The organism is Flavivirga spongiicola (assembly GCF_030540825.1).
GTDB classification, from domain to species: Bacteria; Bacteroidota; Bacteroidia; order Flavobacteriales; family Flavobacteriaceae; genus Flavivirga; species Flavivirga spongiicola.
Genome location: NZ_JAUOEO010000001.1, coordinates 1,361,441 through 1,419,111, shown reverse-complemented (window position 1 = coordinate 1,419,111; position 57,671 = coordinate 1,361,441). Strand labels below are relative to the sequence as shown.

Here is a 57,671-nt window from a genome sequence, read left to right as displayed (position 1 = left end):
TAGTAAATCTGCAAACGCCATTCAAAATAATCACCCAAAAAAGAACAGATTACGTTTGGTATTAGGCTTAGAGGCCAAAAACCCTGCAATAGTTTTACCAGATGCCGACTTAGACTTAGCAGTGAGTGAATGCATTGCGGGTACACTGTCTTTTAATGGGCAACGCTGTACAGCCTTAAAAGTATTATATGTACACGAATCTATTGCGGATGACTTTAACAAGTTATATTCGGCAAAAGTAGATGCACTTAAATTTGGGAATCCGTGGGAGTCCGGTGTTAAATTAACACCACTTCCAGAAGCCGATAAACCTGCTTATATTCAAGAATTAATAGATGACGCTCTAAAAAAAGGAGCAAAAATATTGAATAAAAAAGGAGGAGAAATTAGCGAGAATTTTATATTTCCGGCAGTTTTGTATCCCGTTAATAAAGAGATGCGAATATTTAAAGAGGAACAGTTCGGACCATTGGTACCAATTGTTCCATTTACAGACATTGAAAAACCATTAGATGACATGGCAGCATCAAACTATGGACAACAAGTAAGTTTGTTTGGTAAAAATATAAATACATTATCACCATTAATTGATACTCTGGTAAACTTGGTTTGTAGAGTTAATTTAAACAGTTCTTGTCAAAGAGGTCCAGATGTTTATCCTTTTACTGGAAGAAAAGATTCTGCATTTAGTACTTTAAGTGTACATGATGCATTACGTTCTTTCTCAATAAGGACTTTTGTAGCATCAAAGGATAACGATTATAATAATGCCATTTTAAAAGAGTTATTAGAAAAAAAGACATCTAATTTTATAAGTACAGATTACATTTTATAGTAAAAAATATTTATACTTGATGAATTCTTAAAAGTGGTTTAAACTTTTTTGATTGAAGCGAAAAATAGTAATTTCATTCCCAAATGAAGTCTTTTTTGAACTGCATAGCATCGCTACGGAGTAATAAAAAGATAAAATGTGGGGATGAAAGGACATTTTGCAGCTAATTATAAAAAGTTTAAACCACTTCTGTTTAAAAATAAATACTTTTTGATTTAGTGCAATATTTTTCAGTGAAAAATACTGCACTATTTTATTTGTTTATACCGCTATCTTTGATTTATTTTATTATTAAAAAAAATATGATATATTAAAAGAAAGTATTTTTTAAATTAAAACAACAAAAATGAAAATAACAAAGTATGTATTAGGAACAATTTTTTCTTGTGCAGTATTAATCGCATGTGGAGGGAAAGAAGAAAAAAAGAAAGAGGGGTTTACTTATGAAAATACAAAGAATACTTCTAGTAGTAAGGACACTAATGACGTTAACGAGATAGTTATTTCGGGTAATGATTTAATGCAGTTTGATAAGACTGAAATTAGAGTAAAAGCCGGAGAAAAAATAAAACTTACTTTAAGGCATAAAGGAAAATTAGATATAAATGTGATGGGGCATAACTTTGTCCTTCTTAAAAAAGGTGTTGATCTAGCAGGCTTTGCTGCTAAGGCTGCTGTAGCTAAAGACAACCAATATATACCAAAAAAGACAAAAGATGTCATAGCTTATACTTCGTTAATTGGAGCTGGACAAACCACTTTTGTAGAGTTTGTTGCGCCAGTTGCAGGCGAATATGATTACCTATGTAGTTTTCCTGGGCATTATGCTATGATGAAGGGTAAATTGATAGTTGAATAATATTAATTTAAGCCTATACAAAATCAAAAGATAAGTTTTCCTAGATTGTCAAACTATACTTTTTAAGGTTTAATAGTATTGCTTCAAAAAATGCAAAAAAAAGACCGCCTTTTCGGGCAGCCTCGTTTTGTTTAGAAGATATTGTTGGTATTAGTGACCAGCTTCTTTCTTTACTTCTTCTACTTTTTCTTTTACTGCATCAGCAGCTTTGTCAACAGCTTCACCTGCAGCATCAGCAGCACCTTCTACAGCTTCGCCAGCAGCATCACCGGCAGCTTCAACCGCATCACCAGCAGCTTCTACAGCTTCTTCAGTAGCATCAGCAGCAGCTTCTACAGCTTCTTCAGTGGCCTCAGCAGCAGCTTCTACAGCAGCATCAGCAGCTTCTTCAGCTTTTTTAGTATCTCTACAAGAAGTAAAAGATAAACTTAATACTAGTAATAAAGCGGTACTTAATAATAATTTTTTCATTGTTCTTTGTTTTAGTGTTAATTATTTGAGTATTAAAATACTAAATACGAATTTAGTAACTTTTAGTAAATTCCAAGAGTTTTATGTTAATTTTTTTAACAATTGCTCCATAAAATACCTTATATACGCAGATAATCTATTATTTGGATGACTGCACCTTTGTTTTTTGCGATATAATCACCATTTTTCTTTCCAGAAGACAGACATTTTTCCTTGTTTTGAATCAATTCGTTTAAAATGCTATCAAACTCTTTTTGATTGGAAGCAGAAAACATACCGTTAATGTCTATCATAGCTTTGGCTTCTGGAAACTTTTCGTGATTAGAACCAATAATGATAGGTATCGCAAATACGGCAGGTTCTAAAGTGTTGTGTAAACCAGTATGCCCCATAGCACCACCAACATAAGCAATATTTGCATAACTGTAAACCTTTGAAAGAATTCCAATGGTGTCTATTATAAAAACCTGAGCATTAATTAATTGTTCATCATTTTTTTTAGAATACAGCACAGATTTGACATGTAACTTTTCTTGAATGTTATTTATTTGCGCGGTTTTTATATTATGCGGTGCTATAATAAACTTGACATTTTTATGGTCAGTAGCATTGATATAATTAATCAATAAATTTTCATCTTCAGGCCATGTGCTACCTGCCACTACACATAGTTTGTCGTCTTTAAAAGTCTCAATAAAACTTAAATAGTTATTTAAACCTAATTGACTAGATACACGATCAAAACGGGTGTCTCCACTAACAGTTACTTTGTTGTAATGTATGGATTGAAGTAATGTTTTTGAAGCTTCATTCTGTGTAAAAATATGTTCGAAAGTAAATAAGGCACGTCTCAGCTCTCCACCATAAAATTTAAAGTAAGATTGATTTTTTCTAAAAGCAGCCGAAATTAAAATAGCACGTAACTTTCTTCTTTTTAATTCATTTAAAAAGTTAGGCCAAATATCGTATTTAACAAAAATGGTGAGTTCTGGATTAACAAGGTTTATAAACCGTTTTGCATGCTTTTTGCTATCCAGAGGCAAATAAATAACAATATCTGCAATAGGTGAATTTTTACGAATTTCATACCCGGAGGGAGAAAAGAAGCTAAGTACAATTTTATGCTGTTTATAGTGTTCTCTTAGTTTTTTAAAAACAGGGAGTCCTTGTTCATATTCACCTAAAGAAGCACAATGAAACCATAAAGTTTTATCATTGGAATTTAATTGACTTTCAAGAACCTCAAAAGTGTTTTGGCGACCAACCATTCCCTTTTTAATTTTTTCATTAAATAAGGAGGCACATTTTAATGCAAAGTGTGCTATATGAATACCTATGTTGTAAATAAAACTCAATTTTTTTCTTTGCAGCTAAAATACATTTCTTTGGAAGAAATTCATTGCTTAGCGTAAATGATTTTCGTAATTTCGTAGGCTGTTAACCCACAATGGGTGTTCCTTAAAATTAGTCTTTATTTTTTTGTTTAAAAATAGTAAAAAGACTGCAATTTTTTTTAGATGAAGAAAATTCAAATGGTTGACCTTAAAGGTCAGTATGACGATATAAAAGATGTCGTTAATCCTTCTATTCAGGAAGTTATAGAAAATACTTCTTTCATTAATGGCCCCAAAGTTCATGAGTTTCAAAAGAATTTAGAACAATATTTAGGAGTTAAACATGTTATTCCTTGTGCTAATGGTACAGATGCATTGCAAATAGCGATGATGGGTTTAGGTTTAAAACCAGGGGATGAGGTTATTACTGCGGATTTTACATTTGCAGCAACTGTTGAGGTGATTGCATTATTACAATTAACACCAGTTTTAGTAGATGTTAATGAGGATGATTTCAATATAAATATTGAAGCTATAAAAAGGGCTATCACACCTAAAACAAAGGCCATTGTTCCTGTGCATTTGTTTGGCCAATGTGCTAATATGGAAGCTATCATGGAAATTGCTAAGGAACATAATTTATTTGTAATTGAAGATAATGCACAAGCTATCGGGGCGTCTTATACCTATAAAAATGGTAGTAAAGCCAAAGCGGGAACAATTGGCGATGTTGCTTCTACTTCTTTTTTCCCATCTAAAAATTTAGGTTGCTATGGAGATGGCGGTGCCATTTTTACAAATAACGACGATTTAGCACATACCATTAGAGGTATTGTTAACCATGGGATGTACAGGCGTTACCATCATGATGTGGTGGGAGTAAATTCACGTTTGGATAGTATTCAGGCAGCGGTTTTAGATACTAAATTGCCGCATTTGGATAGTTATAATAAGGAAAGACAATATGCTGCAAGAAAATATAATAAAGCATTTGAAGGGGTTGAAAATATTGTGACGCCAAAAGTAACAAATGGCTGTTTAGAGGTTTGTGATACTTGCGATTGTCACGTTTTTCACCAATATACACTCAGAATTAAAGCTATAGATAGAGACGCATTGGTTAAACATTTAAATGCTCATAATATACCTTGTGGTGTATACTATCCAATTCCGCTTCATAACCAAAAAGCATATAAAGATGAAAGGTATAATGAAGATGATTTTAAAGTAACAAATCAATTAGTTAAAGAAGTTATTTCATTGCCAATGCATACCGAATTGGATGACGAACAAATAGAATATATTACATCAACAATTATTAAATTTATAAATGGATAAAATATTAGTTACTGGAGGATTAGGATTTATAGGGTCACACACCGTTGTCGAATTGCAAAATGAGGGTTACGAAGTTGTAATAATTGATGATTTATCCAATTCTACAATTAAAGTTTTGGATGGTATAAAAGCTATATCAGGTAAAGCACCACTTTTTGAAGAACTAGATTTAAAAAATAAAGCAGGTGTTGAGGCCTTTTTTAAAAAGCATGATGATGTTAAGGGTGTTATTCATTTTGCCGCTAGTAAGGCTGTTGGTGAAAGTGTAAAAGAACCTTTGTTGTACTACGAAAACAATATTGGAACCTTAGTTTATATTTTAAAAGAATTACAAAAATTACCGTCGGCGAGTTTTATCTTTAGTTCGTCATGTACTGTTTATGGACAAGCTGATAAGTTGCCAATAACTGAAAGTGCGCCGGTAAAACAAGCTGAATCTCCTTATGGAAATACAAAACAAATTGGGGAAGAAGTAATTAGAGATACTTGTAAAGTAACACCTAATTTAAAAGCTATAGCGTTACGTTATTTTAATCCGGTTGGAGCCCACGAATCAGTTTCGATTGGAGAATTGCCGATTGGTGTACCACAAAATCTAGTTCCTTTTATTACGCAAACAGCTATAGGTTTACGTGAAGAATTATCTGTTTTTGGTGATGATTATCCAACGCCAGATGGCACCTGTATTCGAGATTACATTCATGTAGTAGATTTAGCAAAAGCGCATGTTGTTGCTTTAGGTCGCTTACTACAAAACAAGAATAAATCTAATTATGAAACTTTTAATTTAGGAACAGGAAAGGGTAGTTCTGTACTGGAAGTTGTTCAGTCTTTTGAACGTGTTTCTGGAGTAAAACTAAATTATAAAATTGTTGATAGAAGAGAGGGTGATATCATTTCAGCTTATGCAGATACCAATAAAGCTAATAATGAATTAGGTTGGAAAACAGAATTGTCTTTAGATGATGCGATGCGTTCTGCATGGAAATGGGAGCAAAAGGTTAGAGGTAAATAATCGATAATCTTTACATAATTAAATTTGTCATAAAGAGCATTCGTCACTCTGTATTTGTTTTAGGATTATATTTTATTTATAAATCGCTGACTTCCAGATTTATGAGGTAGATACTGAAAACAAGTTCAACATAGTGTGTAAATATGTGATGTCATACAAAACAAATATTCATTAATCTAATTATTTATAATAAAATATATTTAGCAAAGCGTTAAAATTTTAATAAATTTTTGTAATAAATAGATTACGTTTTTAGTAAAAATAGGGTATATTATTATCGGGAATTCCCTTTTTAAGTTTTTTTTAAGAATTATAAATCTCTTTATTTATAATTTCATGGTATGTTAGTTTTGCTGATAAAAAAGCATTGTATATCCACTCTCAATTAACCATTAATGACGCTTAACTCAAAAACATTACTTTTTGTTTTGTGCTTATTTGTTATATCTAACAAATTGGTTGCAATTCCAAAGTTAAAAACTGCTCCATATTTATTTTTAACACAAATAGATAGTTTAATTAAGCAGAAAAATATCAGCAATGATATGACGCAATTAGAGTTGTTAATACTTTATAATGATGCTTTAGCTGAAAAACACCCGGATTCAATCAAAATATTCAAAAAATTGGCTATTCTAAATGCTGATTTGGATCAGCCTAAAGACGCCTATATTTTTACTAAAAAATATATTAATAACACTTTGGATTTTTCAATTTTAAATGATAGAGCATATAATGTTATTCGTGATTCTGAAGAGTATAAAGAGCTGTCCGAAAGCTTCTTATTGCAGATTGATTGGCCTACATTTTTGTTTTTATACGTTGCCTTAATTGGCTTCTTCTTTACTATAATTATTAATTTTTCTAAAAAATCTAATAGATATGCTAAATTATTTATTAGTGGTTTTGTAGGTGTACATTCTTTATTTATACTTGAGTTTGTTTTGTATATCTCAAATATTCAGTACAAACTTCCTCATACATATTTAATGGCCTCAGTAGGTGCTCTTTTGTATGGGCCATTGCTGTATTTTTATTTTAAAAGTGTTACCTATAATTTTAAATTTAAAATTATAGATTTATTACATTTTTTACCAACTCTTATTTTATTGGTGTTTTTGTTTCCAATGTATTCACTTTCAAGCAATGAAAAAATCGAGATCATGTTGGAATTGGATAATTCTTATAATATTAACAGGTATATAATCTTTATATCTAAAGTTATATCACTTGTTATATATGCTATTTTGATAGGGAAAATTCAATTCAGTCATAGAAAAAAGGGGGCTAGTTCAGAGTATAAAGAGCGACCTGTAGATAAATGGAAGAAAACTATTTACAGAATACATATTATTTATCTAATCTCCTATATTATTTACGGCTTACCGGTGAGTGGAATATTGCTTTCTTTCCCATACTTTATTAATTATATTCAAGTAAGTATTATGTCCGTAATGGTTGTATATCTAGCTTATATGGCATATGTCCAGCCTGAAATTTTTAAGCACGATTATGCGCTAAAAAGTAGTGTAATGTCTTTAGAGAAATACCAAAAGTCTGGACTTACGAATGCGTTATCCCAAGAACTCAAAGAAAATTTAATTAAGTTATTTGTAGAAGATAAAGTGTATAAAGAAAATAATATCAACCTTGAAGTATTATCCAAAAGATTAAACACAACAAGGCATAATACGTCTCAAATAATAAATGAACATTTTAATATTAATTTTTTTGAGCTTATAAATAAATTTAGAATTAAAGAAGCTATCTGTATTCTTAAAGAAGATATCCATGGAAGCCTTAATATTATTGATATCGCTTATGAAGTAGGATATAATAATAAAGTAACTTTCAATAAAGCATTTAAAAAAGAAACATCACTAACGCCTTCAGAGTTTATAAACTCTCAATTCAAAAAGAACATATAGAGGTAAATATTAGGTAAGATATCTTCGGTATGGTAAGGTATTATAAGTATTGCCTCTAAATCTAGGCTTTATTCCTTTTTTTATTGTCGCAATTGTAATTTAAGGTAAGGTAGTCATAGAACTTTACTTAAAATATTTTAGATTCTTCTAAGCTTAAATTTCATTAGTAAGGTGTAATTTTTTGAATTAGTCACTTAAAAAAACATCTATACTACCTTCCTTAATTTCAATCTGCACTGACTAACTCAAAATAAACATTTAATTTATGAAAGTAAGAAACTACTATTTAGTGCTAGTGTTCTTGGTGTTTGGTATTATATCATCATTTGCACAGGAAAGGACTGTTTCTGGTAGAATTGTAGACAAAAACAATTTACCATTGCCCGGGGCAACAGTTTTAGTTAAGAATTCTACAAAAGGAGCATCAACAGATTTTGATGGAAATTATTCAATTAAAGTAAATCAAGGAAACATTCTGGTATTTAGCTTTGTTGGGTACGAAAATCAAGAAGTTACAGTTGGTACATCAAACACAATTAATGTTACCATGCAAGAAGATGCAACTGCTCTTGAAGAGGTTGTCGTTGTTGCATATGGTGCACAAACAAGAGAGTCTATAGTTGGATCTGTAGGTGTTGTTTCAAGTACTACCATTGAGACACAGCAAGTAACATCCCCTCTAAGAGCGTTACAGGGAGCTGTACCAGGTGTAAGTTTGTTAACAGCAGGAGGCCAACCAGGAAATAACCCTATTATCAGGATAAGAGGGATATCGAGTGAAAGTTTGGAAAGAGGCCCTTTAATTGTTGTAGATGGCGCACCGTTTAATGGTAACCTTAATACGATAAGTCAGGATCAAATCGAATCGGTTTCAGTACTGAAAGATGCATCATCATCAGCTTTGTATGGTTCAAGAGCCTCAGGAGGTGTTATATTAATTACAACCAGGAAAGGTCATATAGATTCGGCTCCTAAGGTAACATTAAGATCTCAGATAGGATTATCTAATCCAACCATAGGGATTCACAATTTAGCCAATCCGGAGGATTATTTAAAATTGACCTGGCAGGCTCTAAAGAATACAAATCAATACGAAGATGGTCAAACAGCTACTGATGCAGCCCTAAGTGCAACGAATCAATTAGTTGATCATCTAGGGTATAACCCATATAGTGTAGCAAACCCAATAGATGCCAGTGGTAATTTAGTGGCTGGTGCTAATTTATTATGGAACTCTAATTGGGAGAACGAAGTTCTTAGGGAAGACTACCTTAGAGTAAATCATAATATTGGTGTATCTGGAGGTACTGATAAGACTAGGTATTTTATGTCTTTCGACTATTTAAATGAAGATGGCCCTGTGATACCTTCTAATTTTGAAAGAGTATCTTCACGATTAAATTTAGAAACTCAAATAAATGACTGGTTTAAAATAGGTCTTAATACTAGTTTTTCACGTTCTAACTCAAATAATCCGGATCAAACAAGTGGAAATACAACACAAGCGATTTCTTGGATTTATGGTTTATCTAGTATTTATCCTATTTATGCCAGAGATGCTAATGGAGGTTTGATTAGAGATGATTTAGGAGGGCGTATTTTTGATTTAGGAAACGGACTCGTTTCAGGTCAACCAGTAAATAGCACCAGACCTGTTTTTAGTGGTGAGAATATTTTAGCAAGTTTAACTTTAGGAAAAGAAAGAAGAATAAGAACTAACTATTTAGCAAATGTTTTTGCAGAGATAAATCTTTTTGAAGGTTTATCATTTAAAACACGATTAAGTTATGAGAATTTCCTTCTCGATTCATATAGTTATGATGATGATAAGATAGGTGCGGCATCTGGTGTACAAGGACGTGTATCACAAAATAGAGATTTAACCACAACTCTAAATGCCATTCAATCTTTAAATTATAAAAATAGTTTTGGAGATCATAACATCTCTATCGATGCTATTACAGAAGCTTATACAAATACCCAAGACAATTTACTGGCTCAAGGTACTGGTTTTTTACCTAAAGTAGATAATTTGGATGGAAGCACATCGCCAGAAGCTGTTGGCAGTAGTATTATCACTTCAAGAATTAATAGTTATCTAGGTAGGGTTAATTATAATTTTAATGAAAAATACTACGGTGAATTTTCCATAAGAAGAGATGGATCTACACGTTTTAATAAAAACACAAGATGGGGTAATTTTATAGCAGGAGGAATGAGTTGGGTGGTGTCCAAAGAGTCCTTTTTAAGCGAAAGCAATACACTTACATTTTTAAAACTTAGAGGGTCTTATGGTGAATTAGGGAATAATAGAACAACAAGTCTTTTCCCTTTTCAATCTGTATTTCAACCAGGTTTTGTTAATCAAGAAAATTCTGGAATTTTATTGGAAGGCGTTTCTGATGCAAATTTGAGATGGGAAAAAGTAGAATCTCTAAATATTGGAGCGGACTTCGAGTTGTTTAATGGTGTTTTATCCGGTACTTTAGAATATTATAACAAGGAATCTGTAGATTTAATTATGGATAAACCGCTTGCTTCTTCCTTAGGGGTTAATAAAATTGTTACTAATATTGGGTCTATCAGGAATTATGGATGGGAGGCTTCTTTGAGGTCTATTAACTTTAATTCTGATGATTTTACATGGACAACTGGAATTAATGTTGCTCTAAATAAAAACGAATGGACTAAGTTGCCACAAGATGAGATTTTAAATGGATCTAAACGCTATAGAGTAGGTAGTTCTATTTTTGATTTCTTTATTCGAGAATGGGCAGGAGTAGATTCTACAGATGGTCGTGGTATGTGGTATATGGATGTATTAGATACTAATGGTGACGTTATAGATAAGGTAACCACAAAGGAATATGATGATGCAACAAGGTATGAGCAAGGTAAAACATCGTTGCCGGATATAGAGGGTGGATTTACTTCTTTTGTTAGATATAAGCAATTTGATTTAAACGTGTTGTTTAATTTTAGCTTTGGGGCTTATTTATTAGATTCAGACTATTCTGGACTAATAAATCCATTTGAAAACCCTGGAAGAAGTGCACACCCTGATAACTTTAATGCTTGGAAAAATCCGGGAGATGTTAGTGATTTTCCATTATTACTGGCGAGTAATAATGATCATGCGTCTCGATCTACAAGATTTTTATTTAAAAATGATTATATAAGGCTAAAAAGTTTGACATTCGGTTATAATTTTCCACTATCTACAATTGAAAGAATAGGGTTGAGCAAATTAAGATTGTTTTTACAGGCAGATAATATTTTTACCTGGCAATCTCATAAAGGAATTGATCCAGAACAGGCATTTAATGGTATTACCACTAATAGATCTCCACTATCAAAAACCATTACCTCAGGGATTATTTTAGAATTTTAAACTAAAAAATTAACGAAAATGAAAATATATAATACATTAACTATAAAAATTCTACTAGTTTTAGTCGTTGTTTTTTTGTCTGGCTGCTCAAAAGAGTTTTTAGATGAGCCTACAAATACGGCGGGTATTCCAAGGGCTGTAGTTTTTTCAGATAGAGACATTGTACAAGCTTTTGAAACTGGAATATATGCCAGATATAAAGGGCAATGGGATAACGATCTAGCAGATGGAGTAAACAATTCTGATCCAGATACTGGTGGTTTATATGCCATGTATTTTGCAAGAACCATTAAAGGGAATGATTTAATTCAGAGACCAACTTTTTTCCTATTTGATTATTCTCATGAAAACAGAGGGGCTTCTTTTAGAAGAACCAGATTTACCTGGGAATTTAACTATGAAATTATCAATTATGCAAACATCTTAATTGATGGTGTCGAAAATAGTCCAGATTTAGGTGAAGCAACCAAAAAGGAATTTATTGCGGTTGGAAAAGCTATAAGAGCCTTTCATTATTTTCAAATAGTTTTAGAGTTTGCACCTAATTATAATAATGATAGGACTGTAGCAAGAATACCTATTTATACAGAACCAACAACAGAAGCTTCAGTAGGAAATTCACCAAGTTCGCTAGCAGATGTTTATGAATTGATATTATCAGATTTAAAATCAGCTATTCCCGACTTGCCTGAACAGAGACTAGGCAAGAGCTATATAAATAAAGCCGTTGCTAATGGCTTTTTGTCACGAGTATTATTGGTAACACAAGATGATTGGTCTTTGGCATCCTCTGCGGCAAAAGCAGCTTATGGAAGTGATGCAGAATCTGCTGTAGTATCTTCAAATTGGGGAGAAGGTTTTAATGATTTAAGTGATCAAGATTGGCTTTGGGGGCATTTTCAAGACGGTTCTAATGAAACCAATTTCTTTTGGATGGCTCCCCATGTTTTTACGGATCATTTAACCTTGTCATTTCAGGCTACTTATGCGAATACAAATTTTAGGGATACGTTTTCAGATGATGATGTTAGGAAATTATTTCGGGATATTTATAATTCTTCAACACCTTACAGGGAATTTGTAACAACTAAGTTTGCATTTACCTTTGCATCAGATGTTCCTTTGATGAGAAAGTCCGAAATGGTATTGATCGATGCAGAAGCTCAGTATAATTTAGGTAATGAACCTGAGGCTAGAAATTTACTTTTTGCATTGCAAAAAGCTAGAGACACGAACGCTATATTATCTACTAATTCCGGAAGTGATTTAATGGATGAGATTTTATTAGAAAGGCGTAAAGAACTCTACGGAGAAATAGGGGTAGAGTGGTTTGATGCTAAAAGGTTAAGAATGCCTATTAATAGGGATGATGTGCATAGAGTCGTTGTTAATGTTCCTGCAGATAGTGAATTATTTTACTTAAATATTCCACAAACAGAAATCGATGCTAATCCTAATATGGATGCAAGCGTAAATCAATAAAATTAATTCTTAAAAAGACAATTAACTAAACTAGCTTAACTATTTTTAAACTAAAAGTTCCCCGATGCTTGCGTCGGGGTTTCTTACTCACCTTTCCTTGGGAGAGGTCGGAACTGTTTTTTTGCAGTTCCGGGTGAGGTAAAATTATTCAACAATCTTTTTCTTCAAAAGGAATATGTATATTTAGAGTGTAACTATTTAAACTCTGAATATGAAAAAGTTAATTCTTATATTTCTGGTATCACTTTCTTTTAGCGGTATTTCACAAAACACTTATTTGCATTGTGGTAAACTAATTGACACACAGAGAGGTAAGGTTTTAAAAGAAATGACAGTTGTTGTTTCTAATGATAAAATAATATCTGTTGAAAAGGGGTATATCCCTATACGAAACCCTGAAGATGTCGTTATTGACTTAAAGACAAAAACAGCCATGCCAGGGCTTATCGATATGCATGTGCATATTGAGCATGAAACCAATCCGAAGCGTTATCTACAGAAATACACATTAAATGATGCGGACGTTGCTTTTAGCTCGTTGGGATTTGCAAAAGCGACATTAAATGCTGGATTTACTACCGTTAGAGACTTAGGAGGCACGGGAGTTAATATTTCACTTAGAAATGCGATTAATTCAGGAAAAGTTAATGGACCCAGAATATTTACAGCGGGGAAATCTATAGCAACTACAGGAGGGCACGCAGATCCTACAAATGGAAGTCGTAAAGAATTGATGGGTGATCCAGGTCCGAAAGAAGGTGTTGTAAATAGTGTTGGAGATGCAAAAAAAGCAGTAAGACAACGTTATAAAAACGGCGCAGATTGTATTAAAATAACAGCTACTGGAGGTGTTCTAAGCGTGGCGAAGAGTGGCACAAATCCGCAGTTCACTGTCGAAGAAGTTAAGGCTATTTGCGAAACAGCAAAAGATTATGGCATGCATGTGGCTGCACATGCTCACGGAGATGAAGGTATGCAAAGAGCGATAATAGGAGGTGTAAAAACTATTGAGCACGGTACGTTGATGAGTGAGGAAACTATGGAGTTAATGAAAACACACGATGCTTATTATGTGCCAACTATAACAGCAGGAAAAGAAGTAGAAGGAAAGGCTAAGATAAAAGGTTTTTACCCAGATATTGTTGTGCCTAAAGCACTAGCTATTGGCCCGCAGATTCAAGAAACGTTTGCTAAAGCTTATGAAAAAGGCGTTGGAATTGCTTTTGGAACAGATGCAGGGGTTTTTAAACATGGTGAAAATGGAAAAGAGTTTGGTTTTATGGTTGAGGCTGGTATGCCAGCAATAGAAACGATACAGAGTGCAACAATTACCAATGCCAAAATTTTAGAAATGGAAGATGAAATTGGTCAAATTAAAGCAGGGTTTATTGCGGATATTGTAGCGACCAATGATGATCCAACTCAGAACATTTCAACTATGGAAGCTATTGTTTTTGTTATGAAAGACGGAGAAATTTATAAAAAATAATTAAAATACTTGTCATTCCTGCGAAGGCAGGAATCTACTTGAATATTCGAAATATTAATTTAGTCGCTATTTGTTCTTATTAAAGACATATGTTTTTTAAAATCTTTGCTATCAGTCCAGAGAACTCTGTTGTTATTAATTAAAAATATAAAGGTAGTATCATAGGGGGTATATATGAAGTGTTTATAAACTAGTGGATTCCTGCCTTCGCAGGAATGACAAAGTAATACTGAAGAGGGTAATATAAATGGTAATATCTATTTTCTTAAATAGAATAATGTGTTAATTAGGAACATTCATTTTTTTGTTAAGCTTCCGAAGATTTCTTTTTCTTAAAACTGGTAAAAACTAAAATGATCATGCCTGTGGTTACTGATAAATCTGCCATATTAAAAATACCAGTTCTAAATACACCACCCAGGTCGATAAATAAGAAATCGGTAACGGAACCATATATAATACGATCATAAACATTAGCTAAGCCACCACCAATGATACTTGAGAAAGCAAAAAGAGATAAATTATCTAAATTTTTGTCTTTGAAAATATGACGTAAAACAAAACCAAGTACCACAATAGGTAAAAGAAGTAATAAGATAATTCTAAGCGTAGGGCTTAAATCACTACCCATACCTAAAAAAGCACCAGTGTTCTCAACGTTCATCATGATGAAAGCATCGCCTATTAAAGAGATCCGTTCACCGGGGTTTATTTCTGTTCGAGCTTCAATATGGGTCCTAACCAGTACTTTAGAAACTTGATCAACCGCAATAGTTAAAATAATAACTAAAATAATGTAAATAGAACGTTTCGATAATTTCATTTAGTTATTTTCAAAAGTTGCTGAAGCCGTTTGAGCCTCTCTATTAATTTTCTTTACCAGACCTTGTAAAACTTTACCCGGGCCAACTTCGGTAAATAAAGTAGCACCATCTGCAATCATTTGTTGTACAGATTGTGTCCAACGTACAGGTGCCGTCAATTGAGAAATTAAATTAGTTTTTATGGCCGTTTCGTCAATAACAGCATTTGCCGTTACATTTTGATAAATAGGGCAGTTCGGTTTGCTAAATGTTGTATTTTCTATAGCTGCTGCTAATTCTTCACGAGCAGGCTCCATTAATGGTGAATGGAAAGCACCGCCAACTGGCAATACTAATGCGCGACGTGCACCAGCGTCTTTTAAAGACAGACATGCTTTATCAATAGCATCAATCTCTCCTGAAATCACTAATTGTCCTGGACAGTTGTAATTTGCTGCGACTACAACACCATCAGTTACTGAGCATACTTTTTCAACAATATCATCATCTAAGCCTAAAACAGCAGCCATGGTACTCGGTTGCAATTCGCAAGCCTTTTGCATAGCTAAAGCGCGTTGAGATACTAACTTTAATCCATCTTCAAAATTCAAAGTGCCATTAGCTACCAGTGCAGAAAATTCTCCAAGGGAATGACCAGCAACCATTTCTGGTTTAAAAGAGTCACCTAAAGTTTTTGCTAAAATAACTGAGTGTAAAAATATAGCAGGTTGTGTTACTTTAGTTTCTTTAAGATCTTCAGCAGATCCCTCAAACATGGTATCAGTAATGGTGAAACCAAGAATATCGTTTGCTTGTTCAAATAATTCTTGAGCTAAAGGTGAGTTTTCGTATAAGTCTAAACCCATTCCTGAAAATTGAGCGCCTTGCCCTGGAAATATATATGCTTTCATGTGTTGTAATTATTGCTTTTTAAAGTCATGCCTAACATTCATTTAATTGTTTCTCCAGGATACAGAAAATTTATTCATGAATGTTTCATGTTGATTGGTTTTCAGTGCTGCAAAAGTATAAATAATTTTTTAAGAACTAAGACTACTTCGTTTATAGAATCAAGAATAAAGATTTTATAGTTATATGGTTATTAATTAGGAAGATGATTTAATATTAGCTTCTAGCTTCTAGCTTCTAGCTTCTAGCTTCTAGCTTCTAACTTCTTGAGTTCCTATCTTTATCCTTAATACTTAGATTCCAATTCTTTTCTACAAATTCACAATAGCAGCTTCCGCACAACGTTCTCCATCCATGGCAGCAGATATAATACCACCTGCATAACCACCACCTTCTCCGCATGGAAATAAATTAGAAACTTCTGGGTGTTGTAAGTGTTCGTTTCTGGGAATACAAACTGGTGATGAGGTTCTGGATTCTACCCCAACAATGTTAGCTTCAGCAGTATAATAGCCTTTCATTTTCTGTCCGAAGGCTTGAAACCCTTTTCTAAGTCTGCTCCCTATTAATTTTGGTAATAAGGAATGTAAAGGAGCCGATTTTAAACCTGGTTGATAGGAGGTTGGGTTTAAATCGTCCGATAGTTTTCCTTCTACAAAATCGGTGAGTTTTTGAGCTGGAGCAATCTGACTTCTTCCTCCTGCAGTAAAGGCTAGTTTTTCTAAGTTTTTTTGATACTCTAACCCTTTTAAAACGCCGAATTTCTCATATTTGTGCAAATCAGCATCCGCATTAATTTCAACGACAATACCTGAATTTGCATACAGATTATTTCGTTTAGAAGGAGACATGCCATTTACCACGACTTCACCATTTGCCGTGGCTGCCGGTACTATAAATCCACCTGGGCACATGCAAAAGGAATAGACGCCTCTGTTATTTATCTGATTTACTAAACTATACGAAGCGGCCGGGAGTAATTTGTTACGTTCACCACTACAATGATATTGTATAGAATCTATAATGTGTTGTGGATGCTCTACCCGAACCCCCATGGCGAACGATTTTGCTTCTAATGCTATTTTCTTTTTATGCAATAAATAAAAGATATCTCGAGCTGAATGCCCCGTTGCTAAAATAACTCTGTTTACTGCTATTTCTTCGCCGTTTTGAAGTTGTATGGCTTGTATTTTGTTAGCTTTTATAATGAAGTCAGTCACTCTGGTTTCAAAATGAATTTCACCACCATAATTTAAAATGGTTTCTCGTATATTTTGAACCACTTTAGGTAATTTATTAGTGCCTATGTGTGGATGTGCATCCACCAGAATCTGATCAGTGGCCCCATGAAACACTAAGTTTTCAAAAATTCGACGCACATCCCCTCGTTTTAAACTTCGAGTATATAATTTGCCATCGCTATAAGTACCTGCACCGCCTTCACCAAAACAATAGTTGGAGTCTTCATTTACAAAATGATCTTGATTAATTGCCTTTAAGTCACGCCGGCGATCCTGAACATTTTTGCCACGTTCTAACACGATGGGTCTGTAACCTAATTCAATACAACGTAAAGCAGCGTACATACCTGCTGGACCGAACCCGATAATATGTATGGGTTTGGCTTTTGAAATATCTTTATAATCAAATTGATATTCAGAGGTTTTTGGTAATGTCTCTCTAATATAAACAGCAACTTTATAGTTGAAAATAATTTTTGGTTTTCGAGCATCAATAGATTTACGAAGTACTTTGACACCTGTAATAGCTTCTTTATCTATATCTAACGCATACGCCGATTTTATTATTAAAATATCACTGCGTTCTTCGTCTTTAAGTGAAATACGAAGCTGAATCTCTTTTACCATGCCGCAAAATTACTCAAATTTAAGAGAAGATTCAGAAAAAGAATGTGATGCCTAAAAGCGCCATATTATTAAAGTTTACCTCTTAGTAAAATAACGTTCCTCTAAAATATTAAAATGATGTTTTGCATGTCCAATAATAGTAAACCCAAAAGCCAGAGGACTTATCCTTATTTCAGAACTAATACCAACTCGATGGAGCATATCTTCATTGAAACTTTCGAATAAAGGGATGGTTGATTGTCTTACTAATCTAAATTCCTTTAGTAAATCTTCTATACTCCTGTTGTTAGCGTATGCATTTTTAGCATATATATTTTCATCAAACCCTAATAAGGCTTTTGGTTCTAATCTGGATATGCACAACGCTCTGTAAGCAAGGATTCTTTCAGTATCAATTATATGCTGAAGTAATTCTTTGGGTGTCCATTTATTTGACTCGTACCTATATTCCTGATGTTGAACCAACTTTTCAGAAATGCTTTCTAAAATAGTTTCACTATGCTTTAAGCCATCTATTAAATGAGTATGGTCATCAACCAATGCGATGTACCTATCAAAGAAGTCTGGAATAAATTTTAAGTCGGATTTTTTCATTGTTTAGGCTTTATTCTTTTTATAATAGGCTACCACATGCTTAGGGGTTCTTATTTGTCTTGGTAATAAGGCATCTTTAACAGGAAGCTCCGCCACTTGTTTTAATGGTATAATGCCTGCCCAAATAGGAAGATCTAAATCACTTTTTTCATCTACAACACCGACGTCTCTAATTTTAGCCGATGCGGTTTGTATTTCCATTTCAAGAACAAGCGTACCATTAAATTCTTTAAGATTCATCGGCCTTAGTTCTTCCCAGCGACCAGGAATCATATGATCTACAACACATTTTAAAGCAGCTTCTTTTTCTTCTCGGTTTTCAACTTTAGTAATGCTAGTAAATAAGGTCGCAGATCTGTAATTTACAGAGTGATGAAATCCGGAACGTGCTAATATGAGTGCATCTAAATGCATGATAGTCATACTGGCTTCTTTAGCTTCTAAAAGTGCTAACAACATGCGATTTTTCAGAGAGCCATGCAGGTATATTTTATTCTCTATTCTACCGTAGGCCATAGGCAGGCAAATTGCCTTTCCATTGTAATTGTAGCTTACGTACCCCACAAACCCTGCGTCCAGAATATTATTTATTTGTTCTACATCATAAACGGCTCTTTTAGCGCCTCGTTTTACTTGGTTTAATTCAGATGTTGCATACGTTGACATAACTGTTCGATTTGATTGTTATTTAAAACAAAATTAGTAGATTTATGGATCGTTGTATTCATCCAGAAATCATTTTTTTAATAGTCCAGTTATGATTCCTTATAAAACCATTATTAAAATAGATAGAGCTATTAAACAGCCTGTTTATATTCAGTTAACCAACCAATTTATAGATTTAATCAAGGAACGAACTCTACCGCCACAGGCGAAACTACCAGGAAGTAGAACCTTGTCAGATTTAATAGGGGTGCACAGAAAAACGGTAGTAGCTTGTTACGAGGAGCTTACATTACAAGGGTGGATTGAGAGTATTCCAAAAAAAGGAACCTTTGTTCATAAGGACATCCCCATTTTACAGCAGCAAAAATGGATTGAAAAGACCGTTAGCAAAAAGAATGATATTACAGGGTTTAGCTTTAAACAAAACCCCATTTTAGATCAAAATTTTCCACAGGACTATCTAGATGATTATATGTATGTCAACGATGGTGTTTCGGATGAAAGGCTGACACCAGTTAAAGAGTTGTCGATTATTTATAGAAAAATTTCGAATAAGAAGCATACGCTTAAATATATGAATTATGGGACCACTTATGGTAATCCAGAATTAAGAGATACTTTGGTGAGCTATTTGAATGAAACCAGAGGGCTAAACATTACTAAAGATAATATTCTTATAACCAGAGGAAGCCAGATGGGCATGTTTTTAGCATCTCAATTATTAATTGAAAACCAAGAGTATATTATAGTGGGAGAGACCAATTATAGTTCAGCAGATACGACGTTTGAATTTGCTAAAGCCAAATTATTAAGAGTTAGAGTAGATAAAAATGGATTAGACACAAACGCTATAGAAAGACTATGTGAAAAGTATGCTATTAAAGCGGTTTATACCACACCACACCACCACCACCCAACCACTGTGACGCTTTCTGCACAGCGAAGAATGCATCTTTTAAATTTGGCTAAAACCTATCGTTTTGCCATTCTTGAGGATGATTATGATTACGATTTTCATTATAACCATGCACCTATTTTACCTCTAGCAAGTCATGATACGCATGGGAATGTTATTTATGTAGGTTCGATTTGTAAAACGGTAGCACCAGTTTATAGGGTTGGTTACTTAATCGCATCAAAGGATTTTGTCGATGAATGTGCCAAGTTGCGACGTTTTGTGGACAGACAAGGCGATGCTATTTTAGAATTAACATTTTCTAATTTTATTAAAGATGGGAGTCTAGACAGACATATTAAAAAAGTCGTTAAAATATATAAAGCCCGTCGTGACTTATTCTGTAAACTTCTTAAACAGGAATTAAGTGATTATCTGTCTTTTGAAATCCCTAAAGGAGGTATGGCATTATGGGTAGTTTTAAATGAAAACTATTCGTGGGATAGGGTTACAAAAGTGGCGAAACAACACAAACTAATTATTTCAGAATGGCAGTGTTATGACGTAGAAAATGCTAATCATAATGCTATTCGTATAGGTTTTGCACGCAATAATGAAATGGAGGCTAGAGCGTTTGTAAAGCGATTTAAAGAAACGATGCAGGATATTGATGTATAAGAATCTTTTAGCTAGGGGTTTGAGGATTTATAGGCATATTCGTTTAACGTGTTTATAAGATTAGTTGCGTGTTTTAAGCACCTAATTTAGCAAATATAAACTGAATAGAAAATCCGCAAGAATTTTCGTAAGAGGCTTGTACCAGCAATTAATTTATACAGTATTGGAAATAGTTATTTATTTAAATAAGTATTCCAAGTAGTTTTTGATAATCTTTCGTTACTGTTTTCATCAAGCAATCCTGAGTCTCTCCATAATTGACCAATGTCTTTTAGCTCCACAGGAAATGTTTCCCAAAGTGTATCATAATCTCTGTGCGTCCACCAAATTACAAATTCATAATTCTGTTCTTGGGCATTTTCTAATAAGGTTTCTAAATAAAGGTTTTGCTCAATTTCGGTTCCATTAATAGATATATTTAAATTTGGCACTATTAAATCCTCTGCTATATGACTGGTTTCTACAAAAGAAATAGGTTTGTTAATGTTGTTGTGCAAAAAATCAAAAGTTTGTTGAAATTCGTTTTTTGAATGTAGATTTTTAAAAAAAGGATAAAAACTAATAGCTACAAAATCCATTTGATTCATATAGCTTGTCATTTCATCTATATGTTCTGTTGGATTAGGAACATCAGGCTCATGCAAATTATGTAACGATATGGATTCTGAAATTGTTAAGTTTGGATATAATCGCTTAATCCTTGATTTTACATTCTGAATTAATAGTTTGTATGAGTCCCATTTACCTTCAGCTCTTATTCTTAATTCATTAACTTCAATAGCTATAACTAAATAGTCTGGCGTTAATTGACTTACTAAATAGTTAATATGTTTAAAATAGGCATCTTCAATTTCAACATCATTTAGATTTGAATATGAAGGAATCGTACCATCGAAGTCCTCGGCAAGTTCGTCTCTATTTGAATTTAATAAGCTAACAGAAAGTAATAATTGAGCGTTGTCTATTTTTCTGTTTGCTCTACCAGTAATTTCATTTGTAAATTCTGTAGGTAAGGTCAAATTATTCATCCAAGCATTCCAAGGAATTTTATTGTCAATATGTTCGGTATAGATATCTGCATTATTTTCTATAAATGAATACGTATCATTTACATCTTGTATATTAGGTCCAAAACTCCAAGTAGTAAATCCCATCTTAAAATTCCTATTCACAATAGGTTCAGAAAGTGTATTATCCTTACTACAGCTAGATAAAGAAATAAAGACACCAAGTAGAAGTATGTGAAGTTTAGATAACATATTTGTATTAGTTCTAATTATTGCCAATGACTTAATATGAAACAAGTTCAGCACATGTCGTTCCATTATTTTATGTTACCTGCCTGTCGGCAGACAGGAACGAATTTAGTTGAAAGTTTTTACAAAATCAAGTCTTGCTCTACTTCCTCTCATAAGTCAAAAACGAAAACTCATACTTATGTTTGTCATCTTTAGTATGAAAGATATTAGCCGTTTCTTTCCAAATGGAAGTGTCTATTTCTGGAAAGAAGGCATCCGCTTCAAAATCTTCATGTACTCGTGTTAATTCAATTTTATCGGCCAATAATAACGCTTGTTTGTATATTTCGCCACCACCAATAATATAAGGCTGCGGATCATTTTTAACCGCACTAATCGCGTCTTCTAAACTATTAACGACGATAATACCTTCGGGTACTTGATAATCAGCTTGCCTTGTAATCACAATATGTGTTCTGTTGGGTAAGGGCTTCGGGAAACTTTCAAAAGTTTTTCTTCCCATAATAATATGGTGACCATTAGTAAGGCTTTTAAAACGTTTTAAATCGTCACTTAAATGCCAAATCAATTTATTGTCTTTACCTATAGCATCATTTTCTGCAGCAGCAACAATAATAGTAAGCTCAGACGTTTTTTCTTTTTTCTTTAGAGATTCGTTATAATGCTCGCTTTCTGCAATATGAGGTGCTTCTTTTTTAAGTTCAGTTTTCAGCTGCTCTATTCTTAGCTTCTGTTGCACCATGAGTTTGTCCAATTGTTTTTGCTCCCAGGCTTTTCCCATGAATTTATGTGTAATAAACACATTAAATGTATGATAAAGGAAAAAGAAAAGCCAAATAAGAATAGCAAATAAAAACCATTCTTTCCCAAACAGAGTAAAATCTTTACCTATGTCCAGAACAGTATTAGCAAGAATTATAAATACAGAACCAATTAAAAAAAGTACAAAGTGAATGTATAAACGTTTCTTCTGTTTAATACGTTTTTGAGCATTTTGAATCAGTTCCAATTGCTCCTGATCTATTTGAGGGCGTTCTTTCTTTTTTCCAAACATAAGCGTCTAATAAGAGGTGTAAAGTTATAATATTTTGTTGAATTTTTTATGTTTTAAAACGAAATCGTTTTCGTTTTAAAAGCACTGAAAATCAGACGAAAAACAAAAATACGGGTTTGGTAATTTGATAAATATGACACAGACATTTTACGTAGTTTAAATAAATGTAAAGTAATACTTAACAAATTGATAATTCTTTTGGGTTTACCCAATTACATACAAATATGGGACGCTTTGTTTTATAAATTTGTTACAAAATCAACACAAAAAATTAAAATTATGGCTATTACAAAACAATATTTAAAAAGCAAACCAGTTTGTAAAGTAACTTTTTCTGTACCTGCTAAAGAAGCAAATGAGGTCACCGTAGTTGGAACTTTCAACGAGTGGAACACAAAATCAACAACACTTAAAAAGCTTAAAAATGGTACTTTTAAAGGGACTGTAGCTTTAGAAAAAGATAACTCTTATGAGTTTAGGTATATTGTTGATGGAACTTACATCAATGATGAACAAGCAGATGCTTACGCGTGGAGTGACTATGCATCGGCTGAAAATGGTGTATTAAACGTTTAGTTTAATGTAATCTTAAATTTAAAAAAGTATTTTCTATTACAGAAAGTACTTTTTTAATACTAGTTATTTCCTGGACTTTCAGAGTTATCCATGTTAAAGACAATGGGTATCATATAAGAAATAGAAACAGGTTTCCCTTTGTGATAACCGGGTTTTTTCATTTTTGGAATTAGTTTTAATACACGAAAAGTTTCTTCTTCATATTTTGGATGGGGTACTTCTGCCTTAATGTCTTTAATATTTCCTTCTTTATCTATTGTAAAAAAAGCTCTTATTCTAATTTGTCCAACAAGTAGTTCAGACCGTTTAACTACATTAGCATTAAAATGACGACTGACATGATTTGCAATACTTCGAGTAAAACACTTTTTTAACTCAGAATTGCTAAGTTTTTCATGACAATGAATTTCATTATAGATAGGAGGTTTTTCTATTATGGCAAAAGGAATTTTATGAGATTCTTCAATAGCTTCGTCAGTTTTTTCTTGAGAGTAGATAGATGCGTTTAAAAAGAGTAATATTAATGGAAATAATTGTTTCAAAGTTTGTGTTTTTTGTCTGATCGAGTAATCGATAAGACATTATTATTTCATGTTTAATTCATGAGATTCCTGCTTTCGCAGGAATTTATATGGCCACTGCACCTTTTATATGCGGATGTGGATCGTAATCTACCAAAGAGAAATCATCGAAAGTAAAATCGAAAATATCTTTTATCTCTGGGTTTAATATCATTTTAGGCAATGGTCTAAGTGCTCTGGATAATTGCAGCTCCAATTGTTCGTAATGATTGCTATAAATATGCGCATCACCAAACGTATGGATAAATTCGCCAGCCTCATAACCACAAACTTGCGCCATCATCATAGTGAATAAAGCATAAGATGCAATGTTGAAAGGCACGCCTAAAAAGATATCTGCACTTCGTTGATATAGTTGTAAAGATAACCGTGGTTTAGCATTTACACCTTCTTTGGGGGCTGGGGGGCTTACATAAAATTGAAAAAATGCATGACAAGGCGGCAAAGCTGCTTTACCATTAGCGACGTTTTCGTCAAATGATTTTGAAGTGTCTGGTAACACAGATGGATTCCATGCAGAGACCAACATTCTACGGCTATTAGGGTTGTTTTTTAAAGTATGAATAATTTCCTTAATTTGATCTATCTCATCGCTATTCCAGTTGCGCCATTGATGTCCATAAACAGGTCCTAAATCGCCATTGGCATCTGCCCACTCATTCCAAATACGTACACCGTTTTCTGTAAGGTACTTGGTATTCGTATCCCCTTTTAGAAACCAAAGTAATTCGTAAATTATTGATTTTAAGTGTAGTTTTTTAGTAGTAACCATAGGGAAACCTTCACTTAAATCAAATCGCATTTGATGCCCGAAAACACTTTTCGTACCAGTACCGGTACGGTCTCCTTTTTCATGTCCGTTTTCTAAAACGTGTTTTACAAGGTCGTGGTATTGTTTCATAATAACTTCCTGCGTAGGCAGGAATCTCTTTAAATTAAAAATAAATTTAGAATGTAGCGAAAATCTTTTACTTAAGATACTTCGACTGCGCTCAGTATGACAAAATATTGGGAGTAAAAATAAAAAAAAGCATTTAAGTTTTAATGCTCGGTAGTTCAATATATATTATAAAGTTATTAACTGTTTTATGAATAAGATTCCTGCCTTCTCAGGAATTAGGTTAACCAATAATCATACCTGCAATAGTAGCAGAAATTAAAGAGGCGATAGTCCCACCAATGAGTGCTTTCATACCAAACTGAGATAGTAATTTTCGTTGTCCCGGAGCTAAAGATCCAATACCTCCAATTTGGATACCAATAGAAGCAAAATTTGCAAAACCACACAGCATATAAGTTGCCATAATTATAGACTTCTCATAATTGAGATGTACTGCGCTTGTAACGTTTTTTAAATCTCGCAATTGTATATAGCCTATAAATTCACTAGCTGCTAATTTAATACCTAACAATTGCCCCATTAAGGCCATATCTTCTTTAGCAACACCAATAAGCCACATGAGTGGTGCAAAAGTGTAGCCTAAAATTAATTCAAGTGATAAACTTTTATATGGCGTATTGCTAACTACCCATGTATTTATTGTAGAGATATCACCAACCCAACCTAGTATACCATTAAACATAGCAATAAAGGCAACAAACACTAAAAGCATAGCACCCACATTAACGGCGAGTTTTAAACCTTCTGTAGTTCCATTGGCGATAGCATCTAAAATGTTAGCGCCAATTTTTTCCTGAGAAACTTTAACGTCTGTGTTAACATCTTCAGTTTGTGGATACAATATTTTTGAAATAACGATGGCACCGGGAGCTGCCATTACTGAAGCAGCTAAAAGGTGTTTTGCATAAAATAATCTGAGTTCTGGATCATTACCTCCTAAAAAGCCTATGTATGCTGCTAATACGGCTCCTGCAACAGTTGCCATGCCACCAATCATGACTAAAAGCATTTCGGACTTATTCATTTTTTCTAAATAAGCCTTTATTAAAAGAGGTGCTTCTGTTTGACCTAAAAAGATGTTACCAGCTACACTCAGGCTCTCTGCTCCAGAAATTTTTAAAGCTTTAGAAAGTAACCAAGCCATAGCTTTTACCACCTTTTGAATAATGCCTAAATAAAATAAAACGGAAGTTAAGGCAGAAAAGAATATAATGGTTGGTAATACTTGAAAAGCAAATATAAACCCAAACGTATCCATATCTACAACTAATCCTTCAAACAAAAACTTACTACCTGCTCTTGTGAACTCTAAGACTTCAACAAAAAGCCCACCAATAAATTCAAAAATGCCCTTAATGAATTCAACTTTTAAAACGCCAATAGCAATTAATAACTGAAAGGCTAAACCAATACCGACAATCTTCCAATTAATGGCTTTTCTATTGCTACTAAAAAGAAAGGCTAGAAATACTAAAGAAATCATGCCTAAAATACCTCGCCATAAGCTATTAATTGAAAAACCTTGACTTGGAATAATGGTATTTGTAGAGCTATTAGTAGTACTTTTTATTGATGCATCTTCAGGTTTTGAATCTGTGTTATTTATGCTTAAAGTGTCTACAGAATTATTTACAGGTGTCTTTTGTTGAACAGTAGTTTCATTTTGAACAGAATCCAAGGGTTTGGTTTCATTTGTCTCTTGTGCTATAGTTGACGATGTAAATAAGAAAAAAATAGCGACAAAAAACAAAGAAAACTGTTTCATATTAAAGAGTAAATTTATTAGTGAAACTCAATTTTGAAAAGTTGCGAAGCAATGTCTTCAAAATTGTAAGTTGAACCTGCCTGCCGGCAGACAGATTAATCCCGCTTCATGTGCTGAACTTGTTTCAGTATCCAGCGGGATCTTTAGATCTAATATCCCAAATCTTGCTTTGGGTTTTAAAAATTATTTTTCTATATAATACCTCATGAGCTTGCTCCGAGATAGTTTATTCTCGTTTCGAGATTTCATCACGAATATGAGCTGCTTTTTCATAGTCTTCATTAGAAACAGCTTCGTCTAATAAGCTATGTAACTCTTCAAGTGTTTTTCCTTTAAGGTTTTCACGAGGAGCATCTGACTCTAACTCGGTGGAAATGATATCATCTACCAAAATACTGTCTTCATTTTCACCCTCTTCCTTCGGATTCACTTTTAAATAGATCCCAGCCTTATCAAGAATGTTTTTATAAGTAAAAATAGGTGCGTCAAAACGAAGTGCTAAGGCAATAGCATCACTAGTTCTGGCATCTATAATTTCTTCAATTTTATCACGCTCGCAAATTAAACTAGAATAAAAAACACCATCAACTAGTTTATGGATAATCACTTGTTTTACAACAATATCAAAACGGTCTGAGAAATTTTTAAATAAATCGTGTGTTAATGGTCTGGGAGGCCTAATTTCTTTTTCCAAAGCAATGGCAATAGATTGTGCTTCAAAAGCACCAATGACAATTGGAAGTTTACGGTCGCCATCTAATTCGTTTAGAATTAAGGCATAAGCACCGTTTTGGGTTTGGCTATAGGATATTCCTTTTATATTTAATCTTACTAAACTCATAATTTATAAAAAACGCAAAGAACCGTTTAAATTAGGACTTTACCAACTGACAGAGACAGATTTAAGTATTTAGTGCTAATTTAAGCAGTTCTATACGACTATACAATTTATAAAAAATAATTTATTGTTGTGCTTTAAAAGCTTTTAATTTTTCTATAAGTTGCGGAACAACTTCAAAAGCATCTCCAACAACGCCATAATCTGCGGCCTTAAAGAAAGGCGCTTCAGCATCTGTGTTGATGACTACTTTTACTTTAGAGGCATTAATTCCAGCCAAATGTTGAATGGCTCCGGAAATACCTATCGCAATATATAAATTTGATGCTACAGGTTTACCAGTTTGACCAACGTGCTCGCTATGAGGTCTCCATCCTAAATCTGAAACAGGCTTAGAACATGCTGTTGCTGCTCCTAAAACATCTGCCAATTCTTCTACCATACCCCAATTTTCAGGACCTTTTAATCCGCGGCCAGCTGATACAACGATGTCAGCATCTGCAATAGTGACTTTGTCTGTCGCTTTATCAATAGATTCTACTTTTATTCCCGAATCTGAAATTGAAGGAGAGAAATCTTCCGAGGAAGCGTTACCACTATTTTCTACCAAACCAAACGAATTATTAGAAACACCTATGATTTTTACATCGGTATTGATTTGAGATATTTCGAAAGCCTTATTAGTAAATGCGGTACGTTTAACTGTAAAAGGAGATGTACTCGTTGGGGCTTCAATAACATTAGAAGCATATCCTGCATTTAAACCAACGGCTAAAAGTGGTGCTAAATATTTACTATCAGCACTGGAGCTGACTATAACAACTTTTGCTGCTTCTTTTTCTGCCGCTTGTTTAATAGCTTCTGCATAGCTATTAGCGTTAAAAGATTGTAATTGCGGATTCGACACATTTAAAACTTTATCGACACCATAGTTTCCTAATTCTGAAGCACCATCTACATTTATAGTAACGGCTGTAACGGTTGTTCCTAATTGATTAGCTACTGCTTTGGCATAAGAAGCAACTTCTAAAGCTGCTTTTTTAAAGGTGCCTTGCTCTGATTCTGTATATACTAAAACTGACATAAAAAATTTCTAATTTTTTTCCTCACCCCAATTCCTCTCCAAAGGAAAGGACTTAAGGGCTTTTTTGTTAATATTGTTTTCCGTTTTCTAATCCCCTCCTTTTGGAGGCGTTAGGGGAGGCTTTAAATAACTTTAGCTTCGTTATGAAGTAGATTTACCAATTCATCTAAATTATCTGCCGAAACCAATTTTACAGCACCTTTGGGTGCAGGTTTCTCAAATTTAACAGAGGTTGTTTCTGCATTGGCATCAATAGGATCAACAACGGTTAAAGGTTTTTGACGCGCCATCATAATCCCTCTCATATTTGGGATTCTAAGATCACTTTCTTCAACCAATCCTTTTTGTCCGCCAATGACTAGCGGCAGGGCTGTAGAGACCGTTTCTTTTCCACCATCAATTTCTCTAACAACTTGCGCAGAAGTACCATCTACTTCTAAGCCAATACAATTATTTACAAAGTTAGCGTTGGTTAATCCTGCAATCATACCTGGAACCATACCACCATTATAATCGATAGACTCACGACCAGCAATAACTAAATCATAAGCACCATCTTTAACAACATTTGCTAATTGTTTTGCTACCGAAAAACCATCAGAAGCAGCAGTGTTTACTCTAATTGCTGCATCGGCACCAATGGCCAAAGCTTTACGAAGTGTAGGTTCTGTTTCTGTACTACCAACATTTACAACCGTAACATGGGCACCTTGTTTTTCTTTAAACCACATAGCGCGGGTTAAACCAAATTCATCATTTGGGTTTATTACAAATTGTACACCGTTGGTATCAAATTTTGTGTCACCTTCACTGAAATTAATTTTAGAAGTTGTATCAGGGACATGACTAATGCACACTAATATTTTCATATTATAACAATTTAATCGTTTAGTTTTTTATTTAAGTTAGTCTGTTAATTTTGTGTAATTATTGGTTGAAAAACAACCGTTTAAATATTAAAATTTTCGACAAAATTTTGAGTTTACGAAGGTAATTATTTTATTTCGATTATTTACTATGCACGCATAGCAAATAATCGAAATAAAATATCAAAAGTTCATGATCTATTAATGTTTTCTTAAAAATTAATAAACGAATGATTGGTAAACTAAGGAATAAATAAAAAAAATAGAATTAATTTAAAGTAACAAATCTTCATTATTCGTATATAATTTCTTTAAAATTGATAATTTTTTTTTGTGGATAATTTTACTGTTAGTTTTTATGTAAAATTATAATCAATAATTCCTATTTTTGCAACTCGAATTAAAATTAGGTTAATGAAGACAATTCAATTTAGAGAGGCTATATGTGAAGCCATGAGCGAAGAAATGCGCAGGGATGAAAGCATTTATTTAATGGGTGAAGAAGTAGCAGAATATAATGGTGCTTACAAAGCATCAAAAGGGATGTTGGATGAGTTTGGAGCCAAGCGTGTTATTGATACACCCATTGCAGAACTTGGTTTTGCAGGGATAGCTATTGGTTCTACGATGACCGGGAACAGACCGATTGTTGAGTATATGACGTTTAACTTCTCTTTAGTTGGAATTGATCAAATTATAAACAATGCTGCAAAAATAAGACAGATGTCCGGAGGGCAATTTAAATGCCCGATTGTGTTTCGTGGTCCTACTGCTTCAGCAGGTCAATTAGGAGCAACGCATTCACAAGCATTTGAAAATTGGTTTGCTAACACGCCTGGATTAAAAGTAGTTGTACCCTCTAATCCGTATGATGCAAAAGGTTTATTAAAAGCAGCGATTCGTGATGATGATCCGGTTATTTTTATGGAAAGCGAACAAATGTATGGAGATAAAGGTGAAGTGCCAGAAGGCGAATATGTATTGCCTTTAGGTGTTGCAGAGATTAAGCGTGAAGGAACAGATGTAACGATTGTGTCTTTTGGAAAGATCATTAAAGAAGCTTATAAAGCAGCCGACGAATTAGCTAAAGAGAATATTTCTTGTGAAATTATTGATTTGCGTACTGTTCGTCCAATGGATAGAAAAGCGATTCTGGAATCGGTTAAAAAAACCAACAGACTAGTAGTTTTAGAAGAAGCATGGCCTTTTGGGAATGTGGCCACCGAAATCACCTATTTAGTACAAAGTGAAGCGTTTGATTATTTAGATGCTCCGATTGTAAAAATTAATACTGCAGATACGCCAGCACCGTACTCACCGGTTTTATTAGCAGAATGGTTACCAAATAGCGATGATGTTATAAAAGCGGTAAAAAAAGTATTATACAAATAAATTAAAATTTTTTGCGTTATATGAACTTCATTAGCACGATTGTTGATGAAGTTTTTTGTTATTATGAATATAAGACTACCTATTACATTTTTTTTCTTCGGAATAATGTCCACAATAGCACAAACTAAAGCTAGCGGTTATGTGTTTGACGAGTTTAACGAGCCTGTAGCGTTTGCAAATGTTATTTTTAAAGGCTCTACCATTGGAACCATAACAAATGAAAATGGAAAGTTCTATTTAGAATCTGATGAAACCTGGGATGCATTAACCATTTCTTTTATTGGTTATGAGCTATTAAAAGTGCCTTTAGATAAAAAGGTAAATTATAATTTAAAGTTTACGCTTAAAGAAGAAAATGCACAATTGGACCAAATTGTTATAACAGCTGGAAAGCAGTCAAAAAAGAACAATCCAGCTATTGACTTGCTTAGAAAAATCTGGGAACATAAACGCAAAAACGGTTTAAACCTATATAAACAATACGAATACGATAAATACGAAAAGGTGGAATTTGATATTAATACTATAGATAGTGCACTCATAAAAAGTCGACTTTTTAGAGGTATGGAGTTTGTTTTTGAAGAAGTTGATACATCCCGCGTGACCGGTAAAACATATTTACCTATGTTTATAAACGAAGCGGCTTCAAGAGTCTATGGTGATAACGTTATTAATAAAAAGAAGGAAGTCCTAAAAGGAAATAAAAACTCTGGATTTAGCGATAATCAAATAGTGATTGATTTTGTTAATGATTTGTATTCCGATTATAATGTATACGATAATTATTTAAAGTTTTTCGATAAAAGTTTTGTAAGTCCTTTGTCTAAAACAGGAATTAGTACTTATAATTATGTATTGTCCGATAGTACTTTTATAGATAATAAATGGTGTTACAATATTATTTATTATCCAAGACGAAAAAATGAACTGACTTTTAAAGGTGATTTTTGGGTGGCAGATAGTACGTATGCTATTAAAGAAATTAATTTACAAGCTTCAAAAAGTGCCAATATAAACTGGGTAAAAGAGATTTATATAGAGCAAGAGTTTGAAGTGCTAAACGATTCTTTATTTCTTGTGAAACGTGATTATATGATGTCTGATTTTGCTTTGAATAAAAAGGAGAAATCGCGGGGTGTTTATGGCAAACGTACCACATTATATGATAATTATGAGTTTGATAAAGAACTGGATAAAAAGTTCTATGATCGTGAAGTTTATAACTACGATAAAGATGTTTACGATAGAGGAGATGCCTTTTGGGCAGAGAATCGTTTAGAAGCTTTAAATAAAGATGAAAAGGGGGTTTATAAAATGCTTGATACTTTAAAAACGGTCAAGAAATTTAAGCAACTTTATAATTTAGGAAGTATTTTATCATCTGGCTATATTGAGTTTAATACCCTACCTTTAGATTACGGCCCTATTTTCTCAACCTTTGGATTCAACGAAGTGGAAAACTTACGTTTGCGAGTAGGGGGACGTACTTATTTTGGAAGAAATGATCTTTGGCGATTACAAGGGTTTTTAGCTTATGGTTTTGGAGATGATAAATTTAAATATGGTATTTCTGGAAAATGGTTGTTAGATAAAAAGAGCAGACTGATTATTTCTGGAGGCAATCGGCGTGATGTTGAACAAATAGGTGCGAGTTTAACAACTTCTACCGATGTTTTAGGAAGAAGTTTAGCCTCTTCATCAGTTGTTGGAACAAGTACTAATGATAAATTAACTTCCTTAAATTTAACCAGCTTAGCCATCGAAGCAGAACCATGGCGCAATGTTATTTTTAGATTGGGCGGAAATTACCGGACTTTAGAATCTGCGTCACCCACTTTTAGCTTAGATTATAATACACCAACAGGCATAGCATCTGAAATTAAGCAGTTTGAAAGCTCATTGTCTGTGTCTTTTTTTCCAAAACGAAAAATGACAGGTTTTGGTGTAGAACGTCGTGAAGCTAATGATGGTTTTGCACGGATATTTGCTCAAGTAAGTAGAGGAGATAAGGGGCTGTTTGATAGTGATTTTGACTATACAAAATTACAGTTATCATATATACAGCCGTGGCAAGTTGGTGGTTTTGGTAGATTAACCACAACTGTAGAAGCTGGGAAAACCTTTGGAGAAGTACCGCTTGGCTTATTAAGTGTAATACCAGGAAACCAATCGTATTTCTCTATCTATAATACCTTTTCTCAATTAGATTTTTACGAATTTGTATCCGATACTTATACTTCGTTGCATTTAGAGCATAATTTTAACGGGCGTTTGTTTTCAAGGATTCCGTTTTTAAGGAAGTTCAATCTCCGTGAAATTGTGAGTATACGTGGTGTCTGGGGAGAGATTTCTGATGAAAATATTTTATTAAATACCACAAGTAACCCAAATTCTATTCCTTTGGTCGCACCATCGGATAAAATGTATTATGAATACAGTTTGGGAGTTGGTAATATTTTTAAAGTATTTAGAATAGACTTTAACTTTAGAGGGAATTATTTGGATGAAGTTGCGAATCCAGATGCCAGAAAATTTGGTATTACTGGTACTTTTGGGTTTTATTTTTAAAAAGTTTGTTTAAAAGCTTCGACTGTGATTTTGTGTGGAATCATCCTTAGAGTCATTCCAATAAAGGTATTATCTAATAAACTTACACGGTTTATTAATGCCAATTCTGTTTTTAAATATCTTCGACTATAAAAATTGAATTATTGTTCAAGTCATAAAATCCAAATTCATTTGTTTTCCAATCAGTATTTAATCGCAGCTTTTCAGGTTTTATAGTCCCTCTTTCTACAAATTCTTTAAAAATCGGCTCTAAATTCTTTACAAATATTTTTATAACGGAACCACCAAGTAATGGATCTTCTTTTGTGTCAGCATGCCATTGTAAGTGAATGAAAAGATTTTTTCTCCTTAATACAGCATACATTTTGTCTTTATGTATAACTTGAAATCCAACATGTTTTTCATACCATTCAATGTCTCGATCAATATTTTGACTTGGCATTACTGGTGAAATTTCTAATAATTCAGTTTCCATAAATGTTTGTGTTCAATGCGCTATGGCGTGTTTGTATAAATTTAGTTTATATTGCTTTTATATAATCGTTTTTGCAAAGACAGGAGTTTATTTTAGTTTTAATTTAAAAGAAGTTGTTTAATAAGTTATCACAAAATACTTCAATTTAATTACCTGTTTTACCAGCTAATTCTAATTTACTTTTTCGAAAGCATTGATATTTCCTAAGGACATATATACAACATCTCCTTTTTCATTCTTTATAAAGCCCATGGTTCGTTTTCCATCATAACTTTTAAATAATAAAGGTTCTATCTGATAAAATGTTCTGTTAAATCCCGAAAGGGTGTTGTCATCATTAGCAGTAAGGCTGTATGTTTGTTCGTGGCGATTTTTTGGACATGTTTTACAAGTACTCATCCATCTATAGTTTCCTGCGAATTTGTTTACATTAGTTTTAATCCTATTTGGATTATAAATTATTTCTGGATTTTTTGCAAAATGCTCTAATATAGTTTCTACAACTTTTTTTCTAAGGTTAGTACCTTCATGGTGATTAGCTACAAAGATTCCCATGTTTTTTTCAGGAACTAAGGTCATAAATGTGCTATATCCCAACATATCCCCTCCATGATTGTACGTTTTTAGACCAAAATGATTTTTTTCATAAAGACCAAATGCAAAACCGTCTACTTGAGGTAGGACAGAGAGTTGTTGCTGTTGCATACTTAGGGCAGTAGCCTTATTCAGAATTTTATGATTATTGAAGGTCCCTAAATTTAAATGCATTTGCATGTATTTAGCCATATCGGTAGCTGTACTATTTATAGATGACGCAGGATAAGTGTGATACCATTCCCAGGGCTGAGGTTTATTAATTCCGTTCTCGTATTCATAGCCTATTGATAGATAATTTTCTTGATCTTTTGGGATTTCTATACTCGTCATTGACATGTCAAGAGGTGTCCAAATATTTTTGTTCATAAACGCTTCTAAACTAAGACCACTTATATCCTCCACTAATAAACCTGCTAGTGCTATTCCGAAAGTAGAATAAGCTGAAACAACTCCAGGTTCCCTCAATCTAACTAGTTTGTTTTTTAGGAAAGTATTTTGCGAAATTTGTTTATTCTGTTTGTAGACAACCCGCCCTCTAAGCTCATCAAACCCTGCACTATGGGTCATTAAATGAAAAGGTGTGACAGGTTTTTTATAATTAGCTGGTACTTTTACTGTTTTTAAATAGGTATTGACATCAGTATCCAGATTGATTTTATCTTTGTCCTTTAATTGTAGTAAAGCCGTTACCGTAAATGTTTTGGTAATAGAACCAATTCTAAAAATGGTTGAATCTGGGCTGACTAATTTTGCATTTTTGCCTAAAGAGGTATAGCCATACCCTTTTTTTAGGATGGTTTTTCCGTCTTTTACAATAATAAAAGTAGCTCCTGGAATATGATCAGATTCCATAACGTTTAGAATAAGTGAATCAAGTTTGCTCTCCAACTTATCAATAGAATAGTCCGTTTTTTGAGCGATAACATTTAGACTAATAAGAGTTAAAATTAATGAAAGAACATTTTTTGATATCATTTTACTTAAGAGGTCTTTAATCATTAATAATGCTTTGATAAAGTAAGTTTTAATTTGTTTTCTATATACCATTGAACGAAATTAGTTTGATTTTCTTGCAAATTCAAAAAAATATTAGGTTTCTAATATCAATAGTTTGTATTACTTTTACATGGTCGTTCCTTAGTTTATAGTGAGCGTAATCGGAATACAAGAAATCCATTTTAGTTTTAATTTAAAAGATTCCTGCTTTCGCAGGAATGACAAATAGTTTGATATCAGCAACAACCATAGACCAAGTGTTTGAAGCTTCTCGTGTAGAGGAAGTTATTGGAGATTTTGTAAATCTTAAAAAGGCAGGAAGCAATTTTAAAGGTTTAAGCCCTTTTAGTGATGAGCGTTCACCAAGTTTTATGGTGTCGCCTGTAAAACAAATATGGAAAGATTTTTCTACAGGTAAAGGCGGCACGGCGGTATCATTTTTAATGGAACACGAACATTTTACCTATCCAGAAGCCATCAAATACCTTGCTAAAAAATATAATATTGAAATAGAGGAAACCGAACAATCTAATGAGCAAAAAGAGCAAGCGAATGAACGCGAAAGTTTATATCTAGTGAGTGAGTTTGCAAATACATATTTTCAAAAAATACTTCATAAGACCGATCAGGGAAAATCAATTGGGTTAAGCTATTTTAAAGAACGTGGATTTACCGAGGAAACCGTAAAAAAGTTTGATTTAGGGTATTCACTTGATGCCTGGCAAGCCTTTACAGATGAAGCTTTAAAGCAAGGCTATAATATTGATTATTTACAAAAAACGGGACTTACTATTGTAAAAGAAGACAAGCGTTTTGATAGGTTTAAAGGACGTGTTATGTTCCCTATTAAAAGTATGAGTGGTCGTGTTTTAGGGTTTGGTGGACGCATATTAACGAATGATAAAAAGGCTGCTAAATACGTAAACTCTCCAGAAAGTGATATTTACCATAAAAGTAATGTGTTATACGGTATATATCATGCGAAGCAGGGTATTGCTAAGGAAGATAATTGTTATTTAGTTGAGGGATATACGGATGTTATTCAATTTCATCAAACGGGTGTGAAAAATGTGGTGTCTTCATCTGGAACGGCTTTAACATCAGAGCAAATTCGACTTATTAATAGGTTAACAAAAAATATCACGGTACTTTTTGATGGTGATGCTGCCGGTATGCGTGCTTCGCTACGAGGTATTGATCTTATTTTGGAACAAGGCATGAATGTGAAAGTTTGCACCTTTCCAGAAGGGGAGGATCCAGATAGTTTTGCAAAACAAAACACGCTTGAAGAACTGACTCTGTATTTGAATGAAAATGCAAAAGATTTTATTCAATTTAAAGCATCTGTTTTATTTGAAGAATCAAAAAATGATCCTATTAAGAAAGCAGACACTGTTAGAGATATTGTAAACAGTATTTCTAAAATCCCAGATCGTATTAAAAAGGAAATTTATATTCAGGAATGTGCCAGAATAATGGACATTAGCGAAGAAGTTTTGTTTAGTACGCTAGCTCAAATTAATAAAAAGGAGTTTCAGGAAGATAATAAACAGTTTAAAAAAGACAAAAAAGCATTTGAGGTTATCAAACATCAGGAACCCGTAAAAAAGGTTGATGTACAGTATATTTTAGAACGAAAGATTATAGAAGTTCTATTGCTCTATGGAAACAAAGTAGAAGACTTTGAAGATTTAGTTTTAAAAGAAAATGACAAAGGTGAATTGATTTTAGAGCCAGTAATCCATCAATCGAAGGTCTTCGAAAAAATATTTCTAGACCTTCAAGATGATGAAATGGAATTCTCTAATACACAGTTTAAAACTCTGTATTATAGTATTATAGATGCACTAAATCAAAATCCGGATTTTGAACTTAAATCATACATAAACACTGTTGATAATCAGACGTCTAATGAAATCACAACCATTTTAATGGAAGATGAGCGTTATGCATTAGATGACTGGAAACGCATGAATATTTTTCCAAAAGAAAAAATACAAAGTGTCGCACAATTAGTTAGTGAAACTATATTAAGTTTACGATGTTTTTTAATAGACCAAAAAGTAAAAGAGTTTCAACAAGAAACATTACAAAGTAAAAACGATGTAAATAGAAATATTCTGGAAGAAGTCAAAGACTATTCAGGCTTAAAAATGCTACTCTCTAGAAAATTAAATCGTGTGTTATAGTTGCTCGCTTAGCTTAGCTTGATTAACTAAATCAACTAAATTAGTAACTTTTAACTTTCGCATTAATCTTGCTTTGTAAGTACTAACCGTTTTCTCGTTAATATCAAGTTCCTTAGAAATCTCTTTGTTTTTTCTACCAACCGTTAACAGCTTTAAAACTTCTGCTTCTCTAGTTGATAGTTTTTTATAAAAAGTACCACTTTTATTAACTCTATTGCCAAATGCAAGTTGCTGAGTTAATTCATTGCTTAAATGAATACCTCCGTCATGCACTTTTAATATAGCCTCATTAATGCTTATAACATTAACAGATTTGTTTAAATACCCAGATGCGCCAGCTTTGATGGCGTTTATGGCATAAACTTCTTCTGGTTGGCCACTAAAGATAATGGTTTTTATATCCGGATAGTCATTTTTTAAATAACGTAACACTGTTAACCCATTTAATTTAGGGAAATCGGCTTCGGTTAAAATAATGTCTACAGGATTCTTTTTAATGAATTCTAAGATGGCTTCGCCATCATTTACGCTTCCTACAATTTTAATGTTTGGAGAGGCAGAAAAAAGGACTTCTAACCCTTTTCTTGTGATTGGGTGGTTGTCCGCTATTAATAGTTTAATCATAATGTAAAGCTTTTATAATATTTAGTTAGAATGGTATTATAATTGAGAGAGTAAGCTTGCAGCAAATGTAGTGAATTTTTGAGTAATTTACAATTCCTACAACAAAATGTTGGGAATATCACAAATTGGTATGGGAATCATCTTATGTTTATTGGCACTATTAAAGCGTTTATAAATTTTAAAAACTTCTAATTCTCTATCAGAAAAATCGTTTGCATTTTTACCGGCATCGTCCATTTTCATTGCCCATTCGAGTTCCGGGTACGAGGCTCCTATTTGGTCTTCATCACTTCTGGTATCTCCAAATAAACCATCACTAGGAGCGGCTTGCATGATAGATTCAGGTACTTGTAAATAAGCCCCTAATTTGTAGACTTCAGATTTTAGCAAATCGGCAATTGGACTCAAATCGACGCCACCATCACCATATTTTGTGTAAAAACCAACACCAAAATCTTCCACTTTATTACCTGTTCCGGCTACCAATAATTTGTAAAGCCCAGCATAATAGTAAAGTGTTGTCATACGCAATCGCGCTCGCGTATTTGCCAAAGCCATATCTATCGTGGCTTGGTCGCCATCAGAGAATACTTCGGTTTTAAATTCTTCAAAAACAGGTGTTAAATCGGTGCGTGTATCGCTTACATTGTCAAATCTGTTTTTTAAAAGAGTGATATGTTCTTGTGCTCTGGTTACATGACTCTCAGCTTGGTGAATAGGCATTTCTATACATAGTACATTTAAACCCGTTTTAGCACATAAAGTAGAAGTTACGGCAGAATCTATACCCCCTGAAATACCAATGACAAAACCATTAACGCCGGCATTCGTTGCGTAATCTTTTAACCAATTAACTATATGATCTACAACTTTTTCTGTTTGCATTTTAAATGAATTTAAATTTAATATCAATTAAATTATAAAATAGCTTAAACAAACTTGTTCATTTTTTATTTCTTTACTTATTAGATTTGTATAAATAATGCTATAAAAATCAATCGAAGCATCATAAAATAAAAAAGCAACGTCGTTTCTTATGTGTTATTTCATAACCAAATTGATATAAGAATAGTACCTTTGCAGACAAAAATAAACGAATCACCCAATTAATAAAAGTTTATACCCTTTAAGTTTTATATGAAGAATTTATTATTGTGTTTAATAATTTTAGTGGTTGCTATTTCTTGTAAAAATGAGAATACGTTAGAAAATGAAATCGCTAATCTAAATATAGATATCAAGGTAGAGCGTTTTGATTTGTTATTTGCCAATATCACTTCAGAAAACTTGTCAAAATTAAAGAAAGCATATCCTTTTATGTTTTCTGAAAAATACAAAGACTCGTTTTGGATTGCTAAAATTACAGATACATTACAGGTGCAATTATTTGATGCTGTTAAAAGTGAATTTCAAAATTTTAATGAAACGGAGCTGGAGATAGAATCTTTATTTAATCATTTAAAATATTATTTTCCTGAATTTTACCCACCAAGAGTTATAACGACAACAAGTAATGTAGATTACAGAAATAGAGTCATAATTACAGATACCATTGCGATATTAGCTTTAGATACGTATTTGGGAAGTGGGCATGAGTTTTATGGAAGTATTCCAAAGTATATAAGCGAAAATTTAAAGAAAGAACAAATTACGGTTGATTTGGCCGAGGAATATGCTAAGAAATATATATATCAAGGTCAAAATAAAACTTTGTTAGACGAAATGATATATTTTGGAAAACAGCTCTATTTTAAAGACGCTGTTGTTCCTTTTAAAAATGAAGCAGCGCGTATTGGGTATTCAAAAGAACAATTGGATTGGGCTGTTGTTAACGAAAGTTATATTTGGCGCTATCTTGTAGAAAGAGAGTTGTTATTTAGTACAGATTCTAAATTACTAGGTAGGTTTATAAACCCTGCGCCGTTTTCTAAGTTTTATTTGGAAGATATTGATGCCGATTCTCCAGGTCGTTTAGGTCAATATATAGGTTGGCAAATTGTAAGAGCCTATATGGAACAAAACGATGTGACTTTAAAAGATATGCTAATAACAAGCACCGAAGATATTTTTAATAATTCAAAGTTTAAACCACGTAAATAATGTCAGACAAAATAACTTCTAAAATAGAATTGAATGTTGAGCTTGATGCGAATAGAGTCCCTGAGAAATTACATTGGACCGCGTTAGATGGAGGTATAACAAATGAAGAAGCAAAAGCTATGATGCTTGCTGTTTGGGATTCTAAAGCACAAGAAACACTCCGTATTGATTTATGGACGAAAGATATGCCAGTTGATGAAATGAAAGTGTTTTTTTATCAAACATTAGTCGCTATGAGTGATACTTTTAATAGAGCAACTCAAGATGAAAAAATGACAGCTACCATGAAAGATTTTTGCGATTATTTTGCTGAAAAACTGGAAATTAAGAAATAAGTAACCAGTAACCAGTAACCAGTAATTAGTAATTAGTCTTTTTAGTATTATCAAGTTCTTTCTGTAAATGGTCTAAATATAGGATGCCATTTAAATGATCGATTTCATGTTGAAAAATGACCGATGTAAAACTTGTAACTGTTTCAGTTTTATGTTCTCCTTTTATAGTATCATATTCAATAGTTATAGATTGTGCTCTACTATTTAATATTTCTGTTCGGTTAGGAATAGATAAACAACCTTCTTTAACTGTTTGTTTGTCTTCCGAGTATTTGATAATTTTTGGATTTAGATATACTTCAAAAGGAAAATGTTCCTTATCAAAACGTTGTACCCAAATAATGTTTTTTAAAACACCTACTTGGGGTGCTGCTATACCAACTCCCATAGATATACTATCTCTCACGGTGGCATAAAGTCTTTTTATAAAAAGGTGTAGTGTTTTATTTTTTGGATCGGGCTTCATATAGCCGCTTTTAGTTCTTAATAAAAGGGAATCTTTTGTGTTAGTTATTTTATAAATGCGCATAGGTGATAAACTATCTGCATTCATAATTAAACGAGATTCTTTTTTGGAAAAATCATTTTTTAGAGCACTTTTTGTGCTAGAACATCCTATAATTAAAAAAAGTCCGAAAGCTAAAAAGATTAGGTTTTTCATAAGAGCGAAATAATTATACTAAGAACTCGTCTTGACTTTTTCTATTTCCTAAAAATGGCTAAAATTCGACCATATTTCGTCACTTTTATTATCTGTAGCGATGCTATGCCTTTCAAAAAGCGCCTTATCTGGACATATTTTATCTCATTTTCGGTTAAACACAAAAAGCCAAGATGAGTTCTACATTTTATGATAGTAATGGTATTAAATGGCTATTACCGACTACCATTCATTAATTTTGTTAGAATCTAATTTAATAAAGATAAAAATTAGAATGGTAAACGCCCAAAGACCAGATCCACCATAACTGAATAGAGGTAGCGGAATCCCTATAGTTGGAATTAACCCCATGACCATGCCAATATTGATTAAAAAATGAATAAATATAATAGAAGCTACACCATAACCATACACCCTACTAAATTGCGATTTTTGTAATTCTGCTAAGTGGAGAATACGCAATAAGAGTAAAATAAACACGATAACCACAAAGGAACTGCCTAAGAATCCCCATTCTTCCCCAACAGTGCTAAAAATATAATCGGTATGTTGTTCAGGCACAAACTTCCCAGTCGTTCTGGTACCTTCCATAAAACCTCTGCCGTTAAAACCACCTGAACTAATTGCTTTTTCAGATTCGTTTAAGTTATAGGCAAAAGTTTTTTTCATTGCTTCTAGCTTAACAGGGTCTTTTTCTAACCGCAACCATAAACTTATTCTGTCTTGTTGGTGAGGTTTTAAAATGCTGTCATAAAACAATTTTATTCCATAAGACAGTCCTATGGAAAGTAATAACATAAATAAAGATTGAAATAATGTAAACTTTTTTCTGTTTAAAAAATAATAACCTAAAATAAAAATAGAAGCAATTACTGAGGTTGTTAAAGGGCCAAATTTTAAAGCCAAAACGGATAGTATGATAACGGACACGCCTATAGAGAGGTAATACTTTGGTAATCCTTCTCTATACAAAACAAAAAAGAAAGCACCATAAACAATGGTACTGCCAGTGTCATTTTGTAATAAAACCAAAAGAGCCGGAATAATAATAATTATAAAGGTTTGAATTTGATCTTTAAAACTGTTAATGTTCGTATTTAAATCACTGATCTGTTTTGCTACAGCGAGTGCAGTGGCTGTTTTCGCAAATTCGCTAGGTTGAAGTGTCATAGAGCCAATGGCATACCATGATGTAGCACCGTTTACATTTTTTCCGAAGATAAAAAGCCCAATAAGGGATAGCATAGATACTATATATATAATACTTGAAAAGCGCTCATAAAATTTGGCTTCAATACCTAAAATAACTATAATGATACAAAAAGTGAGTAGTATAAATATGGATTGCTTGCCATAAGGTTGTGAGAAAGTAAAATAGTCTATATCACCTCCTGTATGAGAAGCCGATAGTATATTTAACCAACCAAATCCGACCAGTAACAAAAAGAGGATAATGGTAATCCAATCAAATTTATAATGTTTGTTAGTTTCCCTAACCATTCATTTATAGGTTTTGTGAAGTTTTTAATCGCCGCTTAAGTCGTTTATATTCAGAGTCGTCAACAAGCTGTAACTTAGTATATTCATTTATTCTAAAAGGTTCTCCAGAATATGGTTTAGCGTATTCGTTTTCTAAACTATGTCTTAAAATCCACTCTTCAAGATCTTTTCTGGTAATGGCGCCTTTAATATGTTTTTCAATCATTAAGCTAGCTATTTTACCTGCGAACCGGCTTCCCCAATAACCATTTTCAACAAAAACAGCAATAGCTATTTTAGGATCATTTTTAGGCGCAAAAGCAACGAAAATAGAATGATCTGTAAGTTGTGTTTTTAAACTATCTATAATAGCAAAATTCTCTACAGTTCCAGTTTTGCCACAGATGTCTATATCTTTTACTTGTAAAAATGCGGCAGTCCCTTTTTTATAAACTTGTAGCATGCCTTCTATTACTGGTTCAAAATGGGTTTTATCAATGGTTGTATACCTAGTTTTTGTAAACTGTTCGGGTAGTGTTTTGCCTTCAATAGATTTAATAATATGTGGCGTGTAGTAATAGCCTCTATTCGCTATGGCAGCAATCATATTGGCCAACTGAATGGGGGTGGTGGCTACTTCACCTTGTCCGATAGCATTGGATATGGTGTAAGTTGAATAAAAAGTTTTAGGATATATATGTTTGTAGTAGTTTCTGTCTGGAATTCTACCTTTTTGTCCAACATATAGATCATTGTTTAAAAAATTACCTAAACCAAAACTTTTAGCATGCTTGCTCCAGATGTCAATGCCTGTTGAAGAATTACCGCTTTTATCTAAAATTTTTCTATAAGTAGTTGCAAAATAAGCATTGCAAGATTCTTGTATTCCTGAAATCAAATTATTACGCTTACCAATATAGCAGTGGCATTTCATAAAACGATTACCATATTTATATCCGGCATAACAGGTAACAGTTTCATGAGGCGTTATAACGCCTTCCTGTAAACCAATTAAGGCATTCATTAATTTAAAAGGTGAACCGGGTTCGTAAACACCTTGTAAACTTCTATTAAATAAAGGTTTTGCTATAGAATCATTGAAAAGTGTAGTGAAATTTTTAGAGCGTTCTCTTCCTACTAAAAGATTAGGGTCGTAGGTCGGAGCTGCTATCATAGCTAATATTTCTCCCGAAGCTGGTTCAATAGCAATAACGCCACCACGTTTATTTTGCATGAGTAGTTCGCCGTATTCTTGCAGTTTTGCATCAATAGTAATCGTAATATCTTTTCCTTGTTCTGGGATGGTATCAAACGTACCTTCTTTATAGGGACCAATATTTCTATTAAATCTATCTTTTTGGATAAACTTAATGCCTTTTACACCCCGAAGTATGTCTTCGTAAGATGCTTCAACCCCTTGTTTTCCCTTTAAATCTCCCATTCTGTAATAGGAATCTTTTTTTAAATCGCTGGTGTTTACCTCTCCTATATCCCCTAAAACATTAGCACCAATAGTAGTTTGGTAATGTCTGAGTGATCTTTTTTGAATATAAAATCCTTCAAACTTTCGCATTTTTTCCTGCAAAGCGGCATAATCTTCTTTTGATAAATGAGATACAAAAACGGAAGGTAATCTGGGAGAGTAGCGTCTTGCTCTATTATAAGTTTTTATAAACTGTTCTTTATCAATTTTTAATAATGAACAAAACTCAAGAGTATCCAATGGTTCTACTTCACGTGGAATAACCATAACATCATACGATGGTTGATTGGCTACTAAAAGTTGGTTATTTCTATCGTAAATAAACCCTCGCTTGGGATAATCATATACTTTTCTAATAGCATTATCATCAAATAAATTATGCTCATTTGAAGTATATACCTGAAGGTAAAAGAGTCTGAATATAAATAAAAGACCTACAAGTATTATAGAAACGAAAAGTAAGAGTTGTCTCATTTGGGATTTCGACTAAAAATAATAGTTATTATAGTACTTAATAAAATAGTAAATATACTTGAGAATAACGTTTTTTTAAGTATTAAAATTATTTTCGATAAGTTAAATATTTCTAATGAAAACAAAATACTATGGTGTAATATAACAAGTACTATAATATAAGTAAGTTTAGAACCAAAGTCTACAGCACCGAATCTTATATGATGGTGTTCGTACATCGTTCCAAAAGAAAATTTCAATATAACAGGTCTTACATAGGCAATAAATACACAAGCTGCTGCATGAATGCCTCCAGAATCTAAAAACATATCAGTAATTAACCCTAACAGGAAGCCTGATAAAATGATCATAACACGGTTACTTTTTACTGGAAAAAAAGCAATAAATAAAATGTATGGATAAGGGTTTATATAACCCAAAAAGTTAATGTTATTAAATAATAAAGCCTGTATTAATATTAATACAACAAAACGGACGCTATTTACAGAAAGTAAATTATTCATTTAGTAAATTAGTAATCTCAGGTTTATTAGTGTTTTCTATGATATAAACATGCTCCAGATCGGTCATATCGTTAAAAAGTCTCACATTAATCTCATAATAATTTTCGGCAGCATCAAGTTTGTAATTTTCGATGAGACCTATATTTATGTCTTTAGGGAATATAGAAGAACGTCCGGAAGTAACGATGGTATCTCCAACTAAAACATTAGCTATTTTAGGGATGTCTGTAAGTTGAACGATAGCAGGATTTTTAGCATCCCATTCTAAGGTGCCGAAGTGATTTGTTTTTTTTAGTTGAGCACTTATAGAACTTGTCGTATTTAAAATAGATATCACGGTTGCAAAATTGCCGCTTGTTTCGTCAACAATGCCTATAATACCTTGAGTTGTTACCACACCAAAATCTTGTTTTATACTGTCGTTTTCCCCTTTATTAATTAGGATTATATTATCTGTTGCAGAATAATTGTTTTTAATAACCTGAGCATTGGAAAAATAGTAAGGTGTATTAAGGCTATCTAAATGCTCTTTTTCCATAATACTTTTCGAATTATACAGAAGAGATTTTAAGTGCTTGTTTTCTTCAGATAAAAGTTTGTTTTGAGATTTTAAACTAAAATACTCACTAATATTATTTGCAGAATTGTAGATACTTCCTGTTAAAAAATTAGCTGAATTAATAAACTTACTCTTATGGTAAGAATGCGATTGAATCGTAAATAAAATTGAAATAGAAAACAGCAACAAGAACAACAAAAAGTTTTTGTTCCTTATTATAAAATTAATAATCTGTTGCATGGTATGCTATTTTATCAATACACTTTTGTATTTAGGTAAATTTTTAAGTGTAATACCAGTACCTCTAACGACTGCACGTAGTGGGTCTTCGGCTATGTAAACCGGAAGGTCTGTTTTTTGAGATAAACGCTTATCTAAACCTCGTAACATCGAGCCACCACCGGCTAAATAAATACCAGTGTTGTATATGTCTGCAGCTAATTCTGGAGGCGTTTGAGATAAAGTTTCCATAACAGCATCCTCAATTCTTAAGATAGATTTATCCAGAGCTTTAGCAATTTCTCTATGCGAAATAGATACTTGTTTAGGTTTACCAGTTAATAAATCGCGTCCTTGAACACTCATATCTTCCGGTGGCAATTCTAAATCTTCAGTTGCGGCACCTATTTGTATTTTTATTTTTTCTGCAGTACGCTCTCCAACATATAAGTTGTGTTGTGTACGCATATAGTAAACAATATCATTGGTGAAAACATCACCTGCAATTTTAACAGATTTGTCACAGACGATACCTCCAAGAGCTATAACAGCAATTTCTGTGGTACCACCACCTATATCCACAACCATATTTCCTTTAGGTTGCATAATATCTACACCAATACCAATAGCTGCTGCCATTGGTTCATGTATTAAATAGACCTCTTTACCATTGACACGTTCTGCACTTTCTTTTACAGCACGCATTTCTACTTCTGTAATCCCTGATGGAATACATATAACCATACGAAGCGCAGGTGTAAAAAACTTCTTTTTTAAAGCAGGTATGTTTTTAATGAACATACTTATCATTTGTTCAGACGCATCAAAATCTGCAATTACACCATCTTTTAAAGGGCGAATAGTTTTTATGTTTTCATGCGTTTTTCCCTGCATTAAACTGGCTTCTTTACCAACGGCAATAATTTTACCAGAAATTCTATCTCGTGCAACAATGGAAGGTGAATCAACAACTACTTTGTCGTTATGAATAATAAGTGTGTTTGCAGTTCCTAAATCTATTGCAATTTCTTCGGTTAGGAAGTCAAAAAAGCCCATGCGCTATTAATAATTTAAGTGGTTTAAAAAACGAATCCCGTAAATGTAATAAAAGTTAATAAATATATGGGTTTTAAGCCTGTTCAAATTTTATTAAAAAATACTATAATTTAATTATACGTTTTTTGTTGATTTTTAGATGACTAAAAACAATATATTTCTTTTGCCAATTAATGTTTAAAATGACGTGTGCCAGTGAAAACCATGGCTAAATTATTTTCATTACAATAATCAATGCTTAATTGATCTTTTATAGAGCCACCTGGTTGAATAACAGCAGTTACACCGGCATTTTTTGCAATCTCAACACAGTCCGGGAAAGGAAAAAAAGCATCACTCGCCATAGCAGCACCTTTCAAGTCAAAATTAAACGAATTTGCTTTATGGATGGCTTGTTCCAGAGCATCAACGCGACTTGTTTGCCCCGTACCGCTGGCACATAACTGCTTGTTTTTTGCTAATACAATGGTGTTAGATTTTGTGTGTTTACAAATTTTTGAAGCAAATATTAAATCTTCCAGTTCGCTATCGTTAGGAGTCGGGTTTGTAACATTTGTTAGACCTTCAATAGTATCAGTAATATTGTTTCTGTCTTGAAGCAACACGCCATTTAAACAACTTCTAACATTCATATTTGGTAATTCTATATCGTGAAGCACTAGTATAATACGATTCTTTTTGCCTTGAAGAATTGTTAGAGCTTCTGCCGAAAAAGAAGGCGCAATAACAACTTCACAGAATAGCTTATGAATTTCTTCTGCTGTAGCGACATCAATTTCAGTATTACTAATTAAAACACCTCCAAAAGCAGACACAGGGTCTCCTGCTAAAGCATCAATATAAGCTTGGTGTAGTGTGTCGCGTTGTGCTAAACCACAAGCGTTATTATGTTTTAAAATGGCAAAAGTTGGTGCGTCGTTTTTAAATTCAGTCATTAAATTTACAGCAGCATCAACATCTAAAAGGTTGTTATAACTTAATTCTTTACCATGAAGTTTCGTGAATAGCTCATCAAAGTTTCCAAAGAAAAAACCTCTTTGGTGAGGGTTTTCTCCGTAGCGCAATACTTTTCCTTTAGTTTCGCTAATCTTTAAAGCAGCTTCATCATGGTTTTTATTAAAATAGTTAAAAATAGCCGTGTCGTAATGTGAAGATATATTAAAGGCTTTGCCTGCAAAACGCTTTCTGTTTTCTTCTGAAATAGCGCCATTATTTTCAGAAATCAGATCTAAAAATTCAGCATAATCATCTACTGATGATACACAAATAACATCCGCATAGTTTTTAGCAGCAGCGCGAATTAACGAAATGCCACCAATATCAATTTTTTCAATAATATCTTGTTCGCTAGCACCCGAAGCCACTGTTTTTTCAAATGGATATAAATCAACAATAACCACATCAATTTGAGGAATTTCAAATGCTGCTAATTCTGCGACATCACCGTCATGATTTTGTCTGTTTAAAATACCACCAAAAACTTTAGGGTGTAACGTTTTTACACGGCCACCAAGAATAGAAGGATAAGAAGTTATCTCTTCAACAGGAACCACATCTACACCTAAATCGTTTATAAATTTTTGAGTACCACCAGTAGAGTATATGGTAACACCTTGTTCGTTTAATTTTTTTACAATAGGTTCTAATCCGTCTTTACTAAATACTGAGATTAATGCAGATTTAATGGTTTTCTCGTTGCTCATTAGTGTCGTGTTATGTTTTTAATTCCTGTTTCGGGAATGAGATTGTTGTTGTTTATCAGGGTTTTAAGCTGAAAAATTTAAATAATTGCAAAAGTACTTATTTACTTTAAAAAATAAGCTTAGAATTTTTAAAAAAGGAAGTGATTTTTCAACTAAAAAGAGAAGTTGTTAACATTAAGAGCCCAAAGTTTAAAGTTTGAAATTCAAAGTTTCATGTTTCTCGAATTTTAAACTCAGAATTTAGAATCTTGAACTTAAAATAATTTTGCTACTTGAGAACAAACAAACTCTAAAAAACGTTCGTCAGCTTCAGTAAATGGATCAGGCGTATTAGAATCAATATCAATTTGACCTATGTTTTTCTCATTTACAAAAATTGGAATAACAATTTCAGCTTTAACAGTAATACTACAAGCTATATAGTTATCCTGTGCAGCTACATCTGGTACTACAAAGTTTTCATTGCTAACAGCCACTTGTCCGCAAATGCCTTTCCCAAAGGGAATCACTTTATGGTCTGTAGGTGCTCCCACATAAGGGCCTAAATGTAATTCTTCTTTATCACCATTTCTAAAATAAAAACCAACCCAGTTGTAATATGCTATATGGGTTTCAAGTAGTTCACAAATGTTTAAAAGACGCTCATCTACTGTTTTTTCTGTATGCGAAACAATAGTTTCTACTTGTGGTTTTAGGTCTTTAAAAATCATAAATTCAAAAGTTTTGGTAAAAGTATTTAAAAAGATGTAATTTCGATATCCAGTTTTGCATATTTTTAATTTAACAAACCAGAAGTGATTTTTTGAAATTCAATTGGTATAACCGATGAAAACCATTTTTGCCACTAGATGAAACTTTCATAACGAACAGTCGATACCCAATTAAAGAATTACAATGGAAGCAACATGTGACCGATAAAAATAAACAATTATGAACACATGAAAACACTCTTTATAAAATACAAGTCGGTTATAAAGTTTATCCTTACTTTTTTATTGGTTTATATATCTTTTTCTGTGGTGTATAAGATGTATTTAGATGTTTCCGAAGGTTCGAAATTTTATCCTGATTATATGACACATTTGGTGGCTAAACAAAGTGAATCGTTATTAAACACGTTTGGATATCATGCTCAGGTGTTGCCGCACCCAGATGAACCCTCTATGAAAGTTATTGTAGATAACGAGTATTTAGCACGTGTTATTGAAGGGTGTAACTCTATAAGCGTTGTTATTTTATTCATATCATTTATTATGGCTTTTTCAGGAAAATTGAAAACTACATTTTTTTATATACTTTCCGGGAGTGTCTTAATTTATACGGTCAATTTACTGCGTATTGTCATATTAACCATAGCGTTATACCATTATCCTGAGCATAAGGAAATATTACATACGGTTGTTTTTCCTGCAATTATTTATGGAATTATGTTTTTATTGTGGATTTTTTGGGTGAATCGTTTTTCTAAACTAAAAAAGAAAAATGTCTAAATTAATTAAATACATAGTGTTATTTGTATTGTTCGGATTGCTGGTTTTAATTCGAGTTTTCGAAAATGAATTATTTTACGACCCTTATTTAGTGTTTTTTCAGAATGACTACCTGTATATTGATAGTCCAAGACGAGAAGTTTTAAAATTAGTAAGTTTCACCTCATTACGATATTTGCTAAACAGTATTATTTCATTAGGTATTTTATATGTGTTTTTTAAAGATAAAGGCATCATTAAATTTTCAATAATCATCTATGCGTTGGCTTATATTGTTTTGTTGTTAATCTATTTATACTTCGTTGTTAATCCGAGACAGGAAGATTATTATATGTTTTTTAATGTACGCCGTTTTTTAATACAACCTATTATTTTAATCTTATTATTACCTGCTTTTTATTATCACAGACTTAGAGGTTAAGTGAACTCATTTTGAGGTTTAATAAGTGCTATTATCTTGTAGTGATGCATTACATAAAAGATTTTGTCCAGAAACACCTACCAGCCAGTAGACAGGAAAGCATGATTTTTTTGTTTAATTAGGGGTAAATAAAAAAGTCAAGACAAGTTTAGTGTTAATCATTTAATAAAAAAATACTTTCAATTTCAATTTTTTGTATTTTTGTTATGTGATAAAAAAAATATTACATAAAAGTTTTTCAATGCTTCTGGCATTGCTCGTTCTGTTTTCAACAGTATCCTTTGCTATTGAAAAACATTTTTGCGGTGATGTTTTAGTAGATATTTCTATTTTTTCTGAAGTAGATAAGTGTTCTATGGAAGTTTATGAGTGTGCTTTAGAAAAGGTCACAAAGAAACGATGTTGTAAAGATGTGGTTGACGTTGTTGAAGGTCAAAATGAATTAAAATTTTCTTCATTTGAAGATTTAGATTTTGAGCAGCAACAAATTATTGCATCTTATACATACGCTTATATTGGTCTTTTTGAGGAGCTACCTAAGTTAACAATTCCTCACAAGGATTATTCTCCACCTAATTTGGTCGCTGACATACAAGTGCTGGACCAAGTCTTTATAATTTGATAGATAGATTTTTTTCATTCCCTTGAAAAAGGGAATCTCTTAAAATTTATTAATTCAAATTATTTTCAAAATGAAACATACATATGTAATTACAGGGATGACTTGTAATGGTTGCAGAACTTCGGTAGAAGATAAACTTAATGCTATTAAAGGCGTTTTAAATGTTATTGTAGATTTAGAAAAAGCAGAGGCCATTATAGAAATGTCAAACCGTATTTCTATAGATACATTACAAAAAGCGTTATCAGATAAATATTCAATTTCGGAAAAGAACGAGTCTGCTCCGAGTGCAGTTGAAGAGGTTCAAAGACCTTCTAATGTTATAGAAGAAAAAAAATCAGAGTTAAAACAGTTATTTCCTCTTTTTTTGATTTTCGGATATATTACAATAGCATCCGTGTTAATAAATTATAGACCATGGAGTGGAACAGATTTCATGCTGGATTTCATGGGACTTTTTTACATCGTTTTTAGTTTTTTTAAACTTTTAGATTTAAAAGGCTTTCCAGAATCTTTTAAAATGTACGACCCTCTGGCTAAAGTAATGCCTATTTATAGATGGGTATATCCATTTATTGAATTAGCATTGGGGATCTTATTTTTAATGCGTATTCAAATCCCAATAGCTTTAATAATCACATTGGTTATTTTAGGAATAACAACTATAGGGGTAACCAGAACACTTTTAAATAAGAAAACAATTCAATGTGCTTGTTTAGGAACTGCACTAAAACTCCCCATGACTAAAGCAACGTTTATTGAAAATAGCATTATGATGGTTATGGCAATAATCATGCTGATTAAAACCTACAATTAAATGAAAAGGATATTTTATATATTATTATTAATACTTCCAATTATAATGTCGTCTCAGAATAAAATTAGTGGGACCATCTTGGAAGCAAATGAAAAAAACGAACCCATTGGTTTACCAGGAGCCAATGTATATTGGTTAAACACTTCTGTTGGAGCAGTAACAGATATAGATGGAAAGTTTACAATCCCTTACGAAAAAGATTATACGCAATTGTTAATTAGTTATGTAGGGTATAAAACCGATACCATAACGATTAAGACCCCTAAAATGGTAAAGCATTGGTTGCAGCCAACGGATAATTTAGATGCTGTTACCATAAACTCTAGAAAACAAGCAACGGCAAAGTCTTATTTGCAAGCTACAAATGTATTTACGGTGAGTAGCGATGAGTTGTTAAAAGCGGCTTGTTGTAACCTCTCCGAGAGTTTTGAAACCAATCCATCTATTGATGTGAATTTTGCCGATGCTGTTACTGGAACACGACAAATAAAAATGCTGGGGCTCAATAGCCCGTATATTTTAATCGCTACCGAAAACATCCCATCAATTCGTGGTGCTTCACAAGCTTATGGTTTGAGTTTTATTCCCGGAACCTGGGTAGAGAGTATTCAAATAACAAAAGGAGCTGGTAGTGTTGTTAATGGATACGAAAGTATTGCAGGTCAAATAAACACAGAATTGGTAAAACCAGCTACCGACGATAAGCTGTTTGTAAATCTGTATGGTGCTTCCAGTGAACGTTTAGAGTTGAACACGCATATAAATACTAAGGTAAGTGATAAATGGCATACTGGATTGTATTTACATGGAAATACGCACAATAAAGAACATGATGTTAATGATGATGGTTTTATGGATATGCCCAAGTATCATCAAATTAATATTATGAACCGTTGGCAGTATACCAATGCCGAAAAAGGTTTTGTAAGTTTTATTAATCTGAAATTTTTAAATGATGAAAAGCAAACAGGGCAACTTGATTTTAATCCTGATACAGACAGGTTAACAACTAACGCATGGGGTAGTGAAATTGACACGAAACGCTATGAAATATCTGCTAAATTAGGCTATGTAAATCCTGAGATTCCCTATCAAAGTCTGGGTGTTCAAACTGCGTTTAGCAGCCATAAACAGGATTCTTATTTTGGATTGAATCAATATGATATCACACATAATAGCTTGTATGCCAATGCTATTTATAATTCTATCATTAGTGATTCCAGACACAAAATAAAAACAGGAGTGAGTTATACTTACGATCATTATGATGAACTTGTCAATACGACAGATTATGAAAGAACTGAAAGATCTGTTGGCGCGTTTTTTGAATACAACTATGATAATTTAGATAAGTTGAATCTAACAGCAGGTCTACGTATTGATGATCATAATTTATTGGGCACATTTGTAACACCTCGGGTGCATGCACGTTACACGCCTTGGGAGAAATCAGCATTACGAGCATCTTTTGGACGCGGAAAGCGTAGCGCTAATATTTTTGCTGAAAATCAACAACTATTTTCAACTTCAAGAGCGGTTAAGATAACGAGTTCCTCCCCTTTGGGGAGGCTAGGAGGGGCTATTTATGGTTTAGACCCTGAGATTGCATGGAATTATGGAGTGTCTTATTTGCAAGGATTTAATCTTTTTGGAAGAAAGGCAGATGTTACTTTAGACTATTATAAAACCGATTTTAAAAACCAGGTAGTGGTAGATTATGAAAACCCACAAGAAGTAAGTTTCTATAATTTGGAAGGTGATAGTTATGCGAATAGTTTTCAGCTAGAACTTAATTATAATGTATTTGAGCATTTCGATTTACGAATGGCTTATAAATATTATGACGTTAAAACAGATTATAACTCGGGTAAATTATCAAAACCATTAGTACCAACACACCGTTTATTTGCAAATACTTCTTATGAAACTCGTAGGCAAGAAGATGGTCAACAATGGAAATTTGATGCGACGTTTAATTGGTTGGGAGAACAACGCTTTTCTTCAACGGTAACAAATCCGGTGTCATATCAATTACCAGACAAAACACCAACACTTGCTACTTTAAATGTGCAAGTAACTAAAGTGTTTTCTCCAAAATTTGAAGTATATTTAGGAGGTGAAAATATAACTAATGTGAGACAGTCTAATCCCATTTTGGGAGCTGATGCCCCTTTTGGAGCGAATTTTGATACCACATTTGTATATGGCCCCATTTTTGGGAGTATGTATTACGCAGGATTGCGATTTAAAGTGTAAATTCCTGCGACCTGTGCTGAACTTGTTTCAGTAAGGCAGGAGTTTATTGAATTAAAATGAATTGTCATCACGAGGAGGAACGACGTGGTAATCTCATTATTTGAAAGTTCAATTTTAAAGATTGCCACGACTTTTACAAAGTCTCGCAATGACAAAAAATAAAAAAATATAAATCATGAAAAAACTAATAGTAGTATTGACCGTATTAATAACAACAGTAGCATTCGCCCAAAACAAAAACGCAAGAGCCTCCATGGAAGTTGACGGTGTTTGTTTAATGTGTAAGACCCGTATTGAAAAAGCAAGCTTAAATACCAAAGGAGTGAAGTCTGCAGTATGGAATGTGAAAACTCATGAATTGAAACTGATTTTCGATGAACGTAAAACCGATTTAAAAGAGATACAAGCTAGTATTGTAGCCGTAGGTCATGATACCAAAGTGCTAAAAGCAACTGATGAGGCTTACGCAACTGTGCACCCTTGTTGTCGATATCGAGATGAGGCCGTTAAAGACGATCACAAAGACGGCGAAGAAGATAAAAAAGATTAGGTTGTTTAAGTTAAATAATCGAAGCTCAAGCAATTTGTTTGGGCTTTTTTAGTTGATAATAATGCTTGTGTGAGTATTAAAAAAACGGTTTTATATCAAGTTGTTAGAACTAGAATTATAAATAGAGACAAAATAATAACGTTTTAGAACATCGTATTAAATTATTTGCTAGAGAAAGCCTGCTCACTTAAAGCCCATGTGCTTGCCTGTCGGCAGACAGGGATTTTTCTATTTGACTTCTGTTTTTTTGATAAATTTGGTGTTTTAAACACGCAACAAACCATATGCAAACCAGTGAGTTTGTACACAAATTCACGTTAGACGCAATTTGAACAAACCCCAGATATTACACCATTTAAATTTTTAAAAACATAATCTTTTGGTAAAGCTATTTTTATCTCAGACTCTAGACACTCTACTTTTCCACAAAGGATACATCTAAAATGAAAGTGATTATGTTTGTGTTTCTTCTCTTGACAGTTAACACAAAAAGCAAAATATTGCTTTCCATCATCTCCAATAACTTTGTGAACAATTTTGTCTTCACAAAAACGATTAAGAACTCGATAAATGGTAGCTCTATCTGTGCTAATTGACATTTTTTTCTGAATCATATCATGGCTTAAAGCTGAGTTGGAATTTTTTAGCAATGCATATATTTCATTTGTAGATTCTGTATTTCTTCTTTTCATTTAATGCGACTTTGTTGCAATAATAAAAAATATTTATAACTTTGCCTAAAATATGGATCGAAAAATACAACAAGATTGAAATTCAAAAAACAAAATAGTTTGATTTTGACAACATTGGTTTTACCTTTTTCATTAATAACAATTAATAAATCTAATAAAATGACAGAAAATAAAGATTTTGATGCAATAATCATAGGAGGAAGTTATGCAGGACTTTCTGCTGCATTGGCGTTAGGGAGATCATTAAGAAAAACCCTAATAATTGATAGTGGTAAGCCATGCAACCGACAAACACCTCATTCTCAAAACTTCCTGACTAATGATGGAAAAACACCAAAAGAAGTTTCTTCTATTGCACGACAACAAGTAGAGAAATACAAAACTGTTTCCTTCTATGATGGACTTGCAATAGCTGGAACAAAAACAAAAAATGGATTTGAAATTACGACACAATCGAAAAAAACATTTACTTCTAAAAAACTCGTCATTGCAACAGGAATTAAAGATATTTTACCTGGTATTTCTGGCTTTTCAGAATGTTGGGGGGTTTCTATTATTCATTGCCCATACTGCCACGGATATGAAGTGCGAAATGAGAAAACGGGAATATTAGGAAATGGAGACTATGGTTTTGAGTTCTCTAAAATGATAAATAATTGGACTAAAGATTTAACGCTTTTTACTAATGGAAAATCAACCTTAACAGAAGAGCAGACAAAAAAGCTAACCAAGCATAACATTAAGATTATTGAAACTGAAATTGACCGCTTCGAACATAAGAATGGTCATCTAGAAAATATATTATTTAAAAACGGCACAAAACATTCAATAAAAGCAGTGTATTCAAAAATACCTTTTATTCAGCATTCGGACATTCCTTTTCAATTAGGTTGCGAAATGACTGAACAAGGATATATTGAAGTAGATGATTTTCAGAAAACAAATGTTTATGGAATATATGCTTGTGGAGACAACACGACACCTATGCGTTCGGTTGCAAATGCAGTATACGCAGGTAACATCTCAGGGGTTGTGATTAATAAAGAAATGATTGAAGAAGAATTCGAATAATAAAAGAGCACATAATAGCATATAAAAATATTTGCTGGTGCAAGCCTGCTTAGGACAATCTTTCTAGGTTTTCTATTCGATTTGCATTTACTTACTTTATTACTAAACCAACACAACTATTCTTATATAAGACTATTGACGTCACAGGTTTAAATGCTATAAAGCCTGTTTCTTTTTATAGAAAATATGTTTTAAAACTGTTACATTTGAAAGAGAAATAAACGCAATTGTGTTTATATATTGTCGACTACAAGTTAAAGATATGAACGCTATAGACAGGGTAGGGTTTTTAGGGGTATTTCAAATACTGCTGGCTTATGCACTAAATATATTTGATAGATTGGATAAGAATAATTTAACTTTTATTCTATTAAATCTAGTTGGGGCTAGTTTAGCTTGTTTAGCGTCCATACTAATGAATTATTTTCCTTTTATTATATTAGAAGGGGTGTGGACAGTTGTATCACTAGCTTCATTGATAAAGCATATGAGAAAATGACTGGAGAAAAGAATCTTAAAGAGTTAATTAAGGGAATGACACCGAAACTTAATGATGGAGAATATGTTTTTGTATCGGTTCAGAACTTAAATGAAATTGATAGGAATATTACAATCTGTGAATTCAAAGAAAAAGAAGGAATTACTATAGTACTTGCAAAAAATAAGGCAGATGAATTAAATTATAGCTATGATTACATTGCTTCTTGGATAACACTAATGATTCATTCTTCTCTTGAAGCTGTTGGATTGACCGCTATATTTTCAACAGAATTGGCAAAAAATCATATTAGTTGTAATGTAATTGCGGGGTATTATCACGACCACATCTTTATTGATAAAAATGATTCAGATAAGGCAAT

The 57,671-nt window shown here is 32.9% G+C and carries 52 protein-coding genes (2 of these 52 running past the window's edge); 24 read left to right on the top strand and 28 right to left on the bottom strand.

The window, feature by feature from the left end:
* On the top strand, window positions 1–835 hold the 3' portion of the coding sequence (locus Q4Q47_RS05400; RefSeq protein ID WP_303305631.1) for an NADP-dependent glyceraldehyde-3-phosphate dehydrogenase. It extends 758 nt beyond the left edge of the window; 835 of the gene's 1,593 nt are visible here — the last part of the coding sequence; its start codon lies beyond the left edge, outside the window; it ends in the stop codon at window positions 833–835.
* Between the two features lie 346 nt (window positions 836–1,181).
* A complete protein-coding gene (locus tag Q4Q47_RS05395) occupies window positions 1,182–1,694 on the top strand; it encodes a plastocyanin/azurin family copper-binding protein (RefSeq protein WP_303305630.1) in 513 nt (170 codons plus the stop codon).
* A gap of 150 nt (window positions 1,695–1,844) precedes the next feature.
* Here the strand turns inward: Q4Q47_RS05395 and Q4Q47_RS05390 are convergent, their stop codons facing one another.
* Together Q4Q47_RS05390 and Q4Q47_RS05385 are read right to left on the bottom strand one after the other, a co-directional pair.
* Window positions 1,845–2,165 (bottom strand): hypothetical protein, encoded by a 321-nt coding sequence (locus Q4Q47_RS05390; RefSeq protein WP_303305629.1) that lies wholly within the window; start codon window positions 2,163–2,165, stop codon window positions 1,845–1,847.
* A gap of 119 nt (window positions 2,166–2,284) precedes the next feature.
* On the bottom strand, window positions 2,285–3,520 hold the full coding sequence (locus Q4Q47_RS05385; RefSeq protein WP_303305628.1) for a 3-deoxy-D-manno-octulosonic acid transferase: 1,236 nt from the start codon (window positions 3,518–3,520) through the stop codon (window positions 2,285–2,287).
* Window positions 3,521–3,682: 162 nt separating this feature from the next.
* Here Q4Q47_RS05385 and Q4Q47_RS05380 point away from each other — a divergent pair, with 162 nt between their 5' ends.
* The 6 genes from Q4Q47_RS05380 to Q4Q47_RS05355 all read left to right on the top strand — a co-directional run bounded on the left by Q4Q47_RS05380 (window position 3,683) and on the right by Q4Q47_RS05355 (window position 14,142).
* On the top strand, window positions 3,683–4,837 hold the full coding sequence (locus tag Q4Q47_RS05380; protein WP_303305627.1) for a DegT/DnrJ/EryC1/StrS family aminotransferase: 1,155 nt from the start codon (window positions 3,683–3,685) through the stop codon (window positions 4,835–4,837).
* Window positions 4,830–5,852 carry a UDP-glucose 4-epimerase GalE gene (gene galE / locus Q4Q47_RS05375; RefSeq protein WP_303305626.1) on the top strand — a complete coding sequence of 341 codons (1,023 nt, stop codon included), beginning with the start codon at window positions 4,830–4,832 and terminating at the stop codon, window positions 5,850–5,852. The genes Q4Q47_RS05380 and galE overlap by 8 nt, the downstream gene beginning before the upstream one ends.
* A 395-nt stretch (window positions 5,853–6,247) precedes the next feature.
* The gene (locus Q4Q47_RS05370; protein WP_303305625.1) at window positions 6,248–7,780 is read left to right on the top strand and encodes a helix-turn-helix domain-containing protein; all 1,533 of its coding nucleotides are present in this window, start codon (window positions 6,248–6,250) and stop codon (window positions 7,778–7,780) included.
* Between the two features lie 265 nt (window positions 7,781–8,045).
* The gene (locus tag Q4Q47_RS05365) at window positions 8,046–11,171 is read left to right on the top strand and encodes a SusC/RagA family TonB-linked outer membrane protein (RefSeq protein WP_303305623.1); all 3,126 of its coding nucleotides are present in this window, start codon (window positions 8,046–8,048) and stop codon (window positions 11,169–11,171) included.
* Between the two features lie 18 nt (window positions 11,172–11,189).
* The gene (locus Q4Q47_RS05360) at window positions 11,190–12,653 is read left to right on the top strand and encodes a RagB/SusD family nutrient uptake outer membrane protein (RefSeq protein WP_303305622.1); all 1,464 of its coding nucleotides are present in this window, start codon (window positions 11,190–11,192) and stop codon (window positions 12,651–12,653) included.
* A 211-nt stretch (window positions 12,654–12,864) separates the two neighbouring features.
* The gene (locus Q4Q47_RS05355) at window positions 12,865–14,142 is read left to right on the top strand and encodes a metal-dependent hydrolase family protein (RefSeq protein ID WP_303305620.1); all 1,278 of its coding nucleotides are present in this window, start codon (window positions 12,865–12,867) and stop codon (window positions 14,140–14,142) included.
* Between the two features lie 307 nt (window positions 14,143–14,449).
* On the opposite strand, the gene lspA is transcribed toward Q4Q47_RS05355, so the two are convergent.
* From lspA to Q4Q47_RS05330, 5 genes are all read right to left on the bottom strand, one after another.
* A complete protein-coding gene (gene lspA, locus Q4Q47_RS05350; protein ID WP_303305618.1) occupies window positions 14,450–14,965 on the bottom strand; it encodes a signal peptidase II in 516 nt (171 codons plus the stop codon).
* The gene (gene fabD / locus Q4Q47_RS05345; RefSeq protein WP_303305617.1) at window positions 14,966–15,856 is read right to left on the bottom strand and encodes an ACP S-malonyltransferase; all 891 of its coding nucleotides are present in this window, start codon (window positions 15,854–15,856) and stop codon (window positions 14,966–14,968) included. It lies immediately after the preceding gene.
* A 309-nt stretch (window positions 15,857–16,165) separates the two neighbouring features.
* Window positions 16,166–17,722 (bottom strand): NAD(P)/FAD-dependent oxidoreductase, encoded by a 1,557-nt coding sequence (locus Q4Q47_RS05340; protein ID WP_303305616.1) that lies wholly within the window; start codon window positions 17,720–17,722, stop codon window positions 16,166–16,168.
* A 75-nt stretch (window positions 17,723–17,797) separates the two neighbouring features.
* Window positions 17,798–18,316 (bottom strand): DinB family protein, encoded by a 519-nt coding sequence (locus Q4Q47_RS05335; protein WP_303305615.1) that lies wholly within the window; start codon window positions 18,314–18,316, stop codon window positions 17,798–17,800.
* A gap of 3 nt (window positions 18,317–18,319) precedes the next feature.
* Window positions 18,320–18,982 (bottom strand): pyridoxamine 5'-phosphate oxidase family protein, encoded by a 663-nt coding sequence (locus Q4Q47_RS05330; RefSeq protein ID WP_303305614.1) that lies wholly within the window; start codon window positions 18,980–18,982, stop codon window positions 18,320–18,322.
* Between the two features lie 91 nt (window positions 18,983–19,073).
* Here Q4Q47_RS05330 and Q4Q47_RS05325 point away from each other — a divergent pair, with 91 nt between their 5' ends.
* Window positions 19,074–20,555: an aminotransferase-like domain-containing protein gene (locus tag Q4Q47_RS05325; RefSeq protein ID WP_303305613.1), complete on the top strand. Its 1,482-nt coding sequence runs from the start codon at window positions 19,074–19,076 to the stop codon at window positions 20,553–20,555.
* A gap of 173 nt (window positions 20,556–20,728) precedes the next feature.
* Here Q4Q47_RS05325 and Q4Q47_RS05320 read toward each other — a convergent pair whose 3' ends face one another.
* Window positions 20,729–21,814: a glycosyl hydrolase 53 family protein gene (locus Q4Q47_RS05320; protein WP_303305612.1), complete on the bottom strand. Its 1,086-nt coding sequence runs from the start codon at window positions 21,812–21,814 to the stop codon at window positions 20,729–20,731.
* A gap of 139 nt (window positions 21,815–21,953) precedes the next feature.
* Complete coding sequence (locus Q4Q47_RS05315) at window positions 21,954–22,868, bottom strand: dihydrofolate reductase (protein WP_303305611.1); 915 nt, start codon at window positions 22,866–22,868, stop codon at window positions 21,954–21,956.
* A gap of 279 nt (window positions 22,869–23,147) precedes the next feature.
* Between Q4Q47_RS05315 and Q4Q47_RS05310 the strand changes: the two genes are divergently transcribed.
* The gene (locus Q4Q47_RS05310; protein ID WP_303305610.1) at window positions 23,148–23,444 is read left to right on the top strand and encodes an isoamylase early set domain-containing protein; all 297 of its coding nucleotides are present in this window, start codon (window positions 23,148–23,150) and stop codon (window positions 23,442–23,444) included.
* A 59-nt stretch (window positions 23,445–23,503) separates the two neighbouring features.
* Here Q4Q47_RS05310 and Q4Q47_RS05305 read toward each other — a convergent pair whose 3' ends face one another.
* The 6 genes from Q4Q47_RS05305 to Q4Q47_RS05280 all read right to left on the bottom strand — a co-directional run bounded on the left by Q4Q47_RS05305 (window position 23,504) and on the right by Q4Q47_RS05280 (window position 29,482).
* Complete coding sequence (locus Q4Q47_RS05305) at window positions 23,504–23,986, bottom strand: energy transducer TonB (RefSeq protein ID WP_303305609.1); 483 nt, start codon at window positions 23,984–23,986, stop codon at window positions 23,504–23,506.
* Window positions 23,987–24,071: 85 nt separating this feature from the next.
* A complete protein-coding gene (locus Q4Q47_RS05300; RefSeq protein ID WP_303305608.1) occupies window positions 24,072–24,926 on the bottom strand; it encodes a thymidylate synthase in 855 nt (284 codons plus the stop codon).
* A 220-nt stretch (window positions 24,927–25,146) separates the two neighbouring features.
* Complete coding sequence (locus Q4Q47_RS05295; RefSeq protein WP_303305607.1) at window positions 25,147–26,691, bottom strand: NupC/NupG family nucleoside CNT transporter; 1,545 nt, start codon at window positions 26,689–26,691, stop codon at window positions 25,147–25,149.
* 226 nt (window positions 26,692–26,917) lie between these two features.
* Window positions 26,918–27,532 carry a bifunctional nuclease family protein gene (locus Q4Q47_RS05290; RefSeq protein WP_303305606.1) on the bottom strand — a complete coding sequence of 205 codons (615 nt, stop codon included), beginning with the start codon at window positions 27,530–27,532 and terminating at the stop codon, window positions 26,918–26,920.
* Window positions 27,533–27,653: 121 nt separating this feature from the next.
* Complete coding sequence (locus tag Q4Q47_RS05285) at window positions 27,654–28,613, bottom strand: electron transfer flavoprotein subunit alpha/FixB family protein (RefSeq protein WP_303305605.1); 960 nt, start codon at window positions 28,611–28,613, stop codon at window positions 27,654–27,656.
* Window positions 28,614–28,735: 122 nt separating this feature from the next.
* Window positions 28,736–29,482, bottom strand: a complete 747-nt coding sequence (locus Q4Q47_RS05280; RefSeq protein ID WP_303305604.1) for an electron transfer flavoprotein subunit beta/FixA family protein — start codon at window positions 29,480–29,482, stop codon at window positions 28,736–28,738.
* Between the two features lie 411 nt (window positions 29,483–29,893).
* Here Q4Q47_RS05280 and Q4Q47_RS05275 point away from each other — a divergent pair, with 411 nt between their 5' ends.
* Complete coding sequence (locus Q4Q47_RS05275) at window positions 29,894–30,871, top strand: pyruvate dehydrogenase complex E1 component subunit beta (protein WP_303305603.1); 978 nt, start codon at window positions 29,894–29,896, stop codon at window positions 30,869–30,871.
* Between the two features lie 105 nt (window positions 30,872–30,976).
* Complete coding sequence (locus Q4Q47_RS05270; protein ID WP_303305602.1) at window positions 30,977–33,439, top strand: DUF5686 family protein; 2,463 nt, start codon at window positions 30,977–30,979, stop codon at window positions 33,437–33,439.
* Between the two features lie 112 nt (window positions 33,440–33,551).
* On the opposite strand, the gene Q4Q47_RS05265 is transcribed toward Q4Q47_RS05270, so the two are convergent.
* Window positions 33,552–33,914 (bottom strand): VOC family protein, encoded by a 363-nt coding sequence (locus Q4Q47_RS05265; protein WP_303305601.1) that lies wholly within the window; start codon window positions 33,912–33,914, stop codon window positions 33,552–33,554.
* Window positions 33,915–34,085: 171 nt separating this feature from the next.
* Complete coding sequence (locus Q4Q47_RS05260) at window positions 34,086–35,510, bottom strand: serine hydrolase domain-containing protein (protein ID WP_303305600.1); 1,425 nt, start codon at window positions 35,508–35,510, stop codon at window positions 34,086–34,088.
* Window positions 35,511–35,737: 227 nt separating this feature from the next.
* On the opposite strand from Q4Q47_RS05260, the gene dnaG reads away from it, so the two are divergent.
* Entirely contained in the window at window positions 35,738–37,696 is a 1,959-nt protein-coding gene (gene dnaG / locus Q4Q47_RS05255; RefSeq protein WP_303308442.1) for a DNA primase, read from the top strand.
* Here the strand turns inward: dnaG and Q4Q47_RS05250 are convergent.
* Both Q4Q47_RS05250 and nadE read right to left on the bottom strand, forming a co-directional pair.
* A complete protein-coding gene (locus Q4Q47_RS05250) occupies window positions 37,691–38,320 on the bottom strand; it encodes a response regulator (protein WP_303305599.1) in 630 nt (209 codons plus the stop codon). The two genes, dnaG and Q4Q47_RS05250, sit on opposite strands and share 6 nt — an antisense overlap.
* Window positions 38,321–38,416: 96 nt before the next feature.
* Window positions 38,417–39,205, bottom strand: coding sequence for an NAD(+) synthase (gene nadE / locus Q4Q47_RS05245; RefSeq protein ID WP_303305598.1), 789 nt, complete (start codon window positions 39,203–39,205; stop codon window positions 38,417–38,419).
* A 252-nt stretch (window positions 39,206–39,457) separates the two neighbouring features.
* Between nadE and gldB the strand changes: the two genes are divergently transcribed.
* Together gldB and gldC are read left to right on the top strand one after the other, a co-directional pair.
* Window positions 39,458–40,420 (top strand): gliding motility lipoprotein GldB, encoded by a 963-nt coding sequence (gene gldB, locus Q4Q47_RS05240; RefSeq protein ID WP_303305597.1) that lies wholly within the window; start codon window positions 39,458–39,460, stop codon window positions 40,418–40,420.
* Window positions 40,420–40,755, top strand: coding sequence for a gliding motility protein GldC (gene gldC, locus Q4Q47_RS05235; protein ID WP_303305596.1), 336 nt, complete (start codon window positions 40,420–40,422; stop codon window positions 40,753–40,755). The genes gldB and gldC overlap by 1 nt, the downstream gene beginning before the upstream one ends.
* Before the next feature lie 25 nt (window positions 40,756–40,780).
* Here the strand turns inward: gldC and def are convergent, their stop codons facing one another.
* From def to Q4Q47_RS05195, 8 genes are all read right to left on the bottom strand, one after another.
* On the bottom strand, window positions 40,781–41,416 hold the full coding sequence (gene def / locus Q4Q47_RS05230; RefSeq protein WP_303305595.1) for a peptide deformylase: 636 nt from the start codon (window positions 41,414–41,416) through the stop codon (window positions 40,781–40,783).
* A 222-nt stretch (window positions 41,417–41,638) separates the two neighbouring features.
* Window positions 41,639–42,916: a rod shape-determining protein RodA gene (gene rodA, locus Q4Q47_RS05225; protein ID WP_303305594.1), complete on the bottom strand. Its 1,278-nt coding sequence runs from the start codon at window positions 42,914–42,916 to the stop codon at window positions 41,639–41,641.
* 4 nt (window positions 42,917–42,920) lie between these two features.
* Entirely contained in the window at window positions 42,921–44,852 is a 1,932-nt protein-coding gene (gene mrdA, locus Q4Q47_RS05220; protein ID WP_303305593.1) for a penicillin-binding protein 2, read from the bottom strand.
* Window positions 44,849–45,355: a rod shape-determining protein MreD gene (mreD, locus tag Q4Q47_RS05215; RefSeq protein ID WP_303305592.1), complete on the bottom strand. Its 507-nt coding sequence runs from the start codon at window positions 45,353–45,355 to the stop codon at window positions 44,849–44,851. The genes mrdA and mreD overlap by 4 nt, the downstream gene beginning before the upstream one ends.
* On the bottom strand, window positions 45,348–46,154 hold the full coding sequence (gene mreC, locus Q4Q47_RS05210) for a rod shape-determining protein MreC (RefSeq protein WP_303305591.1): 807 nt from the start codon (window positions 46,152–46,154) through the stop codon (window positions 45,348–45,350). Before mreC ends, mreD begins: the two co-directional genes overlap by 8 nt.
* A 6-nt stretch (window positions 46,155–46,160) precedes the next feature.
* Complete coding sequence (locus Q4Q47_RS05205) at window positions 46,161–47,189, bottom strand: rod shape-determining protein (protein WP_303305590.1); 1,029 nt, start codon at window positions 47,187–47,189, stop codon at window positions 46,161–46,163.
* A 170-nt stretch (window positions 47,190–47,359) separates the two neighbouring features.
* Window positions 47,360–48,892, bottom strand: coding sequence for a bifunctional phosphoribosylaminoimidazolecarboxamide formyltransferase/IMP cyclohydrolase (gene purH, locus Q4Q47_RS05200; protein ID WP_303305589.1), 1,533 nt, complete (start codon window positions 48,890–48,892; stop codon window positions 47,360–47,362).
* Between the two features lie 254 nt (window positions 48,893–49,146).
* A complete protein-coding gene (locus Q4Q47_RS05195) occupies window positions 49,147–49,602 on the bottom strand; it encodes a GAF domain-containing protein (protein WP_303305588.1) in 456 nt (151 codons plus the stop codon).
* Window positions 49,603–49,830: 228 nt separating this feature from the next.
* Between Q4Q47_RS05195 and xrtF the strand changes: the two genes are divergently transcribed.
* The 6 genes from xrtF to Q4Q47_RS05165 all read left to right on the top strand — a co-directional run bounded on the left by xrtF (window position 49,831) and on the right by Q4Q47_RS05165 (window position 55,048).
* Window positions 49,831–50,382: an exosortase family protein XrtF gene (gene xrtF, locus Q4Q47_RS05190; protein ID WP_303305587.1), complete on the top strand. Its 552-nt coding sequence runs from the start codon at window positions 49,831–49,833 to the stop codon at window positions 50,380–50,382.
* Window positions 50,375–50,803 carry an exosortase F system-associated membrane protein gene (locus Q4Q47_RS05185; RefSeq protein WP_303305586.1) on the top strand — a complete coding sequence of 143 codons (429 nt, stop codon included), beginning with the start codon at window positions 50,375–50,377 and terminating at the stop codon, window positions 50,801–50,803. The genes xrtF and Q4Q47_RS05185 overlap by 8 nt, the downstream gene beginning before the upstream one ends.
* Before the next feature lie 208 nt (window positions 50,804–51,011).
* Window positions 51,012–51,425, top strand: a complete 414-nt coding sequence (locus Q4Q47_RS05180) for an HYC_CC_PP family protein (RefSeq protein WP_408612109.1) — start codon at window positions 51,012–51,014, stop codon at window positions 51,423–51,425.
* Between the two features lie 70 nt (window positions 51,426–51,495).
* Window positions 51,496–52,242, top strand: coding sequence for a heavy-metal-associated domain-containing protein (locus tag Q4Q47_RS05175; protein ID WP_303305584.1), 747 nt, complete (start codon window positions 51,496–51,498; stop codon window positions 52,240–52,242).
* On the top strand, window positions 52,243–54,498 hold the full coding sequence (locus tag Q4Q47_RS05170) for a TonB-dependent receptor (protein ID WP_303305583.1): 2,256 nt from the start codon (window positions 52,243–52,245) through the stop codon (window positions 54,496–54,498).
* 175 nt (window positions 54,499–54,673) lie between these two features.
* On the top strand, window positions 54,674–55,048 hold the full coding sequence (locus tag Q4Q47_RS05165; protein ID WP_303305582.1) for a heavy-metal-associated domain-containing protein: 375 nt from the start codon (window positions 54,674–54,676) through the stop codon (window positions 55,046–55,048).
* A gap of 317 nt (window positions 55,049–55,365) precedes the next feature.
* Here the strand turns inward: Q4Q47_RS05165 and Q4Q47_RS05160 are convergent, their stop codons facing one another.
* Window positions 55,366–55,740 carry a Fur family transcriptional regulator gene (locus tag Q4Q47_RS05160; protein ID WP_303305581.1) on the bottom strand — a complete coding sequence of 125 codons (375 nt, stop codon included), beginning with the start codon at window positions 55,738–55,740 and terminating at the stop codon, window positions 55,366–55,368.
* A gap of 159 nt (window positions 55,741–55,899) precedes the next feature.
* Here Q4Q47_RS05160 and Q4Q47_RS05155 point away from each other — a divergent pair, with 159 nt between their 5' ends.
* The 3 genes from Q4Q47_RS05155 to Q4Q47_RS05145 form a co-directional block, all read left to right on the top strand.
* The gene (locus tag Q4Q47_RS05155) at window positions 55,900–56,811 is read left to right on the top strand and encodes an NAD(P)/FAD-dependent oxidoreductase (RefSeq protein ID WP_303305580.1); all 912 of its coding nucleotides are present in this window, start codon (window positions 55,900–55,902) and stop codon (window positions 56,809–56,811) included.
* A gap of 262 nt (window positions 56,812–57,073) precedes the next feature.
* Window positions 57,074–57,310 (top strand): CBU_0592 family membrane protein, encoded by a 237-nt coding sequence (locus Q4Q47_RS05150; protein WP_303305579.1) that lies wholly within the window; start codon window positions 57,074–57,076, stop codon window positions 57,308–57,310.
* Window positions 57,307–57,671, top strand: the 5' portion of a protein-coding gene (locus tag Q4Q47_RS05145) for an ACT domain-containing protein (protein WP_303305578.1). 37 nt of this gene lie beyond the right edge of the window; the window shows 365 of its 402 coding nt (coding positions 1–365); its start codon is at window positions 57,307–57,309; the stop codon falls past the right edge of the window. The genes Q4Q47_RS05150 and Q4Q47_RS05145 overlap by 4 nt, the downstream gene beginning before the upstream one ends.

Coding starts and splice junctions, on each gene's coding strand:
- Q4Q47_RS05150 (WP_303305579.1), top strand. CDS start 57,074: ATGAACGCTATAGACAGGGTAGGGTTTTTAGGGGTATTTCAAATACTG.
- Q4Q47_RS05295 (WP_303305607.1), bottom strand. CDS start 26,691: ATGAAACAGTTTTCTTTGTTTTTTGTCGCTATTTTTTTCTTATTTACA.
- Q4Q47_RS05175 (WP_303305584.1), top strand. CDS start 51,496: ATGAAACATACATATGTAATTACAGGGATGACTTGTAATGGTTGCAGA.
- Q4Q47_RS05260 (WP_303305600.1), bottom strand. CDS start 35,510: ATGATTAAAGACCTCTTAAGTAAAATGATATCAAAAAATGTTCTTTCA.
- def (WP_303305595.1), bottom strand. CDS start 41,416: ATGAAAAACCTAATCTTTTTAGCTTTCGGACTTTTTTTAATTATAGGA.
- Q4Q47_RS05170 (WP_303305583.1), top strand. CDS start 52,243: ATGAAAAGGATATTTTATATATTATTATTAATACTTCCAATTATAATG.
- rodA (WP_303305594.1), bottom strand. CDS start 42,916: ATGGTTAGGGAAACTAACAAACATTATAAATTTGATTGGATTACCATT.
- gldC (WP_303305596.1), top strand. CDS start 40,420: ATGTCAGACAAAATAACTTCTAAAATAGAATTGAATGTTGAGCTTGAT.
- Q4Q47_RS05360 (WP_303305622.1), top strand. CDS start 11,190: ATGAAAATATATAATACATTAACTATAAAAATTCTACTAGTTTTAGTC.
- mrdA (WP_303305593.1), bottom strand. CDS start 44,852: ATGAGACAACTCTTACTTTTCGTTTCTATAATACTTGTAGGTCTTTTA.
- Q4Q47_RS05365 (WP_303305623.1), top strand. CDS start 8,046: ATGAAAGTAAGAAACTACTATTTAGTGCTAGTGTTCTTGGTGTTTGGT.
- Q4Q47_RS05320 (WP_303305612.1), bottom strand. CDS start 21,814: ATGTTATCTAAACTTCACATACTTCTACTTGGTGTCTTTATTTCTTTA.
- fabD (WP_303305617.1), bottom strand. CDS start 15,856: ATGAAAGCATATATATTTCCAGGGCAAGGCGCTCAATTTTCAGGAATG.
- Q4Q47_RS05205 (WP_303305590.1), bottom strand. CDS start 47,189: ATGGGCTTTTTTGACTTCCTAACCGAAGAAATTGCAATAGATTTAGGA.
- xrtF (WP_303305587.1), top strand. CDS start 49,831: ATGAAAACACTCTTTATAAAATACAAGTCGGTTATAAAGTTTATCCTT.
- Q4Q47_RS05335 (WP_303305615.1), bottom strand. CDS start 18,316: ATGAAAAAATCCGACTTAAAATTTATTCCAGACTTCTTTGATAGGTAC.
- Q4Q47_RS05330 (WP_303305614.1), bottom strand. CDS start 18,982: ATGTCAACGTATGCAACATCTGAATTAAACCAAGTAAAACGAGGCGCT.
- Q4Q47_RS05340 (WP_303305616.1), bottom strand. CDS start 17,722: ATGGTAAAAGAGATTCAGCTTCGTATTTCACTTAAAGACGAAGAACGC.
- Q4Q47_RS05310 (WP_303305610.1), top strand. CDS start 23,148: ATGGCTATTACAAAACAATATTTAAAAAGCAAACCAGTTTGTAAAGTA.
- purH (WP_303305589.1), bottom strand. CDS start 48,892: ATGAGCAACGAGAAAACCATTAAATCTGCATTAATCTCAGTATTTAGT.
- Q4Q47_RS05195 (WP_303305588.1), bottom strand. CDS start 49,602: ATGATTTTTAAAGACCTAAAACCACAAGTAGAAACTATTGTTTCGCAT.
- galE (WP_303305626.1), top strand. CDS start 4,830: ATGGATAAAATATTAGTTACTGGAGGATTAGGATTTATAGGGTCACAC.
- gldB (WP_303305597.1), top strand. CDS start 39,458: ATGAAGAATTTATTATTGTGTTTAATAATTTTAGTGGTTGCTATTTCT.
- Q4Q47_RS05160 (WP_303305581.1), bottom strand. CDS start 55,740: ATGAAAAGAAGAAATACAGAATCTACAAATGAAATATATGCATTGCTA.
- Q4Q47_RS05325 (WP_303305613.1), top strand. CDS start 19,074: ATGATTCCTTATAAAACCATTATTAAAATAGATAGAGCTATTAAACAG.
- mreD (WP_303305592.1), bottom strand. CDS start 45,355: ATGAATAATTTACTTTCTGTAAATAGCGTCCGTTTTGTTGTATTAATA.
- lspA (WP_303305618.1), bottom strand. CDS start 14,965: ATGAAATTATCGAAACGTTCTATTTACATTATTTTAGTTATTATTTTA.
- Q4Q47_RS05280 (WP_303305604.1), bottom strand. CDS start 29,482: ATGAAAATATTAGTGTGCATTAGTCATGTCCCTGATACAACTTCTAAA.
- Q4Q47_RS05275 (WP_303305603.1), top strand. CDS start 29,894: ATGAAGACAATTCAATTTAGAGAGGCTATATGTGAAGCCATGAGCGAA.
- Q4Q47_RS05250 (WP_303305599.1), bottom strand. CDS start 38,320: ATGATTAAACTATTAATAGCGGACAACCACCCAATCACAAGAAAAGGG.
- Q4Q47_RS05290 (WP_303305606.1), bottom strand. CDS start 27,532: ATGAGTTTAGTAAGATTAAATATAAAAGGAATATCCTATAGCCAAACC.
- Q4Q47_RS05390 (WP_303305629.1), bottom strand. CDS start 2,165: ATGAAAAAATTATTATTAAGTACCGCTTTATTACTAGTATTAAGTTTA.
- Q4Q47_RS05155 (WP_303305580.1), top strand. CDS start 55,900: ATGACAGAAAATAAAGATTTTGATGCAATAATCATAGGAGGAAGTTAT.
- Q4Q47_RS05315 (WP_303305611.1), bottom strand. CDS start 22,868: ATGTTTGGAAAAAAGAAAGAACGCCCTCAAATAGATCAGGAGCAATTG.
- Q4Q47_RS05270 (WP_303305602.1), top strand. CDS start 30,977: ATGTCCACAATAGCACAAACTAAAGCTAGCGGTTATGTGTTTGACGAG.
- Q4Q47_RS05300 (WP_303305608.1), bottom strand. CDS start 24,926: ATGAAACAATACCACGACCTTGTAAAACACGTTTTAGAAAACGGACAT.
- Q4Q47_RS05285 (WP_303305605.1), bottom strand. CDS start 28,613: ATGTCAGTTTTAGTATATACAGAATCAGAGCAAGGCACCTTTAAAAAA.
- Q4Q47_RS05355 (WP_303305620.1), top strand. CDS start 12,865: ATGAAAAAGTTAATTCTTATATTTCTGGTATCACTTTCTTTTAGCGGT.
- mreC (WP_303305591.1), bottom strand. CDS start 46,154: ATGCAACAGATTATTAATTTTATAATAAGGAACAAAAACTTTTTGTTG.
- Q4Q47_RS05185 (WP_303305586.1), top strand. CDS start 50,375: ATGTCTAAATTAATTAAATACATAGTGTTATTTGTATTGTTCGGATTG.
- Q4Q47_RS05395 (WP_303305630.1), top strand. CDS start 1,182: ATGAAAATAACAAAGTATGTATTAGGAACAATTTTTTCTTGTGCAGTA.
- nadE (WP_303305598.1), bottom strand. CDS start 39,205: ATGCAAACAGAAAAAGTTGTAGATCATATAGTTAATTGGTTAAAAGAT.
- Q4Q47_RS05370 (WP_303305625.1), top strand. CDS start 6,248: ATGACGCTTAACTCAAAAACATTACTTTTTGTTTTGTGCTTATTTGTT.
- Q4Q47_RS05265 (WP_303305601.1), bottom strand. CDS start 33,914: ATGGAAACTGAATTATTAGAAATTTCACCAGTAATGCCAAGTCAAAAT.
- Q4Q47_RS05380 (WP_303305627.1), top strand. CDS start 3,683: ATGAAGAAAATTCAAATGGTTGACCTTAAAGGTCAGTATGACGATATA.
- Q4Q47_RS05165 (WP_303305582.1), top strand. CDS start 54,674: ATGAAAAAACTAATAGTAGTATTGACCGTATTAATAACAACAGTAGCA.